The 56666-nt window shown below is 72.5% G+C and carries 48 protein-coding genes and 3 pseudogenes (2 of these 51 cut by a window edge); 20 read left to right on the forward strand and 31 right to left on the reverse strand.

Translation table 11 applies throughout. The annotated features are described in order from the left end of the window. The 6 genes and pseudogenes from ACFW3D_RS11410 to ACFW3D_RS11435 form a co-directional block, all read right to left on the reverse strand. On the reverse strand, window positions 1-351 hold the beginning of the coding sequence (locus tag ACFW3D_RS11410) for a bifunctional serine/threonine-protein kinase/ABC transporter substrate-binding protein (protein ID WP_500503841.1). The gene continues 1761 nt to the left of window position 1, outside the view; only the first 351 of its 2112 coding nucleotides appear in the window; its start codon is at window positions 349-351; its stop codon lies beyond the left edge, outside the window. A gap of 3 nt (window positions 352-354) precedes the next feature. Then, a complete protein-coding gene (locus ACFW3D_RS11415) occupies window positions 355-2565 on the reverse strand; it encodes a bifunctional serine/threonine-protein kinase/ABC transporter substrate-binding protein (protein WP_500503843.1) in 2211 nt (736 codons plus the stop codon). After that, window positions 2558-3421: a hypothetical protein gene (locus tag ACFW3D_RS11420; protein ID WP_500503927.1), complete on the reverse strand. Its 864-nt coding sequence runs from the start codon at window positions 3419-3421 to the stop codon at window positions 2558-2560. The genes ACFW3D_RS11415 and ACFW3D_RS11420 overlap by 8 nt, the downstream gene beginning before the upstream one ends. A 349-nt stretch (window positions 3422-3770) precedes the next feature. Next, window positions 3771-3896: pseudogene (locus tag ACFW3D_RS11425) on the reverse strand (zinc ribbon domain-containing protein); the annotation flags it as partial. A 117-nt stretch (window positions 3897-4013) separates the two neighbouring features. Then, window positions 4014-4310 carry a hypothetical protein gene (locus ACFW3D_RS11430; RefSeq protein WP_500503845.1) on the reverse strand — a complete coding sequence of 99 codons (297 nt, stop codon included), beginning with the start codon at window positions 4308-4310 and terminating at the stop codon, window positions 4014-4016. Then, window positions 4310-4621 (reverse strand): hypothetical protein, encoded by a 312-nt coding sequence (locus ACFW3D_RS11435; protein ID WP_500503846.1) that lies wholly within the window; start codon window positions 4619-4621, stop codon window positions 4310-4312. Before ACFW3D_RS11435 ends, ACFW3D_RS11430 begins: the two co-directional genes overlap by 1 nt. Window positions 4622-4917: 296 nt before the next feature. On the opposite strand from ACFW3D_RS11435, the pseudogene ACFW3D_RS11440 reads away from it, so the two are divergent. Beyond that, window positions 4918-5139, forward strand: a pseudogene (locus ACFW3D_RS11440) (hypothetical protein); the annotation flags it as partial. A 66-nt stretch (window positions 5140-5205) separates the two neighbouring features. Then, window positions 5206-5389: pseudogene (locus ACFW3D_RS11445) on the forward strand (hypothetical protein); the annotation flags it as partial. 79 nt (window positions 5390-5468) lie between these two features. Here the strand turns inward: ACFW3D_RS11445 and ACFW3D_RS11450 are convergent. Both ACFW3D_RS11450 and ACFW3D_RS11455 read right to left on the reverse strand, forming a co-directional pair. Continuing rightward, window positions 5469-7193 (reverse strand): lamin tail domain-containing protein, encoded by a 1725-nt coding sequence (locus ACFW3D_RS11450; protein ID WP_500503847.1) that lies wholly within the window; start codon window positions 7191-7193, stop codon window positions 5469-5471. 486 nt (window positions 7194-7679) lie between these two features. After that, complete coding sequence (locus ACFW3D_RS11455; protein ID WP_500503849.1) at window positions 7680-8258, reverse strand: adenylate kinase; 579 nt, start codon at window positions 8256-8258, stop codon at window positions 7680-7682. A 442-nt stretch (window positions 8259-8700) separates the two neighbouring features. On the opposite strand from ACFW3D_RS11455, the gene ACFW3D_RS11460 reads away from it, so the two are divergent. Next, entirely contained in the window at window positions 8701-11235 is a 2535-nt protein-coding gene (locus ACFW3D_RS11460) for an alkaline phosphatase D family protein (RefSeq protein WP_500503850.1), read from the forward strand. A 249-nt stretch (window positions 11236-11484) separates the two neighbouring features. Here the strand turns inward: ACFW3D_RS11460 and ACFW3D_RS11465 are convergent, their stop codons facing one another. Both ACFW3D_RS11465 and ACFW3D_RS11470 read right to left on the reverse strand, forming a co-directional pair. Further along, window positions 11485-12585: a M20 family metallopeptidase gene (locus tag ACFW3D_RS11465; protein ID WP_500503851.1), complete on the reverse strand. Its 1101-nt coding sequence runs from the start codon at window positions 12583-12585 to the stop codon at window positions 11485-11487. A 39-nt stretch (window positions 12586-12624) separates the two neighbouring features. Further along, window positions 12625-13218 carry a DinB family protein gene (locus tag ACFW3D_RS11470; protein ID WP_500503853.1) on the reverse strand — a complete coding sequence of 198 codons (594 nt, stop codon included), beginning with the start codon at window positions 13216-13218 and terminating at the stop codon, window positions 12625-12627. Here ACFW3D_RS11470 and ACFW3D_RS11475 point away from each other — a divergent pair. The 4 genes from ACFW3D_RS11475 (at window position 13180) to ACFW3D_RS11490 (ending at window position 17138) form a co-directional block, all read left to right on the forward strand. Further along, window positions 13180-14097, forward strand: coding sequence for a PHP domain-containing protein (locus ACFW3D_RS11475; protein ID WP_500503928.1), 918 nt, complete (start codon window positions 13180-13182; stop codon window positions 14095-14097). The genes ACFW3D_RS11470 and ACFW3D_RS11475 overlap by 39 nt on opposite strands. A gap of 132 nt (window positions 14098-14229) precedes the next feature. Next, the gene (locus ACFW3D_RS11480) at window positions 14230-15177 is read left to right on the forward strand and encodes a hypothetical protein (protein WP_500503854.1); all 948 of its coding nucleotides are present in this window, start codon (window positions 14230-14232) and stop codon (window positions 15175-15177) included. Window positions 15178-15303: 126 nt separating this feature from the next. Continuing rightward, a complete protein-coding gene (locus ACFW3D_RS11485; protein WP_500503929.1) occupies window positions 15304-16380 on the forward strand; it encodes a PP2C family protein-serine/threonine phosphatase in 1077 nt (358 codons plus the stop codon). A gap of 152 nt (window positions 16381-16532) precedes the next feature. Continuing rightward, on the forward strand, window positions 16533-17138 hold the full coding sequence (locus tag ACFW3D_RS11490; protein ID WP_500503855.1) for a GOLPH3/VPS74 family protein: 606 nt from the start codon (window positions 16533-16535) through the stop codon (window positions 17136-17138). A gap of 116 nt (window positions 17139-17254) precedes the next feature. On the opposite strand, the gene ACFW3D_RS11495 is transcribed toward ACFW3D_RS11490, so the two are convergent. Next, window positions 17255-18946 (reverse strand): alpha-keto acid decarboxylase family protein, encoded by a 1692-nt coding sequence (locus ACFW3D_RS11495; RefSeq protein ID WP_500503856.1) that lies wholly within the window; start codon window positions 18944-18946, stop codon window positions 17255-17257. 234 nt (window positions 18947-19180) lie between these two features. On the opposite strand from ACFW3D_RS11495, the gene ACFW3D_RS11500 reads away from it, so the two are divergent. Both ACFW3D_RS11500 and ACFW3D_RS11505 read left to right on the forward strand, forming a co-directional pair. Beyond that, window positions 19181-20392, forward strand: coding sequence for a helix-turn-helix domain-containing protein (locus ACFW3D_RS11500; protein ID WP_500503857.1), 1212 nt, complete (start codon window positions 19181-19183; stop codon window positions 20390-20392). 100 nt (window positions 20393-20492) lie between these two features. Beyond that, on the forward strand, window positions 20493-21200 hold the full coding sequence (locus ACFW3D_RS11505; RefSeq protein ID WP_500503858.1) for a hypothetical protein: 708 nt from the start codon (window positions 20493-20495) through the stop codon (window positions 21198-21200). A 62-nt stretch (window positions 21201-21262) separates the two neighbouring features. On the opposite strand, the gene ACFW3D_RS11510 is transcribed toward ACFW3D_RS11505, so the two are convergent. Both ACFW3D_RS11510 and ACFW3D_RS11515 read right to left on the reverse strand, forming a co-directional pair. After that, the gene (locus ACFW3D_RS11510; RefSeq protein WP_500503859.1) at window positions 21263-21739 is read right to left on the reverse strand and encodes a MarR family winged helix-turn-helix transcriptional regulator; all 477 of its coding nucleotides are present in this window, start codon (window positions 21737-21739) and stop codon (window positions 21263-21265) included. A gap of 63 nt (window positions 21740-21802) precedes the next feature. Next, entirely contained in the window at window positions 21803-23290 is a 1488-nt protein-coding gene (locus ACFW3D_RS11515) for a dihydrolipoyl dehydrogenase family protein (RefSeq protein WP_500503860.1), read from the reverse strand. Window positions 23291-23442: 152 nt separating this feature from the next. Between ACFW3D_RS11515 and ACFW3D_RS11520 the strand changes: the two genes are divergently transcribed. Beyond that, on the forward strand, window positions 23443-23892 hold the full coding sequence (locus tag ACFW3D_RS11520) for a MarR family winged helix-turn-helix transcriptional regulator (RefSeq protein ID WP_500503861.1): 450 nt from the start codon (window positions 23443-23445) through the stop codon (window positions 23890-23892). A gap of 20 nt (window positions 23893-23912) precedes the next feature. Here the strand turns inward: ACFW3D_RS11520 and tatC are convergent, their stop codons facing one another. The 5 genes from tatC to ACFW3D_RS11545 form a co-directional block, all read right to left on the reverse strand. Next, the gene (gene tatC, locus ACFW3D_RS11525; RefSeq protein WP_500503862.1) at window positions 23913-24758 is read right to left on the reverse strand and encodes a twin-arginine translocase subunit TatC; all 846 of its coding nucleotides are present in this window, start codon (window positions 24756-24758) and stop codon (window positions 23913-23915) included. A gap of 21 nt (window positions 24759-24779) precedes the next feature. Next, window positions 24780-25040: a Sec-independent protein translocase subunit TatA gene (gene tatA, locus ACFW3D_RS11530; protein WP_500503863.1), complete on the reverse strand. Its 261-nt coding sequence runs from the start codon at window positions 25038-25040 to the stop codon at window positions 24780-24782. A gap of 63 nt (window positions 25041-25103) precedes the next feature. Next, window positions 25104-25343, reverse strand: a complete 240-nt coding sequence (locus tag ACFW3D_RS11535) for a twin-arginine translocase TatA/TatE family subunit (RefSeq protein ID WP_500503864.1) — start codon at window positions 25341-25343, stop codon at window positions 25104-25106. 58 nt (window positions 25344-25401) lie between these two features. Beyond that, window positions 25402-26523, reverse strand: a complete 1122-nt coding sequence (locus ACFW3D_RS11540) for an alpha/beta fold hydrolase (protein ID WP_500503930.1) — start codon at window positions 26521-26523, stop codon at window positions 25402-25404. A 108-nt stretch (window positions 26524-26631) separates the two neighbouring features. After that, entirely contained in the window at window positions 26632-27105 is a 474-nt protein-coding gene (locus tag ACFW3D_RS11545; protein ID WP_500503865.1) for a VOC family protein, read from the reverse strand. Between the two features lie 321 nt (window positions 27106-27426). Between ACFW3D_RS11545 and ACFW3D_RS11550 the strand changes: the two genes are divergently transcribed. Together ACFW3D_RS11550 and ACFW3D_RS11555 are read left to right on the forward strand one after the other, a co-directional pair. After that, complete coding sequence (locus ACFW3D_RS11550) at window positions 27427-28029, forward strand: CGNR zinc finger domain-containing protein (protein ID WP_500503866.1); 603 nt, start codon at window positions 27427-27429, stop codon at window positions 28027-28029. A 155-nt stretch (window positions 28030-28184) separates the two neighbouring features. Further along, window positions 28185-29540 (forward strand): mycothione reductase, encoded by a 1356-nt coding sequence (locus ACFW3D_RS11555; RefSeq protein ID WP_500503867.1) that lies wholly within the window; start codon window positions 28185-28187, stop codon window positions 29538-29540. 71 nt (window positions 29541-29611) lie between these two features. Here the strand turns inward: ACFW3D_RS11555 and ACFW3D_RS11560 are convergent, their stop codons facing one another. Together ACFW3D_RS11560 and ACFW3D_RS11565 are read right to left on the reverse strand one after the other, a co-directional pair. Next, on the reverse strand, window positions 29612-31582 hold the full coding sequence (locus tag ACFW3D_RS11560) for a multicopper oxidase family protein (protein WP_500503868.1): 1971 nt from the start codon (window positions 31580-31582) through the stop codon (window positions 29612-29614). 502 nt (window positions 31583-32084) lie between these two features. Further along, on the reverse strand, window positions 32085-32990 hold the full coding sequence (locus tag ACFW3D_RS11565; RefSeq protein WP_500503869.1) for an NmrA family NAD(P)-binding protein: 906 nt from the start codon (window positions 32988-32990) through the stop codon (window positions 32085-32087). A gap of 238 nt (window positions 32991-33228) precedes the next feature. Between ACFW3D_RS11565 and ACFW3D_RS11570 the strand changes: the two genes are divergently transcribed. Then, window positions 33229-35472, forward strand: coding sequence for an ATP-binding SpoIIE family protein phosphatase (locus tag ACFW3D_RS11570; protein ID WP_500503870.1), 2244 nt, complete (start codon window positions 33229-33231; stop codon window positions 35470-35472). A gap of 50 nt (window positions 35473-35522) precedes the next feature. On the opposite strand, the gene ACFW3D_RS11575 is transcribed toward ACFW3D_RS11570, so the two are convergent. The 11 genes from ACFW3D_RS11575 to ACFW3D_RS11625 form a co-directional block, all read right to left on the reverse strand. After that, on the reverse strand, window positions 35523-35897 hold the full coding sequence (locus tag ACFW3D_RS11575) for a nitrile hydratase accessory protein (protein WP_500503871.1): 375 nt from the start codon (window positions 35895-35897) through the stop codon (window positions 35523-35525). Beyond that, window positions 35894-36493, reverse strand: coding sequence for a nitrile hydratase subunit alpha (gene nthA / locus ACFW3D_RS11580; protein ID WP_500503872.1), 600 nt, complete (start codon window positions 36491-36493; stop codon window positions 35894-35896). Before nthA ends, ACFW3D_RS11575 begins: the two co-directional genes overlap by 4 nt. Further along, window positions 36490-37155: a nitrile hydratase subunit beta gene (gene nthB, locus ACFW3D_RS11585; RefSeq protein ID WP_500503873.1), complete on the reverse strand. Its 666-nt coding sequence runs from the start codon at window positions 37153-37155 to the stop codon at window positions 36490-36492. The genes nthA and nthB overlap by 4 nt, the downstream gene beginning before the upstream one ends. Before the next feature lie 122 nt (window positions 37156-37277). Continuing rightward, a complete protein-coding gene (locus ACFW3D_RS11590) occupies window positions 37278-38105 on the reverse strand; it encodes an SDR family oxidoreductase (RefSeq protein WP_500503874.1) in 828 nt (275 codons plus the stop codon). 303 nt (window positions 38106-38408) lie between these two features. Continuing rightward, complete coding sequence (locus ACFW3D_RS11595; RefSeq protein ID WP_500503875.1) at window positions 38409-39086, reverse strand: histidine phosphatase family protein; 678 nt, start codon at window positions 39084-39086, stop codon at window positions 38409-38411. A 100-nt stretch (window positions 39087-39186) separates the two neighbouring features. Beyond that, window positions 39187-40074 (reverse strand): phosphogluconate dehydrogenase (NAD(+)-dependent, decarboxylating), encoded by an 888-nt coding sequence (gene gnd, locus ACFW3D_RS11600; RefSeq protein ID WP_500503876.1) that lies wholly within the window; start codon window positions 40072-40074, stop codon window positions 39187-39189. 88 nt (window positions 40075-40162) lie between these two features. Next, window positions 40163-41812, reverse strand: a complete 1650-nt coding sequence (gene pgi, locus ACFW3D_RS11605; RefSeq protein ID WP_500503877.1) for a glucose-6-phosphate isomerase — start codon at window positions 41810-41812, stop codon at window positions 40163-40165. Beyond that, a complete protein-coding gene (opcA, locus tag ACFW3D_RS11610; RefSeq protein WP_500503878.1) occupies window positions 41805-42863 on the reverse strand; it encodes a glucose-6-phosphate dehydrogenase assembly protein OpcA in 1059 nt (352 codons plus the stop codon). The genes pgi and opcA overlap by 8 nt, the downstream gene beginning before the upstream one ends. After that, complete coding sequence (gene zwf, locus ACFW3D_RS11615) at window positions 42860-44410, reverse strand: glucose-6-phosphate dehydrogenase (RefSeq protein WP_500503880.1); 1551 nt, start codon at window positions 44408-44410, stop codon at window positions 42860-42862. The genes opcA and zwf overlap by 4 nt, the downstream gene beginning before the upstream one ends. Beyond that, window positions 44407-45555: a transaldolase gene (gene tal, locus ACFW3D_RS11620; RefSeq protein ID WP_500503881.1), complete on the reverse strand. Its 1149-nt coding sequence runs from the start codon at window positions 45553-45555 to the stop codon at window positions 44407-44409. Before tal ends, zwf begins: the two co-directional genes overlap by 4 nt. A 209-nt stretch (window positions 45556-45764) precedes the next feature. Then, window positions 45765-46547, reverse strand: a complete 783-nt coding sequence (locus tag ACFW3D_RS11625) for a sigma factor-like helix-turn-helix DNA-binding protein (RefSeq protein WP_500503882.1) — start codon at window positions 46545-46547, stop codon at window positions 45765-45767. A gap of 206 nt (window positions 46548-46753) precedes the next feature. Here ACFW3D_RS11625 and ACFW3D_RS11630 point away from each other — a divergent pair, with 206 nt between their 5' ends. From ACFW3D_RS11630 to ACFW3D_RS11660, 7 genes are all read left to right on the forward strand, one after another. Continuing rightward, on the forward strand, window positions 46754-47155 hold the full coding sequence (locus tag ACFW3D_RS11630; protein ID WP_500503883.1) for a MarR family winged helix-turn-helix transcriptional regulator: 402 nt from the start codon (window positions 46754-46756) through the stop codon (window positions 47153-47155). Window positions 47156-47304: 149 nt separating this feature from the next. Further along, the gene (locus ACFW3D_RS11635) at window positions 47305-48309 is read left to right on the forward strand and encodes a LacI family DNA-binding transcriptional regulator (protein WP_500503884.1); all 1005 of its coding nucleotides are present in this window, start codon (window positions 47305-47307) and stop codon (window positions 48307-48309) included. Between the two features lie 276 nt (window positions 48310-48585). Beyond that, window positions 48586-49923: an ABC transporter substrate-binding protein gene (locus ACFW3D_RS11640; protein ID WP_500503885.1), complete on the forward strand. Its 1338-nt coding sequence runs from the start codon at window positions 48586-48588 to the stop codon at window positions 49921-49923. Window positions 49924-49930: 7 nt separating this feature from the next. After that, window positions 49931-50881: a carbohydrate ABC transporter permease gene (locus tag ACFW3D_RS11645; RefSeq protein WP_500503886.1), complete on the forward strand. Its 951-nt coding sequence runs from the start codon at window positions 49931-49933 to the stop codon at window positions 50879-50881. Between the two features lie 47 nt (window positions 50882-50928). Continuing rightward, a complete protein-coding gene (locus ACFW3D_RS11650) occupies window positions 50929-51735 on the forward strand; it encodes a carbohydrate ABC transporter permease (RefSeq protein ID WP_500503931.1) in 807 nt (268 codons plus the stop codon). Window positions 51736-51800: 65 nt separating this feature from the next. Continuing rightward, window positions 51801-54530, forward strand: a complete 2730-nt coding sequence (locus ACFW3D_RS11655; RefSeq protein WP_500503887.1) for a glycoside hydrolase family 38 N-terminal domain-containing protein — start codon at window positions 51801-51803, stop codon at window positions 54528-54530. Window positions 54531-54591: 61 nt separating this feature from the next. Beyond that, window positions 54592-56666 carry the 5' portion of a glycoside hydrolase family 2 TIM barrel-domain containing protein gene (locus tag ACFW3D_RS11660; protein WP_500503888.1) on the forward strand. It continues 955 nt past the right edge of the window, so only the first 2075 of its 3030 coding nucleotides appear in the window; the start codon lies at window positions 54592-54594; its stop codon lies off the right edge, out of view.

The following is a 56666-nucleotide window of genomic DNA, read 5'->3' on the forward strand; positions in this document are numbered from 1 at the left end:
CAGGGTGCGGACCTGCGCCGGCGGCCACGGCCCGTGCAGGGCGAGGGCCTCGTTGAGGGGCAGGCCGGGGACGTAGGCGGTGGCCAGCCAGGGCGAACGCGCGTCCGCGTCGGCGGTCAGCACCGGTACCGTCCACCGGCTGGACAGACGGGTCGCCAGCTCCGTCTCGCGGCGGAAGCGGGCCAGGAAACCGGCGTCCTCGGCGTATTCGGCGCGGATCACCTTCAGCGCGACCCAGGCGCCGTGCGGGGAGCGCGCCAGGTAGACGACGCCCATCCCGCCGGCCCCGAGCCGCGCCACGAGTCGGTGCCCGCCGATCCACGACGGGTCGGCGGGCAGCAGCCTCTCCATGCCCTACTGGTTCCCCTGCTTCGGCACGATCGGCCCGATCTGCCGGAAGCGCCCGTCGCGCACCTGGTGCACGTACGTCTCGCCGCCCAGGGTCTCGTTCGTGATGGCGTACTGGTGGTAGTCGTTGAAGGTGTAGGTGCGCGCGACGCCGCGGTACGTGGCCTTGGCGAGGCGCCGGGCGAGAGCGGTGCGGGCCGGGCGCCCGCCGCCGGAGGGCAGGGTGCGGGCGAACTCTTGCAGCAGCATGCGTGTGCTGTCGTACGCCTCGGTGGCGTACGGCTCCGGAGTGCTCCCGTACCGGTCCCGCCAGGCGGCGGTGAGGCGCTCGGCCTCCCCGGTCCCGAGCTGGGCCGGGTCGACGGCGGGCGTCACGGCGTACCAGCCCTCGCCCGCCGCACCCGCCAGGCGCGGGAAGTCCGAGCCGTAGAGCAGGTGCGACATCCAGCGCCGGCCGGCGAAGCCCGCACGGGCCAGCTGCCGGGCCGCGCCGACGGTCGCCTCCAGCGGGCCCAGGTACACGAAGTCGTCGAGGTCGCGGGAGAGCAGCTCGCGGACCGCGGACACGCCGTCGTCGGTGCCCTCCGCGACGACACGGGGGACGACATCGCCCCCGAGGGTGTCGCGCCACTGGGTCACCAGTACCCCGCCCTGGTCGTGCATGGCGGACCCGCCGGAGCGGTCGATGACGATCCCGGCCCGGCCCGGCTTCCCGGTCACGAGCGCGCTCAGCGCGATCGCGGTGCCCTCGGCCTGGTGGGGCGCCCCGGTCTGGAAGGTGACGTCCGGGGACCACACGTAGTAGTCGTTCTGCCCGGTGGTGCTGGAGACGTGCGTCAGCTTCGCGGCGGCGTAGACGCGTGAGGCGGCCCGCATCGTCACCTCACCGGTCGGGCCGAGCACCGCGAACACATCGCGGTCGGCGGCGAATTCGTGGGCGACCGAGCTGGCCCGGTCGACGGTACCGCCGTCGTCGAGGACCCGTACCCGCACGGAGAACGCGCGCTTCGGGTTCGCGTTGTGCTCGGCCACCGCCAGCCGCGCGGCCCGCTCGCAGGCACCGGCCAGGCCCGCGTCCGGGCCGCCACGGGTGACCTGCACCCCGAGCACGTACGAGGGCCCGGCGGCCGCGCCCGGCTTCTCCTCGGGGTCGTCGCGTCCCGCGGCCCACAGCGCGGCCCCCGAACCGCCGCCCGCCAGCAGCAGCGCCCCTCCGACGGCCAGCAGCCGGCGCCGGGACGTCAACCGCCGCCGCCGTACCGGCGAGGCGTCACCGGGCTCGTCCACCACGGTGGGTTCGACGGCCGGCAGGGCGAGGCTCTCCGCGGCACGTGCGGCGACCGTACGGGCCACGGGGTCCGGCAGCCAGGCCGGGGGCGACGCGGTGGCGCCCCCGGGAACGGAGCCCCCGGGGGCCTCCTCGGCGAGCCGCTGCCGCAGTTCCCCCGGAGCGGGCCGGTCCCGCGGGTCCTTGGCGAGGCAGGCGTCGAGGACCTCGCGCAGCTCGCCGGTGACGCCGTCGAGGCCGGGCTCGTCGTGGACCGTCCGGTACAGCAGGGCGTCGGGCGTGCCGGTGCCGAACGGCGGGCGGCCGGTCGCGGCGTACGCGAGGACGCAGCCCAGGGCGAACACGTCACCGGCGGGGCCGGGCTGCTCTCCGCGGGCCTGTTCGGGCGAGAGGAAGCCGGGAGTGCCGATCACCAGGCCCGAGGCGGTGAGCGCGGTGTCGTCCGCCGCGCGTGCGATGCCGAAGTCGATCAACCGTGGGCCGTTCACCGCGAGCAGGACGTTGCCGGGCTTGACGTCGCGGTGCACCAGCCCGGCCTCGTGCACGGCGCCCAGGGCCTCGCCCAGCAGGGCTCCGAGGACCCGCACGGCGGACAGTGGCAGCGCGCCGTGCTCGGCCACCGCCTCGCCGAGCGAGGGACCGGGCACGAACGCGGTCGCCAGCCACGGCTCGTGCGCGGCGGCGTCCGCGCCGAGCACGGGGACCACCCAGGGGCTCGCCACGCGTGCCGCGAGCTGCGCCTCCCGCGCGAACCGGGCGCGGAACTCGTCGTCCGTGGCGCTCTCCGCCCGGATCACCTTGACGGCGGCCAGCGCTCCCGCCTCGGAACGCCCCAGGTACACCACGCCCATGCCGCCGGCGCCGAGCCGCCGCAGCAGCCGGAAGCCCCCGACGGACGCCGGGTCGGCCGGACGCATCGGTTCACTCATCGCCCTCACCCTCCGCTCCGTCGCCGGACACCCCGGCCTTCTTCGCCTCCACGTCACCGATCCGGTCGATGTCGGCGGTGACGTACGTGACTCCGGCCAGCGCGTCCTGGGTGATCTTCGTCTTCTCCGCCTCGTCGGCGCCGACCGCGTGGCGCACGGTCGCGGCCACGGTCACCGGGCCGAGCCGGTGCTTGAACCAGTCGAAACGGCGGGGTTTCCCGTCGCCGTCCACCACGTACTCGCCGAACTCGGCGAGGTCGTCGTCGGACGTGGCGGTCCGCTGCTCGTCGTACGGGTCGCCCCGCGAGGTCATGCCCTGTACCCGCTCGGTGGCGTTCAACTGCTGCCCGGGACAGCGCAGGGGTTCCTCCAGCGACACGGCCATGTCCCGGCGCGCACCCACCACCGAGGCATGGACGGTGACCGTCAGGGACACGTACACCGGGCCCTTGCCGTCGGTGTCCGGCCGGACGAAGGAACGGGTGAGGCTGGCCAGGACCCCGCCCGCGAGCGGTTCACGCCGCCACACGCAGTCCTCGCCCAGCACCGTCCAGGTGGCCGGCCCGGTCTCGTACGGCTCCCGTCGGCGGTACCCGGAGCCGAAGTAGTCGGGCCGCACGGTGAGTCCCCGGACGAAGGCCTCCGCCTGGGCCCTGGTCTTCGGTGCCGCGCCCTCGGCGAGCGTGAACGGGTCGTTCACCGCCGACGCCGACGGGGCGGGGCTCGCGCCGCCACGCCCGCTCGCGCTCGTCCCCGGCGGCGTCGTTGTGCCCCCGCCGGGCGTCGCCTCGCTGGTGCACCCCGCGAGCAGCAGCGCACCTGCCGCCGCGAGCAGGACCGGTCTGCGTCCGCTCACTCCCACCCACCCCATCGCCCTCGTCGCACCGTCTCGTCGAACACCGTCCGCCGCTTGCCGCGCGCACATGCCATGGTGCGCCAACTGACGTGTCCAGAACATGAGTTGAGATGAACCTTGACGTACTCCCTGGCTTCAAGTCCAGGGATTCCGGCCCGGGTCGTCTGACCCTTCCGAGGCTTCTTGCTTCGTCGCGCTGTGCGGGCACGTCTGTCCGTCCTACAGGCGCTCCACAAGCGTTTGGCGTCCCCACCCGTCCGGCGGTGGCGATGCGGCGTCCTTCGAACAGGACGTTGCGAGCCGCATTGTGGTCGCGGTCGTGCACGGTGCCGCACGCGCCGCACGTCCACTGCTGGATGTGCAGGGCTTTCGGGCCGTCCCGGTGTCCGCAGGCCGAGCAGACCTGTGAGGACGGGAAGACCCGGTTCACCTCGGCAAAGGTGCGTCCGTGCAGAGCCGCCTTGTACTCCGGCATGTTGACGAACGCGGACCATCCCGCGTCGTGCACGGGCTCGGCAAGTCGTGTACGGCCCAAGGCTGACACCACGAGGTCTTCCACAGAAGAATCGCGGCTGGAGGCGGTGGTGCCTGCTCAGCCGTCGGTTTGTTCACCGACGAGGAATCCTTCGGTCCAGTGGGTTTGACCCACGACGTACTGGTGCACGTGGAAGCCGTTGGGATGGTCCCTGAACCCGGGTAGGGTGCGCGCCTGGTCGATGCGTTTCTCCGCCCGTTGCCGGCTCGAGTACAGGCCGAGGAACGTGAAGCTGTCCTCGCTGTCGTCCCAGAAGAGCGGTTCGCCGTCTTCCATGAATTCGACGGTGGTGGGAGCACCCGCCTCGTCCGCGAAGTGATGCCTGTGCACCAGGAGGTAGAGCGTCCGGTCCATCAGTCTCGCCCAAGCCCTTCGGGGCACACCGTGACGAACCCCTGGTCCCACAAATCCTCGTCCACCGTCACGGGTGCGATCTCGAAACAATCGGGTTCGTCCTGGAACCCTGGAAGCCTCCTGGAGATCTCCAGCTGCCTCTCCGCGACTGCCTGGTCCGGGTAGATGCCGATGATCCTCCACTCCTCCTCGTCCAGGTGGATGGTTCCGTCCGCGTCGAGATGGATGACCCGTTCGTCCTGTTCCACCGCGAGATGGCGCGCGTGCCACAGCACGTAGAGATCGCCGTCAGGTCCGTGTTCGTCTGTCATCGCGGGAAGTCTCCCTGTCCGGTATGACGCTCGAGGGGCGGCAGGGTTCCGCCCCGTATCGGATCCTACCCGCGTGTGCGTACCGAGCGCGGCGGTCGCGGGGTGGTCCCCAGGTCGGCGGAGTGCTGGTCTGGACACGCTGTCGTCCCGACATGAACACCGAGGCCCTCAGCAAAGTCCCTGTCCCCGACCACGGCTCGGTGACACGTCTGAAGACCCTCGGCCCCTCCCCGGCTCGGCGCGATGCGCTCGCCAAGCGGATACGGCTGCTGGTCGCCGGGCCCATCACCTACAAGGTGGGCCTGGTGCTCAACGCCACGCCCGGCCGGTCCTGGGCCGACCCGATCGCCGCGCTCGTCATCGCAGCCATCGCGGTGAAGGAGGGCCGCAACGCCTGGCAGGGCAAGGGGTGCTGCGCGCCCGCGGCCGCAAGCGTGCCGTCCGCCGGCGCCGAAGCGGACGCGTGCTGCCGCCCCGGCTGCGAGTGCTGCCGACCTCAGCACCCCGCGAGGAGTTGAGGACCAGACCGAGGGCGGCGAGCTGGTCCTCCTGGCCTTCGCGGTATGCCTGACAGATCTGGCCTCACCCACTACATGGACTCCGCCCTCACCCAGCTCCCCGCCGACGGCTTCGAGGTCCGCGACGTGGACGTAGCCCAGCTCTCCCCGTTCGTCCGCCACCCCTTCGCGGGCCGGTACTCCTTCCAGCTCCCCGACCTTCCCGGCGGAATGCGCCCCCTTGCGCGACAGGCAGGCCGGCGGCAACGAGGGACCGCGGTCGGCCGGGGAGAGTCGCACCGCGCCTTCCCCGGGCCGGGGCCTGGCTCGCTGAGCCGGTGGATCGGGGCTCAGTACGCGGTTCCGTCGGCGCGCTGGCCGGGTGAGCGGGACAGTGAGCTGATGGTGTTGTGCTTGGCCCAGCTGCCAGTCGCCGAGCCGTCAGGGCTTCGGTTGATGGACACCCCGTCGGAGTTCGCCTGGCTTGAGGTGTAGCTCATCGACTGGATGGTCGCTCCGGCCGAATCCCGCAGGATCACCTGGTCACCGCTATTGGACAGGTTGAGACCGCCGGTGCTGGCTGCCACCGCCGCGATGCCTCCGGGGATCGCGGAGCCCGCGCCGAACACGGCGATCGCCTTGCCCGGCTGCAGCGTCGTACCGGCCGCGAACGTGTGCCGCACTGCCGACCCGTCCCGGACGGTCCAGCCGGCGATGTCGGCTGCCGTGCCACCGGTGTTCACGATCTCGATGGCCTCGCCGGCGGTGCTGCTGCCCGGTTCGTTGGCCAGCACCTCGTTGATGACGACGTTGGCGGGTCCGCCGCTACCGCCGGCGGTGGCGGTGATGTCCTGGGTCGTGGTGTGGGTGGCCCCGCCGTTGTCTGTCACCGTCAGCGAGACCGTGTAGGTTCCGGCCGCTGTGTAGGTCACGGTCGGGTTCGTCGCCGTCGACGTCTGGCCGTTGCCGAAGTCCCAGCGGCGGCTGACGATGGTGCCGTCGGAGTCGGTGCTGCCGTCGGTGAAGGTGCAGGTGAGAGCGGTGCAGGAGTGCGTGTACGACGCCGTGGGCGGCTGGTTCGTGCCGCCGCCACCGCCGATGACGAAGTTGTAGCGGGCCAGCACCGGGTAGTGGTCGCTGGTCGTCGTCGCGTAGTTCGGGACATAAGCCTGGGGCTGGAAGGCCCTCGCCGAGCCGGCGACGTACTTCGCCTGCACCTCGTTGGTGGTGAGCTGGTGGTCGATGAAGTCCGGGTAGCTCGCCGTCGACGCCACGCCCGCCAGCGACAGGGCCCGCGTCGGGAACGTGTAGCGCGACGTGTCGTTCACGAAGTTGGCGTAGGGCGAAGTCTTCTCGGGTGTGATGGAGGTGTCGACGTCGTCGTTCCAGTCGCCGATGACGAAGACGTTCTGTGTGGGGTAGGTCGTGTCGAGGTAGGACTTGAGGGCCTGCGAGGCGGGGTTGCGCAGGTTCCATGCGTCCTGGGTGGAACCGGACTTCGCGTGCAGGACGATGAAGACGAGGTCCCGGGTGACGCCGTCGAACGTGCCGCGCAGCGTGAACTCCACCGGCGGGCGGCCTGCGAAGTTGCTGTTCTGGTTGGTCAGGATGACCTTCGCGCTCACCAGGGTGGCCATGCTGGAGCGCCAGACGAGGGCGACCTTCTGCTCGGTGTTGCCGAAGTCCGAGTAGTACTGAGCACCGTTCGTCACGATCGGGTCGTTGGCCACGACCCCGGTGTACCCAGGCATGCCGGCCACGAGTGTGTCGAACGCGGAGGTGCTGACGACCTCGGACAGGCCCCACACGTCCATGTCGGTGCCCGCCATGACGTCGTGGACGTTCTGCTGCTGCAGCGCCTCGTCGGTCGGGCCGAAGTCCGGCGCTCCGAACCACTCGACGTTCCAGTTGCCGACGTCGAGCTGTGTCGGCGATCCCTGCGACGGAACTGAGGCGGCGGCAATAGCCGTTGGGGCCGTGGTGAGCGTTGCCAGCGTCACAGCGGCGGCCAGGCAGGCGGCGCCGAGCGCGGCGGTGCGGCGGGGGCGTCTGGCAGGTATGTGACGAGGTGGCATGAGGGTGCCTTTCGCGAGCGGTTGCGGACGGTTCGCGGAGCACCGCACCTGGGGTGTGTGAGGGACACGCCGTGGCGGCAGAGCAGTTGTAGGCGGGCCGGGTTGCACGGAGGGGACCGGAAGGTTTCCTCCGCGTGTCACTTCTACGCGCGTTGCGCAGTCTGCACCGACCGCCGGACGGTGCGCCATACCTCGTACAGGCCCAATCTGTTGAGCCGCATCCCCCGAGGTCCACGGCCTCCTGCTCCGCGCCCGGCCACGGCTTGACCCACGTCGCACCCGTGACAGCCGAGTTCAGCTTGGCGAGCAGCATCCGATGCAGCTGGTCGAAGTCCCCTCGATGTGCCAACGTTCCAGGCGCCTCCAGCGGTGACCACAACTCGTCATCCACGAATCACGGCTTGAAGCTCACGTGCTCACCAGCGGCTCAATCATCGGATTTGTTACGGCTGACCTGCGCCGCCCCACGTGATCGTGTTACGAGCCCTACGCAAGCCCGGCGAAGGACTCCCGCAGCGGCCCGTTCACCCAGCGCGCCGCCTCGTCCCGGCTACGGATGCGCACGACCGTCAGCTCCGGCCGGTCGTGCAGCAGTCGCCGCACCCGCGCCCCCGTCTCGGCGTGGGTGTTCCACGCCCAGCGGACGATGTGCTCGCGGTCGGTGAGAACCGTCCACAGCGGCGGCTCGACGTTGCCGTTCCACAGGGCCTGCCGGCGCAGACGGCGCACCAGGGTGCGCCGGACCACCTGGCGCATGACGCGGCGCCGGGGCAGGTCCAGCCAGAGCAGCAGGTCCGCGCGGGCGGCGAGGTGGGCGCGCACCGAGCCGTACTGCCACTCGGTCACCCAGCCGGGCCCGGCGCTGAAGCGGTGGACGTCGTCCTCGAAGGAAGGGCGCCTGGTCCAGCCGGGGCCGTGGAAGAGCGCGTCGATCTCCACGTGCGGCACCCGCAGTGCGGCCGCGACACGAGCGGCGAGCGTCGTCTTGCCGGCGCCGGAGGTGCCGGCGACGAGCACCCGTTGCGGACGGTGGGGCAGTGGGTCAGCCGGTCCCAGAAGTGGCACCCGGCCACGGTAGCAACGCAGTCGGTGGCCTCGGCGGCCCAGCTCCCCGACCGCACGCCGGACGGGCGGCGACCCGCAGACGGATCGGGGCCCTCGATCGGGTTGCCGCCGCACGGCCGGAACGGTAGGGCGAACTGTGGGCGCGGCCACCGGCCTTGTGTTCGAGCGTCGCCGCCGCCTCCCCTCCCGCCTCCGGCAGGACCCCGGTCCCCCATCCGTCGGCGACGGTGGCGCATCGAGCCGCCGCGGCCGGCGTCTGCACGGACGCCCCATCCGAACCCCGCGGGGCCCGGTGTGCCTCGCGATCAGGAGTCATGGGTGAACCGCCGCTCCAGGACGCCACGTCAAGGCACATCGCCGACCCGCCCGACATGTGGTGGACACCTTCCCTTCCCGGCGGCGACACCCGTCCGGACGCATGCCTGCTGCACGATCTTCGGACGTGACTACCAGCCCTGCCCTTCGCACCCTCGACCGCCGCCGGTTCCTCGCCCTCGCGGGCGGCACCTTCGGCGTCCTGGCCGCGGGCCAGTTGACCGAGGCGCTCTCCGCGCGCGCCACGGAACTGGACCCCGCGCCCTTCTCGCTCGGCGTCGCCTCCGGTGACCCGGACCACCACAGCGTCGTCCTGTGGACCCGCCTGGTGCCCGACCCGCTCGACGCGGAGACCGGCGGCATGCCCGCGACGCCCGTCGAGGTGCGGTGGGAGGTGGCGAAGGACGAGTCGTTCCGGAAGGTCGTCGCCAGCGGCGCGGTGACCGCACTGCCGGAGTCCGCGCACACCGTGCACGTCGTCGTGGACGACCTGGCCCCCGACCGCTGGTACTGGTACCGCTTCCAGTACGGCGAGGTCCGCAGCCGCACCGGCCGCACCCGGACCATGCCGCCGCCCGGGGCGAAGGCCGACCGGATGCGGTTCGCGTTCGTCTCCTGCCAGTCGTGGACCGGCGGCGCCTACCCCGCCTACCGCGACCTGGCGGAGCAGGACCTCGACTTCGTCCTGCACCTCGGCGACTACATCTACGAGACGACGGGCGGCAGCCTCACCGAGTTCCGCCGGCTGCACGCCCTCTACAAGACCTCGCCCGAACTGCGGGCGGCCCATGCCCGGTTCCCGTTCTTCGTCACCTGGGACGACCACGAGGTCCAGAACAACTACGCGTCCGACGTGCCGGGCGGCGCCGGCGACGGCCGGCCCTTCCTGGAGCGCCGCGGCAACGGCTACCAGGCGTACTACGAGCACCTGCCGCTGCGCCCCGAGCAGCGGCCCACCGGCCCCGATGCCCTGATGTACCGTCAGGTACGGTTCGGGAAGCTCGCCGAGTTCAGCGTGCTCGACACCCGCCAGTACCGCACCGACCAGGCGTACGGGGACGGGCGCAAGGAGCCGGGGCCCGAGGTCTGGAACCCGGAGCGCACGATGACCGGTCCGGAGCAGGAGAAGTGGCTGCTCGGCAACCTGGACCATTCCAAGGCGCGGTGGAACGTCATCGCCCAGCAGACCATCATGGCCGCCTTCGACTACGACCTCGGCCCGGGGAAGATCGTCAACCTCGACCAGTGGGACGGTTACGCGGGTGCCCGCGCCCGCATCCTCGACTTCCTCGCCGGTCACGACGTCGCCAACCCGGTGGTCCTGAGCGGCGACTGGCACACGCACTGGGTCAACGACCTCAAGACCGACTTCGACGACCCCCGCTCCCCCGTCGTCGCCACCGAGTTCGTCGGCACGTCCATCTCCTCCGGCGCCGGCTGGGACGCCGACGTCCGTGCGGGTCTCGTCGCCAATCCGCACGTGAAGTTCTACAACGGCACCTACCGCGGCTATGTGATGTGCGACGTGACGCCCGACCGCTGGCGCGCCGACCTGCGCATCGTCCTCAAGGGCGACGACGCGGCCTCCCCCGCCTTCACCATCGCCGCCTTCGAGGTGCGCGACGGGCTCCCCGGGGCCCGGCGGATCGACGCAGGCGACGGCCTGGTGGGCCGCATCACCGACAAGGTGACCGGCAAGCCGCTCGCCAACGTCCAGGTGACGGTCACGGCGGCGGACGGCACCCGGTTCGCGTCCGTCACCACCGACACCACGGGTGAGTACCTGGCGTTCGCGCCGCCCGGACAGTACGCGGTCGCCGTGGGCGGCGTCGGCTACGAACCGGCCGCCGCCACGGCCACCGTGCGCGCGGGGGTGCAGACCCGGGGCGACGTGGCGATGACGCGTGCGGCCGTGCGGGCCGGCACCGGCCGTCCGGTGCCCGGGCCGCAGTCGCAGGCGGCGGCCACGGACGTCACGCTGTCCAACGGCATGCTGTCGCTGGCCGTTTCGGCGGGCTCCCAGGACCCCCAGCTGCCCGCGGTCACCCTGGGCAAGCCGCTGGACCTGGCGGCCGTGGGCCACCTGGACCAGCTGGACTGGATGAACCTGCCGTACGCGTCGACGGCGCGGCCGCGCGGGAGCAACGCCTGGCAGCAGCTGACCGTGCGGTCCACCGGCCTGGAGGTGCTGTCCGCGGGCGGCCCGGTCGCCTCCGCCCGGGCCACCGGCGCCTCCACCCAGGTCCCCGACGTCGAGGTGGTGACGACCTTCACGATCGGCGAGGGCGAGCCCTGGGTCACCGCCGAGAGCGTCTTCACCAACCGCGGGGCGCAGGCCCGCACCTTCTGGCTGGGCGACGTCCTCGACCACGACGGCGCCGGCCAGCGCAGCGGCGTCGCCGGGCACGGCACCGTGACGGCCTCCGCCCCGGCCGACTTCGAACCGGCGGCGCCGTGGGTCGGCATGACCGGTTCCGACGGCCAGACGTACGGACTGCTCTACGACGAGCCGGGCTTCACCGCGTACGCCTGCGGGATCTGGGTGATGACCCAGCGTCAGGTGACGATCGACCCGGGTGCCGCGTTCACGCTGCGGCGCCGGATCGCGGCCGTCGGCAACGGCGGCGCGGCCGACCCGTTCGCGGTGCTCGCCGGGCTCTGATCCGGGCTCCAGGCCGCCGAGGTGGCCGTCCCCCGCTACGGGGGGGGCGGCCGCCGCGGCGCGCGACCGGTCAGCGGTTGGTGGACTCCGGCGCCCGCGCGGTGTACCGCGCGCCGCTCACCTCCCGGGCCGGGACGGCGGCGGCGAGCGCCGCGCGCTCGCGCCGGGACAGCCGACGTCAGCCACAACCACGACCGGGCAGCCTCCGCGTCCGTGACACCCTGCCCCGCCACCCGGCGGAACGGGTGGTCACGCGCTCCGGATGGCGTCCACCAGACCCGCGACGAGGGCCGCCCGTTCGGCCATGGTGCCGACGACGACGTACTCGTGGTCGGCGTGCGCCCCGCCCCCGACCGCCCCGAGGCCGTCGAGGGTCGGCACTCCCAGCGCGGCGGTGAAGTTGCCGTCGCTCCCGCCGCCCACCGCCGCGCCCTCGACGCCGGGGAGCAACCGCCGTGCCAGGGCGAAGAGTCCGGCGGACGCCGACTCCGGCATCGGGGGACGCCGGACGCCGCCGCGGACCGAGAGGGCCGCTCCTTCGAGGTGTGGTGTCAGGGCCGCGAAGCCCGCCTCGACGCGATCCCTCTCCTCGGCGGTCGCGACCCGTACGTCGGCGACGACGGTCGCCCGGGCGGGCACGACGTTGCCGGCGGTGCCCGCCGAAGCCACTGTGGGGGTGACGGTCGTCCCGGCCTCGGGCCGGCCGAGCGCCGCGACGGCCAGCACCTGGTGCGCGGCCTCGACGAGGGCGTTGACCCCGGCCTCGGGCTCCAGTCCGGCGTGCGAGGCCCGGCCCGTGACGGTGACCTCGAACGTGCCGCAGCCCTTGCGGCCCGTCTTCAGCGCCCCGCCCTCGGCGGCGCCCTCCAGGACGAGCACGGCGCCGCAGGCGAGGGCCCGCTCCTCGATGAGGGCCCGCGAGTGCGGCGAGCCGACCTCCTCGTCGGAGGTCACCAGGATCTCGACGCCCGACCGGTCCGCCAGCAGGGCCACGCCGTGGACGGCCTGCACGAGACCGCCCAGCATGTCGAAGACGCCGGGGCCGGTGGCGCGGCCGCCGGTGACGGTGAACGGGCGCCGCTCCAGGGTGCGGAGCGGGAACACCGTGTCGTGGTGCCCGAGGATGAGCACCTTCGGCTCGCCACCGCCCGACCAGCGGACGTGCGGCCCGCCCGGGCTCTCCACGAGGACGGCCTCGCCGCCGAGGCGCCTCTCGACGACCCCGGCGACGGCCTTGGCGGACTGTGTCAGGGCGTCGACGTCGCGCGACGGGGACTCGACCTCGACGAGCGTCCTGAGGTCCTCGATCATCGCGTCGGTGCTCACTGTGCCGGTCCTGCGCATCGTCATGCCGTCAGCGTAGTGAGCGGGCCCGCCCGCGCGCCCGCGTCAGCCGCCGGCCTCGCGTGCCACGCGCTCGAGCCGGTTGCGGTGCTCCTCCCACCACCCCCGGTCGCCCGGCGGGACGGCGTCGTTGCCCTGGAGGAAGCCGACGCTGCCGTCGATCAGCTCACGGAGGATGTCGGCGTGGCCGGCGTGCCGCTGGGTGTCCGCGATCACGCGCACCAGGACGTGGTTCAGGGTCACCGCCCGCCGCTCCTGCGGCCACCACGGGACGTGGCCGACCGCGTCGAGCGGCAGGGCCTCGATCGTGCCGTTCGCGTGCTCCCAGGCGCGCCGGTACAGGCCGGTGATCTCGTCGGGCGACTCTTCGGCGGTGGCCCACATGTCCGCGTTGGCCTCCGCGTCCTCCCGGTACCAGGAGGGCCGCTCGTCCCCGAAGTACGGCCGGCCGAAGGTGTCGCCGAGGTAACCCAGCTCAATGCCGGCGGCATGCTTGACCAGTCCCAGGAGGTTGGTCCCCGTGGGCGTCAGGGGGCGGCGCACGTCGTACTCCGAGAGCCCCTCCATCTTCCACAGCAGGCTGTCACGCGCGTCCTGCAGATACCGGAGGAGGTCTGCCTTGGGATTCGGTTCGGTCATGCCGGGAGTCTCCCACCCGCCACCGACAGCGCCTCCGCGACGGGAGCGGGGCGCCGCGTCGCCCGCCGTCCGGTTGGGCCGGGGGAAACCGGGGAGGCGTCCGGCATGGCGACCTGGGAGGAACCGGCGGTCGCGGGCGCGGAGGAGCTGGCCGGGGCGCAGTGCGGAGACTGCCACGTGCATTCGGACTGGTCGGACGGCGGCGCGTCCGTCGAGGCCATGGCGCGTGCCGCACGCGACCTCGGGCACCGCTGGGTGGTGCTGAGCGACCACTCCCCGCGGCTCGCCGTCGCCGGGGGACTGACCGCCGACCGGCTGTGGCGGCAGATCGAGGTGGTCCGGGGACTCGACGAGGAGTTGTGGCCGTTCCGGCTGCTCACCGGGATCGAGTGCGACGTCCTCGAGGACGGCTCTCTGGACCAGGAGGACGAACTGCTGGCCGCGCTCGACGTGGTGGTCGCCTCGGTCCACTCCCGGCTGCGGATGGACGCCGCCACGATGACCCTGCGGCTCCTCACCGCGGTCGGCAACCCCCTCGTCGACGTGCTGGGGCACTGCACGGGCCGGGTCGTCACGGGCCGGGAGCGGCCGGAGTCGCGGTTCGACGCGGAGGAGGTCTTCGCGGCGTGCGCCGCGCACGGCACCGCGGTGGAGATCAACTGCCGCTTCGAGCGTCGCGATCCGCCGCTGCGGCTGCTCCGTCTCGCCGCCGCGACGCCGGGGCTGCTCTTCGCCGTGGACACCGACGCGCACCGGCCGTCGCACCTCGCGCTCCAGCCGTACGGCTGCGCCCGGGCCGCGGCCTGCGGCATCACCGCGGACCGTACCGTGACGGCCTGGCCCGTCGACCGGCTGACGGACTGGTCCGGCGGCCGGTGAACGCCCGGCCGGGCACGGTCGGTCCGCCTCTCACCCGTTCCTTCACCCGTCGCTCCCCCGGTGTTCGCGCGGACGATCTTCCGCCGCGACAGGGTCGAACTGCTTCTGCCGACGGATCTACCGAGGGAAACCATGCGCGCACGGATCAAGATCGCTTCAGCAGTGACGGCCTGCCTGGCCGCGGCGGCCCTCATGGCGGCCACCGGCCCCGGAGCCGCCGAGGCCTCGACCCCGGCGGCCGCGAAGGCCGCCGCCGTGGCCCCCGCGCAGTACACGGCCGAACTCCGGCACACCTTCGCCGCCTTCGACGCGCGGCAGGGCGTCGCGGTCGACCGGAACTACTTCTACGCGGTCAACAACCAGACCATCACCAAGCACGACAAGGCGACCGGCAGACCGCTCCTGCAGTTCGTGGGCGACGCCGACGGCCCGATCATCCACATGGACAGCGCCACCGTGGTCGGTGACAAGCTGTACGCGGCGACCTCGAACTACAACATCACGCCCGAGAAGAGCTCCGTCGAGGTCTTCGACACCCGGACGATGAAGCACGTCGACACCTTCAGCTTCGGCATCGACCGCGGCTCGCTGACCTGGCTGGACCGGCACGACGGCGCGTGGTGGGCGGCCTTCGCCAACTACGACAAGCCCCCGGCGGGTTCGACCGAGCCCTACGGCGGCACCGACAACACCCAGATCGTCAAACTCGACGACCGGTTCCGGGTCGTCGAGGCATGGACGCTGCCGCAGGAACTCCTGGACAAGATCCGGCCGATGAGCAACTCCGGCGGCTCGTGGGGCCCCGACGGCCGGCTGTGGATCACCGGCCACGACTACGACGAGGCCTACGTGATGGACATCCCGTCCGAGGGCTCGGACCTGCGCTGGGTGGCGACCGTCAAGCTGCCCGGCGTCGAGGGCCAGGCCATCGCCTGGGACCGCTCCACCAGGACCCCCGAGCTGTGGACCATCAAGCGCTCCACCGAGCAGGTGCTGGTGTTCAGGGCCCCGTACGCCTCGATCGACGACCCGGACACCCGCCAGTGGACGGTCGTCGGCCCGGGCCACTTCGTGGAGTGACCCCTCCCGGCCGCCGGGTGCCTTCGCGCACGCGGGAGCGGACGCGGCGTCAGATGTCGTACCCGCGGGAGACGATCAAGGATCGCCTACGATCCAGCCATGAGCGCTCTGGCGGGATATCGGGTGATGTGGTCGAACCTGCGGCGGCGGGACCCCGTTCTGCTCTCCCCCGCCGTCCTGACCGCGGTCATCGGAGTCCTGGCGGTCCTCACCCCCCAGGACGTCCCCTTCACCCGTCTGCTGCCGGCGGCGCCCGCGCTCGCCGCGTCGCTCTGGTCCGTGCGGGCGACCCTCACCCTCGGGATGATCTGCCTGCTCCCGGTCATCGGCTACGCCCTGGCCTTCTCCGACATGTCCGCCCTCTACACCGCGGGCGCGATCGGGGCCGTCACCCTGGCCGCGGCCTACGCCAGCCACTTGCGCCTGCAGCGCGAACGCACCCTCGCCCAGGTCCGCGCCGTGGCCGACGCGACGCAGGAGGTCCTGCTCAGGCCGGTGCCCGAGCGCATCAGGAACCTGGAGATCGCCACCTTCTACCTCGCCGCGGCGCCCCAGGCCCGCATCGGTGGCGACTTCTACGCCGCCGCCGACACCCCCCACGGCCTGCGCCTCATCCTCGGGGACGTCCGCGGCAAGGGCCTGCCCGCCGTCGGGGTCTCGGCCGCGCTCCTCGGGTCCTTCCACGAAGCGGCCTACGACTCCCCTGATCTGGCCCACCTCGCACACCGCCTGGAGACCACCTTCGCGCGGTACACCGCGGCCGTGCCCGCCGAGGACGACTGCGAACGCTTCGCCACCGCCGTCATCGTGGAGATCCCGCCGGCCGCCGGCCACGCCTCCGTGCTCAGTTGCGGGCATCCCCCGGCCCTGCTGGTGCACGAGGGCCGCACCCGGGCCATCGAGCCCGCCGTCCCGTCACCTCCGGTCAACCTGGCGGCACTTCTGGGCTCCGGCTACCACGTGGACCGCGTCCCCCTCGCCGTCGGCGACCTGCTGCTGCTCTACACCGACGGGGTCAGCGAGACCCGTGACCCGGGCGGCGCCTTCTTCCCCCTCCCCGCCTGGACCCGGCAGACCGCCACCACCTCACCGGCCGGGTTCCTGAAGCTGCTCCACCGGGCCCTTCTCCGGCACGGCAACGGCTGCCTCAACGACGACATCGCCTGCGTCGCCATCCGCAGGACCGCGGCGGACGCCCTGTGAACATGGCTGACCGATGACCGCTGACCTCGCGAGGGCGGTGGCCGTGCACACCGTGCGGGACGCGCCCCGCGGAACGGCTCGCCGTGGGCCGGCAACGACGGGCCGCGGCGCCCGGCGCCGTATCGTTGTTGATCTCTTCGACGGGAGCCGCCATGACCACGCCGCAGGACCTGATGATCGTCAGCATGGACGTGCCCACGAGCCCGCCCGTCGAGGCGGGCGACCTGTCACTCGCGCTCGCCGGGGCCGAGGTGGTCGATCTCCTCGGTGCGCGGGCCGTCACCCTGGACGGTGACCGCCTGGTCCCGGGGGCCGGGCCGGTCACCGGTGACCATCTGCTGGACCAGGCGGCGTCCGCGCTCGTCGACCGCGAACCGTACGAGACGGTCGAGGACTGGCTGTGGCGCAGGGGCCGCAACCTTTCCTCGGTCTACCGCGCCGGCCTGCAGGCGGCCGGGCTGACCGCCGTGAGCAGCCCCCGCTGGCGGCCCTGGGCCACCGGCGAGCCGGTGCTGCTGGACTCCGCCGCCCGCGGGGAGGCGCTGGGCCGCTGGCAGTCCGGGGAGCCGGTCCTGAGCGCCCTGGCCGCCGCCGCCGGGATCTCCGGGGACCGTGCCGCGACCGAGGCCGGAGATGTCACCGACGACGCCGTGGCCACCGTGCTGGCCGCGGTCCACGACGCCGTCGAGGAACTGCAGTCGGTGCGGCAGCGCAAGGACATCGAGAAGGCGGCGTTCGACAACATCTGGCGGGCCTGAGCGAGCCGGCCGCGGCGGACGGTGCCGGCGATCGTCGCGCGGTGGACGTCCCGCTCGGCGAGCCGGCCTGGTGCCGTTCGACCCCGGCCAGACGCAGCACCCGCACGGCGCCTGCGTCACCCCGGCGTTCCGGAGGGGGCGGCGTTCCGGTCGTTCAGGGAGTGCGCGATGCCGCCGAGCAGCCGCGGCACGTCGTCGCGACCGGTGACCGCCTCGATGAAGGCCGGCCGGCCCGGGGTCCGCGCGGCCCGGTCGAGCGCCGCGTCGAGCCCGTCCCCGGTGCGGACGGTCGCGACGAACGGGTCCCGCACGCCGAGGGCGGCCGGGACGGCGGGCCAGTCCCAGGCGGCGATGTCGTTGTACACGGCGCGGGGGCCGTGGATGACCCGCTCGACGGTGTAGCCCCGGTTGTTGACCAGGACGATCACCGGCGCGAGGCCGTGCCGCCCGAAGGTGCCCAGTTCCTGGACCGTCATCTGGGCCGAGCCGTCCCCGATGAGCAGGATGCCGCGGCGCGACCGGTCGGCCAGCTGGGCGCCCAGCAGCGCGGGCAGGGTGTAGCCGATCGAGCCCCACAAGGGCTGTCCGATGAAACGCGTCCCGGCCGGCAGCCGCCGGGTGGCCATGCCGTAGTACGCGGTGCCCTGTTCCGCCGCGATGACGTCCCCGGGCCGCACCGCGGCGGCCACGGCGTTCCACAGGCGGTCCTGCGTCAGCGGGGCGTCCCCCGGTGGCTCCTCGGCGGCGGCGGTGGCGGTCGGACGGGGCGCGGGCGGCGCCTCCCGGTCCGCGACGAGTTCGGCGAGTACGGCCAGCCCCGCGCGCAGGGGCACGTCGTGGAAGACCTCGCCGTCGACACTGGCGCTGCCGGGACCGAGTGAGATGCCGGTCGCGGTGTCGAAGCCGTGCGTGAAGCCGCCGCTGGTGGTGTCGGCGAGGACGACTCCGGCCCTGATCAGCAGGTCCGCGTCGTCCACGAGGTGGCGGACCACGCGGTCGCTGAAGGCTCCGGAGTACACGCCGAGGTGGAAGGGGTTCCCCTCGTCGACGAGGTCCTTGCCGGACACGAGGGTGGCGTGCGGCAGGGGCCCGGCGGCCAGCAGGCGGGTGAGCTCAGCGCGCGCCCCGAAGCGGTCGACGAGGAAGTCCGCGAGGACGGTGACCGTTCCGGCCCGCTCCAGCCGTGCCCGCGCGGCCCGGCCGAACGCGGCCGGGCCGGCGCCGCCGGGTGCCGTCCCGGATCGCCACGGGCGCACCGGAACGGCCGGGACGGCGACCGGGGCCACCGCGACGTCCGAGGCCAGCCGCAGGTAGGCGGGGCGGCTGCCGCGGACGGCGGTGCCGAGGACCCGGTCGATGGTGGCCGCCGCGGTGCCGGGGCGCAGGGTGGCGTGCGCGCAGACGACCTCCGCGTGGGCGCGGGCGAACCGCTCGAAGTCGGCGTCGCCGAAGGTGTGGTGCAGCAGGGCGCCGGTGCGTTCCGCGGCCCGCGCGGGGCCGACCGCGATGTGCAGCAGCGGGACGTACTCGGCGTAGCTGCCGGCCACCGCGTTGATCGCGCTGAGCTCGCCCACCCCGTACGTCGTCAGCAGCGCCCCGAAGCCGGCGATCCGGGCGTAACCGTCGGCCGCGTAGGCGGCGCCCAGCTCGTTGGCGGTGCCGACCCAGTTCATGCGGGGATGGGCCAGGACTCGGTCCAGGAACGCGAGGTTGTAGTCGCCGGGGACTCCGAAGACGTGCGAGACGCCGAGGTCGGCGAGCCGGTCCAGCAGGTGGTCGGCCACGGTGGCCGGGGGGTCGTGTGCCATGCGAATCGCCTCCGGAGTGCCGGCATCCCCCCTTCCCAGCCTTTCTCCGCGGGACGCCCACTGGACCGGCCGAAAGCGAGAATTACGCCGCCGTAGCCCTGTGGAATCCGCAAATTCGCAGGTCACAGACCGCGCGTCGGCCGCGTACCGGACTTATGGTGGGAGGGCGGCCGATCGCGCGGACACACGCGGTGACCGCGGTCAACCGGGTACGTGAGAAGGCGGTGAACGGCCATGACAGCTGCCTCCCCGCCCTCCCGGTCCCCCATTGAGGACTGGCGGGACCTGGCCGCGCTGTGCACGGCGGTCAGGGCGGAGCTGCCCCTGCTGGCCTCGGACATCACCGACCGCATCCGCGAGGAGATCCCGGACTACCACCTCGTGCCGCGCGCCGAGCACGAGGCGGGCGTGCTGCAGCAGTGCGAGGGACTGCTCACCGGTCTGGTCACCCGCCGGGGCCCGTCGCCGGAGGAGCGCGAGCACGTCATGGCGCTGGGGCGCGCGAGGGCCCGTGCGGGATTGCCGCTGCAGTCCCTGATCGCCGCCTTCCACGTCGGGTACCGGGAGATCTGGAACGTCCTGCTCTCCCGGGCCGGGTCGGACGGCGGGGACGGCCGGAGCCGGCAACTGGTGCGTCTCGTCGGCACCGTGTGGACCTGGGTCGAGCAGATCACCGGCGCCGCGGCCGAGGCGTACAACGACGCGCTGCGGGCCCGGGACGCCGTCCAACTCAGCCTGACCTACCGCTTCTTCCAGGGTCTGTACGCCCACTCGCCGGGGGCGGAGCCGGAGATGGCACAACTCGCGCGCGCCCTGGGCTACGCCCCGGCCGGGACGTTCCAGGCCGTGTGCGCCCCGGCCCCGGCGTGGACCGACGAGCAGCTCACGGAGCTGCGCGGCCGCCTCAACCGCCTTGCGGGCACCGCACGGTGCGCCAACCAGGGTGCCACCATGGTGGCCGTGGTGCAGGGCATGCCCGCCGACGCCGTGACCGGGGCCATGCGCGACCTGGTCCCGGGGCTGCCGATCGGCACCGGGCTGGCGCGCCGGGGCCTGGCCGGCGCCGCCGCCGGCATCGTCGACGCCCAGGCGGCACTCGCGCTGGCCGGCGCCGACGGGCCGGCCGTGCCCTTCGACGACGCGTGGCTGGCGGCGACGCTGTTCCCGCAGGCCGGCAGACTGGCACCGCTGCTGGAACCCGCTGCCGGGCCCGCCGCGGCGCACCCCGAACTTGCCCTGACCGTGCGCGGGTTCGCCGACAACGGCTTCTCCCTCACCTCGACCGGCAGGGCGCTGCACCTGCACCCCAACACCGTGAAGTACCGCCTCAACCGCTGGCGCGAGCTGACCGGTTGGGACGTGCACACCTGGCCCGGACTGTCCGCGAGCCTGCTTGGACTGGGACTTGCGGAGGCGGGGGCGTTCGATCCGCGACTCCAGGGTTGACGAAGTCCCAACTCGCTGAGAACGGGGCGGTTCCGGACGATGAGGGCGAAGGATGGGTACCATCCGGCAGCAACATCCGATACACGAGGAAGCGGCTGTCGTGTCCCACAACACAACCATTCAGGACCGGTATGCGACGCGTCTCGCAGAGGACCTGGAGAACAACGCCAACGAACAGGAAGCGGTCCGGGAGCAGGTCGCGGAGCTCCAGGCCCGCCTGACCCGGCTCGAGGACGAGCGGGCCTGGCTGACCCGGTTGCAGGGCACCGTGACGACCGGCGGACCGGCCGTCACGGCACGCGAGGAACCTGCCGACGCCGAGCCTGCCGAAGAGGTCCGGGCGGAGGAGGTCCGGGCGGAGGAGGTCCCGGCCGAGGAGGTGCCGGCTCCCGTCGGCACCGGATCGCCACCGGCGGGCAGGACCCGCGGGGTCCCCCGGCCCCGCGCCCGGAAGCCGGCCGCGGCGGCGAAGTCCCGGAAGACCGGCAAGAAGCCGGCACCGGCCGGCGACAAGGAGAAGCCCACCCTGCGCGGTCTCGTCGCGGACGTCCTCGCCGCCGACGAGGAACCGCGCATGGTCAGTGAGTTCGTCGAAGCGCTGGCCAAGCGTCACCCCGACCGTTCGGCACCGAGCGCCCCGGTCGTACGCAACGCGCTGGAGGCGCTGGTCGCGAAGGGGCTCGCCGAGCGGTCCCGCCGCCAGGGCAGCGTCTTCTACACCCCTGTCACGCCCTCGGCCGGCACCGGTGCCGGCGCAGCGGGCGCGGCGGCTTCCGAGGCCGGGGAGCCGGTCACGGCGACGGCCTGACCGGGCGCCGTGGCAGGGGTACGCCTCTGCCACGGCGGAGTGGCCGCGGCCGTGCCGAGCGGTCAGGTGGCGACGTTCTTCAGCGCCGCGCCGAGCGCCTTGAGGTCCAGACCCGCGAGGTGGTCGAGGAAGTGGCGGCGTACGGACGACAGGTTGGTCGGCCATGCCTCCCGCAGCCGGGCGAGGCCCGACTCGGTGAGGACCGCGTTCCAGCCGCGGGCGTCCCGCGTGCTCTTGACGCGCTGGACGAGCCCGTCGTTCTCCAGCCGGTGCACGACACGCGTCATCCCGCTCACCGACAGCTCGCAGGCCCCCGCGAGGTCGCTCATGCGCAGCTTCCGGTCGGGCGCCTCGGAGAGGTTCATCAGGGCCAGGTACTCGATCAGCGGCAGCCGCTGTTCGCGGACCAGGTCGGCGTCCATGGCACGGGGCAGGGCGTAGATGACACGGCTCAGCGACCGGACGACCGCCTCCTCGTCCGGACTGAGCGGCACGATGGCTTCAGGGGCCGCTTCCTGCCGCGGCATGACGTCTGACATGCCCCTAGTTTACTTGCGCGGCGAAGGAAGTGAACGCCCCCTAACAGGGGGAACCCGGAATCTTCATGAAGTTGAGATCATCAAGCGTTTCGTCCCTTTTTGCCGGTTGCGATAGGTCTCCAGCAGTCGCAACCAGACCTCGCTGATCGTGGGAAAGGCCGGCACGGCGTGCCAGAGCCTGTCGATCGGTATCTCTCCGGTCACGGCCACGGTGGCGGAGTGGAGCAGTTCGGCGACGCCGGGACCGGCGAAGGTGACCCCCGCGACGGTGCCCCGGTCCTCGTCGACGAGCATGCGGGCCCGGCCGCGGTAGCCGACGGCGTACTGGTGGGCACCCGCGATGCGGGAGAGGTCGTGGTCGACGACCGTGACCCGGCGCCCGGTGCGCTCGGCCTCGCGGACGGTCAGGCCGACGGTGGCGACCTCGGGGTGGGTGAAGACGACCTGCGGGACGGCAACGGTGTCGGCCGTGGCGGAGTGGGTGCCCCAGGGGGCGCCGTCGACCGGTTCGCCCTTGGCGCGCGCGGCGATGGCGGCTCCGGCGATCCGGGCCTGGTACTTGCCCTGGTGGGTCATCAGGGCCCGGTTGTTGACGTCGCCCACGGCGTACAGCCAGTCGCCCGCCACACCGGCCACCCGGCAACTGTCGTCCACGAGCAGCCAGTCCCCCGGTGTGAGACCGACGGTCTCCAGGCCCACGTCCCGGGTCCGCGGGGTGCGGCCGGTGGCGAAGAGGATCTCGTCCGCCCTCAGTTCCCCGCCGTCCGCGAGGGTGATGCGCACCTCGCCGTCCTCGCGGACCATTGCGGCCACGGAAGCCCCGAACCGGAGGTCGGCGCCGGCTTCGCGAAGGTGCTCGGCGACCAGTTCGCCGGCGAACGGCTCCATCCTCGGCAGCAGTCCGGCCTCGTCACGGACCAGCATCGTCACCCGGGAGCCGAGGCCCTGCCATGCTGTCGCCATCTCGACGGCCACCACTCCCCCGCCGACCACGGCCAGGCGCCCGGGCACCGCGTCGGCGCTCGTCGCCTCGCGGCTCGTCCACGGGCGTACCGCGTCGAGACCGGGGAGGTCGGGCAGCGCCGCCGCCGTACCGGTGCAGACGGCCACCGCGTGCCGGGCGGTCAGCGTGAGGCCGTCCCCCTCGGGCGTGCGCACGGCCACCGTCCGGGGACCGGCGAGCCGGGCGTGGCCGCGGATCAGGTCGACGCCGGCCGACTCCAGCCAGGCGACCTGGTCCCCGTCCTTCCAGTACGCGGCCATCGCGTCACGGTGCGCGAGGACCGCGGCGGCGTCCAGCGGACCGGCCACCGCCCGGTCGAGCCCGGGCACGCGCAGCGCGTCGGCCCGCGCCACCACTGGTCGCAGCAGGGCCTTGCTCGGCTCGCAGGCCCAGTACGAGCACTCGCCGCCCAGCAGGTCGCGTTCCACGATCACGGCACTGAGCCCCGCGGCCGCGGCGCGGTCGGCGACGTTCTCGCCGACCGGTCCGCCGCCGATGACGACCACGTCGTAGGTGTCGCGTACCGGGTGTGTGTCCACTGCGTTCATCACTTCTCCTGTCGCTCTGTGTGCGTACTGTGCTGGTCCGGCCACGAGGTGCCGGAAGCCGGTCGCGGCGTGCCGGTGCCCGCGTCGCGGGGCCGCCGTTCCCGCGTGGGAGCAGATGCTCGTATCATGGGGAGGATGCTCGGGAGGAAACCATGAGCGCTGCGGCGTCGAAAGCCGACTCGTGCAACAACCTGGCGCTGCGCAAGGCGGCCCGGTACCTCGGCGCGACCTACGACAAGGCCCTCGCCCCGGTCGGCCTCCGCGCGACGCAGTTCAGCATCCTGCAGCACCTCGGCGCCCGGGGTGAGACGACGATCACCGCCCTCGCCGACCTGATCGCCATGGACCGCACGACGATGGCCTCCAACCTCAAGCCGCTCGCCCGCGAGGGTCTGGTCACCGTCGAGACCTCGGCGGCCGACCGCCGTGCGCGGATCGTCACGATCACCCCGGACGGACTCACCCGGATGAAGGCGGCGATCCCCCTCTGGAACGAGGTCCAGGGCCGGTTCGAGGAGCGGTTCGGAGCCGAGGACGCGGCCCGGCTGCGCGGGTTCCTCGAGGCCGTCCTGGACACCGGTTTCGAGCCCTGGGCGGAGTGAGCGGCCGACGCCGGGGCGGGTCATGACCTGGTGACGGCGAGGTCGTCCGCGGTCTCGCCGACCGCCCGGGCCGGACCGCGGGCGGCGCGCCGACGCCGGCGGTCGTTGCACCACGCGACCGCGCACGCCGCCCCGTACAGCAGGCTGATCGGCGCGGCGAGCAGCAGCATGCTGACCGGGTCGGTGCTCGGGGTGGCGATCGCCGCGAATGCGGCGACACCCATGAGCATGCCGCGCCACCAGCCGGCCATCCGCCGGGCGCTGATCACCCCGCCGAGGTTCAGCAGCACGAGGAGCACGGGGAGTTCGAAGGAGAGACCGAAGACGAGGACCATGCGGGTGGCCAGGTCGAGGAAGTCGTCCACGGGCAGGATGTTGGTGGCGTTGTCCGGGGTGAAGGAGATCAGCACCCGGGCGGTCGTCGGCAGGGTCCGGTAGGCCACGACGGCACCGGTCAGGAAGAGGGGGATCCCGGCCCCGAGGAAGGCCAGGGTGTACTTCCGCTCGCCGCGGTGCAGTCCCGGCGCGACGAAGGCCCACACCTGGTAGAGCCACACCGGGCTCGCACCGACCACTCCCGCGGTGATCGACACCTTCAGCGCGAGGGTGAACGGTGAGAGGAGGCCGTTGAGGGAGATCACGCCGCAGTGACCCGAACCGTCCGCCGCGGAGGCCCCGGTCAGCCGGCCGGGCGCGCAGCCGGGCAGCGGATCGATGAGGAACCCGATCAGTTGCCGGTGGAAGAGGGCCGCGCCGACGGTGACGAGCAGAATCGCCCCGACGGCCTTGAGCAGGCGGTTGCGCAGTTCGCGCAGATGCTCCCGGAGGGGCATTCCCTCGGGGTCACGCGGGGTGCCGGTGGTCATGGGCGGTCCGTCCCGGGCGCTTCAGCGCCGGTGGGGCACGTCCGCCGCGGTGGCCTCGGGCGCCGGGTGCGGGATTCCGTCCCCGGCTTCGAGGGCCGCGGTCCGCACGGTGCCCGTGGCATCGTCGACGCCGTCGTCCCGCATGGCCTTGGTCTCGCTCCGGAGGATCCGGAGCGACTGCCCGAAGGAACGGGCCATGTCGGGGAGCCGTTTGGCGCCGAAGAGGAGGAGGACGACGACGAGGATGAGGAGGATCTCGGGTGCTCCGAGCCTGCCGAACATAGGTGTTTCCTTTCTGGGGTGCTGAGTTGCCGAACGCGGTGTCGGGGCCGGGGGACGGCCCCGTCACCGCTGCCCGCCGTCACCGGGCGGATCGCGCGGGTCAAGGTCCGCGAGGTCCAGGTCCCCCAGTTCGGGCGGGAGTTGGTCGCGCAGGCCCGCCCGGGCGCCCTGCGCGAGCTCACGGAGCCCGCGCAGGGCACGCACGGTGTCGGAGACCAGCCCGGGGAGCTTGTCGGGACCGACGAGGACGACCGCCACCACGAGCAGCGTCAGGACTTCCAGCGGGCCGATGTCGGAGAACACCGTGCCTCCCGTCTGTGGGTGGGTCCGCCCGGGTCGGCCCCGGCCGAAGGGTTATGCCCTAGCGGGCCCGCGCACCGGCGGCGCGGCGGTACGGGGCGAGGAAGGTGCCGAGTTCCGCCAGCATCTCCTCCGGCGCCTGCTCGGCGACCCAGTGGCCGGCACCGCGGACGACCACGCCCCTGACGTCCTCCGCCAGGTCCTGCAGCGCGCCCCCGACGGCGCCGCCCCAGCTCTCGGATCCGCCGATCGCCAGGACCGGCATCCTCAGCTTCTTCTTCGCGCGGTCCTCGTTCTGCCGGCCGGTGGTGTCCCATGCGCGGTAGAACCCGAAGCTCCCGCGCAGCGCCGCGGGGTCGGAGAAGAGGCGCACGTAGTAGTCGCGTGCGTAGCGGGGCAGCCTCTCCCCGCCCTGGATGTCGAACTCGTAGCCGTAGAAGTCCGCTTCGCGACCTCTGACCAGCCTTTCGATCAGCTCGTGGTCGACCCGGTTGAACGGGATGTGCCAGAGCCTGTTGTTGTCCCGCTCGTCCAGGAACAGGATCGGCGAGGCGGACGGGCGCGGGGGTCCTGGGACCTCGGCCAGGGCCACCCGGGTGACCCGCTCCGGATGGTCGGCCGCCAGCGCGTAGCTGATGATCATGCCGGTGTCATGGCCGACGACGGCGAAGCGCTCGTGGCCCAGGGCGTCCATCAGGGCGATCAGGTCGCCCGCCAGGGTGCGGGTGTCGTACCCGCCGCGGGGCTTGTCGCTCAGTCCCATGCCGCGCTGGTCGACGGCGATGACCGTGTGGTGCCGGGCCAGTTCCGGCATCAGCATCCGCCAGGCGTACCAGTTCTGCGGCCAGCCGTGCACCAGGAGCAGCGGCGGCCCGTCACCTCCGATGACGACGTGCTGGCGCAGCCCGCCGGCCCGTACGAAGCGGCTGCTGAAGGTCTTGGTGAACCCGGCCGGCAGCCGGGGCGCCGAGGAGACGGTGCCGAGCCCGTCCGGCATCCGCGTCCGCGTGGACGGGGCGGCCGAGGCCGACGGCAGCCCACCGGCCAGTGAAAGGCCGGCGACGGTGACGGCTGAGGCGGCCGCGCCGCCGACGAAGGTGCGTCGTGACAGTCCGCGCGGGGCGCGGTGCGACGCCGGCTCCCGGGCGGGGCCGTCCTGCCCGGACGGCTCGACGGGGGGCATGTTCACGGGGGATTCCTTTCACTACAAACGAGCATCTGCGCGTATCGGGGTGGAGAAGGAGGCCGCGTGGTTGCGGCCCCGCAGGCCCCTGCGCGAGGAAGTCGGCGGTCAGCGGCCGGGGAAGCGCTGCTTGATCTCCTGGAGCACCCAGCCGTTGCCGTCCGGGTCGCTGAAGGTGGCGAACGAGCCGTAGGAGGCGCGCTCGGGCTGCAGGCCGGCCAGCCGGCCCTGCCCCTCCAGCCCGTGAGTGGCGTCGCCGCCCGCGTGGCCGTGGAAGAGCAGCCCGCCGGCGTCGTGGAAGACCTCGCTCACCTCGATGCCGCGGCCGAGCAGCTCCGCGCGGGCCTCCTCGATGTCGAGGACGGCCAGGTACAGACCCTGCATGGAGCCCGGCTCGGCGGAGGTGAGCCCCTCGCCGAACATGATCGAGCACTCGGAGCCCGGCGGGGTGAGGTGCACCGCGCGCCAGTCCGCGGTGGGGGCCTTGTCCAGATCCAGGCGGAAGCCCGCCGCCTCGTAGAACGCCTTGGCCCGATCGACATCGGAAACGGGCAGAATGACCAGTTCGAACTTCATGTACATGGCGATTTCCTTCTTGATTGACGACGGTGCGCCGCAGGCGGGCGGGCCACCGTTCCGGGAGACGGGGACGGAGGCGCCACAGCCGGTGCCGCACGCCGGGTACCGGCCGGGTCACCGAAGGCTTCGAGCCCTGCTCCAGGAGCTGCTCGATCCGTCCTCGTGGTGATGACCGTAGGCGATTAGCCATTAACGCGCAAAGCCCTGATGGCCGAATTCCGGCTTTCGTGACACACCTCACCGCACGGGAAGACAGCGAGGCCCGTATCCGTTTCAGACATAACGCAGAGCGATCTAGACTGACCTCGAAGGGAGGTCCGCCCCATGCCCGCACCCACGACCGAGCGCAGTCCGCTGACCCAGCCCGCGGCCGCCGACGCACTCCTGCGATTCCTCAACACGCACGCCTCGGGACCACGGCAGCTCCCCGAGCGCTTCGCGGACGCCGACGGCCTGCACGCCTGGCTGCAGGAGCACGATCCGGACACCGGGACGACCCATGTCACCGAGGCCGACGCGGCCGGTGCGCGCGAACTGCGCGACGCCTTGATCACGGTGCTGCTGGCGCACGCGGGCGACAGGAACACCACACCCGAGGCGCTCGCCCGGGCGGAGGAGCACCTGCGCGGCGTCGCGGCCCGATACCCCCTCGCCACGGTCGTCACCGCCACGGGCGCCACCTTGACGAGCACGCAGACCGGCATCCCCGGACTGTTCGGGACGGTACTGGCGAGCGTCACCGCACTCGCCCACGCGGGTCTGTGGGACAGGCTGCGGGCGTGCCGTCACGACCCCTGCCACTTCTGCTTCTTCGACCGGACCCGCAACAGCTCGGCCGGCTACTGCGGCCCGAAGTGCGCCTCCCGCGCGTCCATGCGCGCCTACCGGCAGCGCAGGAAGGAACAGGCCGCCGGAACGGCGGACTGACCCCCGCACGCTGTGTCGCGCCGGTGGTACGTCCATGACGCCCAGTGCCCGTGATATGAACCTCGCAGCACTGAAAGGCACAAATCGGGCGGGCCGTCCCACGGGAGGGCCATGAGCCGCGGCCCGGACGGCTGACCGGCGGAAGGTGGGCGGACATGCCGCACTACGATCTTGTGGTCCTCGGGGCGGGAAGCGGCAACATGCTCTTCGGGGAGGAGTTCGCGCACCTGCGCCGCGCCATCGTCGAACCGGGCCGCTTCGGCGGTACGTGCCTGAACCGGGGCTGCATCCCCAGCAAGATGTTCGTCGTCGCGGCCGACGCGGCGGAGAACGCGCGGGCGGCCGCGCGGCTCGGGGTCCGCGCCACCGTGGAGCCGGTGGACTGGAAGACCGTCCGCGACCGGGTGTTCCACCGGATCGACCCGCTCCACGACAGCGCGCTGGACTACCGCCGGGACAACGGCATCGACGTCTACAGCGACGAGGCGCGTTTCGTCGAGCCGAAGGTGCTGGAGGTGGGCGGGGAGCGGATCACCGCCGACACCTTCGTCGTCTCGATCGGCTCACGGCCCGACGTGCCGGACGTCCCCGGGCTGGACTCGGTGCCGTTCCACACCTCCGACACCATCATGCGGATCGAGGACGCCCCCGCTTCCCTGGCCGTCATCGGCGGCGGTTTCATCGCGGCCGAGTTCGGCCATGTCTTCAGCGCCTTCGGGACGGACGTGACGATCGTCCAGCGGGGGCCCCGCCTGCTGATGGCGGAGGACGAGCAGGTGTCCGAGCGCTTCACCGAGCTCGCGTCCCGGCGGCACCACCTCCTCCTCGGCGCCACCGTCGCCTCCGTCGAGCGGCGTCCCGGCGGGGTCGAGGTGAGCGTGACCTGCCCCGACGGCGACCACGTCGTCCAGGCCGAGATGCTGCTGGTGTGCACCGGCCGCCGGCCCAACAGCGACCGGCTGGACGCCGCCGCCGGCGGGCTGGAACTCGACGAGCACGGTCACATCGTGACCGACAGCAGCTACCGCACGTCCGTGCCGGGGGTCTGGGCCCTCGGCGACGTCGTGAACCACTTCCAGCTCAAGCACATGGCGAACGCGGAGTCCCGTGTCGTACGGCACAACCTGCTCCACCCGGACGACCTGCGCACCCTGTCGAACAGGATCGCCCCGCACGCGGTCTTCACCAGCCCGCAGATCGCGAGCGTCGGCCTGACCGAGCAGGAGGCACGCCGCAGCGGCACCGAGTACCTGGTGAGCGTGCGCCCCTACGCGGACACCGCCTACGGATGGGCCCTGGAGGACACCACCAGCTTCGTGAAGGTCCTGGCGGATCCCCGCGACCGGAGCATCCTGGGCGCGCACATCATCGGTCCCCAGGCCGCGACGCTGATCCAGCCGCTGATCCAGGCCATGGCGCTGGGGCAGACGGCCGACCAGGTCGGCCGCGACGTGCTGTACATCCACCCCGCGCTCACCGAGGCCGTCGAACAGGCACTGCTCGATCTGTAGCCCGAGGTCCACCCGGAGCGGTCCCGCCCGAGACGGGACCGCTCCGGGTCATCAAGAGGCGGCGCGGCGGGCTACATCTTCATGCCGCTCTTCATCTGCTTCATGTCGTGCGCGTCCATTCCCCTGCCCATGTCCATCAGCATCCGGTGGATGTCGTGGACCGGTGAGGGCATGACGACGAAGGGCCGCATCATGCCCTCGTCCTCGTGGTCGAGGAGGTGGCAGTGGTACATCACCTTGCCGGTCTGGTCGGCGAGCCGTCCCGCCACGGTGACCAGGGTGTTGGCGTTGACGGTGATGGTGTCCTTCCAGCCGGCCTCCTCCGGGGCGACCGGGACCGGCGCGCCGAGGGTGATGGGCTTCTTCGTCTGCGCCGTGGCGAAGTCCATGCCGGAGGTGTCGACGGCCCGCCGGTCGACGACCTGGAAGTTCATCAGGTGGATGTGCATCGGGTGGTAGATGGGCACGCCCTCGGGGGCGGCGCTGATGAAGTGCCACTTCTCCCAGGTGCCGGCGGCGGCGAAGAAGGTGGTGGTGTCCTCGAACATGGTGCCCGTGCGGCGCAGCGTCCGGGTGCCGCCGGGCATGTCGACGGTGACGATGCCGGTGCCGGGTGCCGTGCCGGCCGGGACCTGCTCCATCTCCCAGATCTGGGGCATGGCGCCGGTCGTATCGAAGCTCAGCAGGACGAAGCGTTCGGTGGCGTCCTTGGGCACATCGGCGAGGGTGAGCCTGCGGAAGGACTTCGACAACGTTGTCGGAAGCGGGTGGAGCGCGCGGCGCTTCTTCTCGACGCGGAACTGCATGACCTCGGCGTGGGGGATCAGGAAGTCGGGCAGGTCGGCGCCGGGGGTCTGGCCGGGGATGGTGTTGACGAGCTTGAGCTTCCTGCCGGGGAAGGCCGCGAAGTCGATGACGACGTCGGCGCGTTCCGCGGGCGACAGGGAGATCGCCTCGTCGATCGTCTCCGGCTTGCCGAGCAGGCCCATGTCGGTGCCGATCAGCTTCATCGCGCCGCGCACGACCTTGCCGGTCTCCTCGTCCACGACGACGAGGCGGTAGATACGGGCGCCGGACACGTTCAGCAGCCGGAAGCGGTAGGCGCGGGCCTGGACGTCCAGGTACGGCCACACCACACCGTTGACCATGGTGAACGGGGCCAGGCTCGCCAGGGCGGGCGGGAGGGTGCCCGGCATCGGCATCGAGCCGGGGCCCAGGATCCGCTTGGCGAGGACCTGGCCGGTGAGCCGGCCCTGGGCGTCGGTGTCGAAGTTGACGTCCTGGATGGTCAGCGGGATCTCGTGCTCGCCGCGGGGCAGACCGAGCCGGTCCTCCTCCGCGTCGCGGACGACGTAGTTGCCGATCAGTCCGGACTGGACGTTGAGCGAGGTCACCGACATGGCGTGGTCGTGGTAGAAGAGGTGCGTCGCCGCCTGGTCGTTGGCGTACTCGCCCAACTGCCCGTTTCCGGAGGTCACCCCGAACTCGGCGGCGCCGTCGCTGAGGGCGTTCTGGTGACCGCCGTGCACATGGACCGTGGTCCATGCGGTGAGCCGCTCGACCTCGGGGCGCGGCGACGCGCCCTCGGCGCCGGGACGGTTGTAGGGCAGCAGGCCGGGGCCGGGGCCCTCGGCGTTCACCCACACCGCCTTGACCGGGGTCCGGCCCTTGAGCTTGTTGTTCCAGGCGACGCGCACCCGCTCCCCGCTGCGGACCTCGATGGTCGGGCCGGGGAAGTGTCCGGCGTAGGTCCACAGCCGGGCGGGCGGCATCTGGGAGTGCAGCCGGATCCGGGACTCGACCATGTCGATCTCCGTGATCCCATGGCTCTTGGGGCGCAGCGTCGGCGGGACGCGCAGCGGGTCCCGGAACGGCTTCAGCGTCGTGAACGTGGGCTCGTTCACGCCCTGCAGCGCATCGGCCGCCTCCGCAGTGCCCTGGAAGACGCCGGTGGAGGCGAGGACACCGGTACCTGCGACGGCGACGGCGGCGGCGGTGGCCCCGGCCATGCCGAGAACGGTCCGCCTGCTGGTCGTTGACATGTAAGTGTTCATCCTGTTCTGGGTGGTACGAGCGCGGGAGGCGCGGCTTCGAGGGGACGCGCACGTGCTCCCCCGGGTCCGGGGAGCGGCGTTCCGTGCGCCTCAGGGCGGCGATGCCGAGCGGACGACCGGCGGCCTGAGGAAACTTCCGGCACGGACGGATGCGGTCGGGCCTGTCGGCCACCCGGCATCCCGCGTCAGGGCAGGCACGTCGGCCTGCCGGCCGGCCCCGGCAGGATTCCTGCCGGTCCGGCGCTCCCGGGGTCCGCACTCCCACGGTGGGTTCGCCACCTCGGTGCGGCACTCGTACCCGGGCAATCCCCCCAGCCTGCGCTGAACCCCCGCGCACTATTTGCTCGGTCAAGCAAGTAGAACATTCGACCACTTGTACGTGCAAGTAGCTTGATTCGCCATCAAACCGAACGTGTCGGTGCCGCGCGGCGGGCACGCCGCGCCCGCCGCCCGGCATCCCCCGACGGACACCGGAACGGCACCCGCGGGCTCAGCCGAGGTAGAAGCCCCGGCGCGCGGCGACGAACTGCTCGACGGTCCGGGCGGGCACGCCCGTCACGCGCTCGACGTCCTCCGACGCCCGGTCGTAGCGGTTCTCCCGGTGCAGCCGGCCCATGGTGGCGATGTGGGCCTCGATGTGCGGCGGCAGGCCGACCTGGCCGAGCACCTCGGCCCGCCACCGGTCCGGGGGCACGTCGACGTACGCCACCTCGCGCCCCAGCGCCCGCGAGAACTCCTCGGCCATCTCCGTCATGTCGACCGTGCGCGGCCCGGTCAGCTCGTAGACCCGGCCGACATGCGGGGCGGGGTCGCCCAGGACCGTCGCGACCACCCGGGCGACGTCCTCCACGGCCACCGGCGAGGTGCGCCCGGCGCCGAACGGCAGCGCGATCGTCCCGCTCTCCCGGATCGACCGTGCGGCCAGCGCGGTGAACAGCGGATTGTCCAGGAAGGACGTCGGGCGGACGTGCACCACCGGCAGGCCCGACCAGTTCAGCACCTGCTCCGCCAGCCAGTGCAGCCGCTGCTGGTGGGACTCCCCCTCACTGGTCGCGGTCATCTGGGACACCGTCATCTGCGACATGCCCACCAGCGCGTCCAGCCGCCCGTACTCGCGGGCGACGCTCGCGACCACGGTCGCCGCGAGCAGGTGGTCGGGCGAGACGGGCATGGCGAAGTACAGCCGGCGCGCGCCCTCCAGCGCCGCGGCCACGGTCTCGGGCCGGGTCAGATCGCCGGTGACCACCTCCGCACCGAGGGCGCGGAGCGCGTCCGCCCGCTCGTCGTCGCGGCGGACCATCGCGCGTACCGGTACGTCCTGATCACGCAGGAGTTCGAGGACGGCACGGCCAACGCCGCCGACCCCGGTGAGGAGGACAAGATCGTCGGCAGCCATCGGCCGGTCTCCTTCTGGGTTGCTGGGTTCACGGTGACGGGTGCGGCTCCGGATGTCCCCGGCGCACGAGGTGCGCCGGGGGGTGCCGTCACCCCGTAATTAGGAGCATATGCTCCTATCTGTCGAGCGGCAAGGGGACCGCCTCCGGCGGGACCCCGCCCCGCACCGCGGGGGCGGGGTCCCGCCCTGGGGCGACCGGCCCCCGCCGCACCTACACTCGTGAGGAGGGAGCCGTTCGATGACGAGCAACAGCGCGCTCGGAGAACACCGCCGCGAAGGCGGGCCCGCACGGACCGGGGGCACGGGTCTCGAGGAGGTCCTGCACGGCGCCGTCCGTGAGGCCCTGTTCCGCGTGGACGCCGTGTCCGCGGCGGTCTACCTGCTGGGCGCGGACGGCTCCGAGGTGCGTGCGGCGATGATCGCCGGAAGCCCGCCGTCCTGCTTCACGATGCCCTGCCGGATGGGCATGGACATGCCCCGCGCTTCGACCCGCGCGGTCGCCACCGGCAAGGTGGCGGTCCTGCCCGATCCCGACCCGGCCGACCCGGACCAGAGGTACGCCCTGCCGTATCCGTACGCCGCCCTCGCGGCCCCGGTCACCGCGGGCCGGCAACGTTTCGGCGCGCTCACCGTGCTGCGCGTGGAGAGCCACGGCGGCTACGGTCCCGCGGACCGCGGGGTGCTGCAGGAGATCGCGGACGCGCTGGCCGCGGCCCTGGCCGGGCTCGCACGCGCCGGCACCGCCATCGCGGCCGGCCCCTCACCCGCACTCGTACCGGTGTTCCACTCGAGCATCCACACCCCGGGCTGGGGAGTGCGCGATGTCCCCGGCTCGGCCGGCGCCAGCCTGATGTACCCCCTGCGCCACTTCGCCGAACGGCTCAACCAGGCCACGACGGTGGAGCACCTCATCGCGGGGGCCACGGACTCCATCATGTCCCCGTTCGGCGCCCGGGCCCTCGTACTGGCCTCGGTGGGCGCCGGCCGGCTGTGGGTGCTCGGGCACAGCGGACCGTCCTCCGCCATGGTCCGCGCGCTCCACGGCGCCCGGCTCGGCGCGCGCACTCCGGCGGCGGAGGCCGTCGGCGGGCACGCGCTGTTCCTGCCCGAGGGTCCGCCGCCGGACGCGGGCTCCGGCCGGCAGGATGCCGGGCCGCCGGCCGAGGCCTACCTGCCGCTCGTCGTCGGGAGCAGGCCGGTCGCCGTGGCGTCCGAGGTGGACCCGCACGTCGTCGGCGTCTGCTGCCTCCAGTTCGCGGGACCCCGCACGTTCCCGCCCGAGGAGCGGACGGTGCTCAGCATGATGGCCGGCATGCTGGGGGCGGCGGTGGAACGTGTCGAACTGGGCGCCAGACAGCGCGAGGTCGCGGAACACCTGCAGCACAGACTGCTGCCGCCCGCCCTCTCCGAATTGCCGGGGCTGGCCACCACGGCGCGTTACCGGCCCGCCGTGACCACCGTCCAGGTGGGCGGTGACTGGTACGACGTGATCAAGGTGTCGGACGAGCGGATGGTGCTCGTCGTCGGGGACGTGGAGGGCCACGACCTGGACAGCGCCGCCGTCATGGGCCAGGCGCGCACCGCGCTCACCTCGTACGCCACCGAGGGCCACCCGCCCGCCGTGGTGATCGACCGGACGGGCCGGCTGCTCGCCGAACTCGGCACGGAGCGGCTCGTGACGTGCTGCGTGGTCGCCCTCGACACCGGCGACGGCACGGCCGAAGTGGCCCTGGCCGGGCATCCGGCACCGGTCGTACGACGGCCCGACGGCGACGTGCACACCCTGGACGCACCGGCGAACCTCCCCCTGGGCGTCACCGCGCGGCACCCGTACCGGAGTTGTGAGCACACACTGTCGCCGGGGTCCGTGCTGATGCTCTACTCCAACGGCCTGACCGACTCCGCCACCGGCGATCCCGGCGCCTGCGCCCGGGACCTGCTCCACGCGGGCGGCCAGGAGGCCGGGGCGGACCTGGAGCGACTGGCCGACCGCCTGGTCGCCGAGGTCTCCGGCCCACGGTGGCGCCGCGACGACGCGGTGCTGCTGCTGGCCCGGTACGAGGGCGCCGTGGGCGAGGGCGCGCCGCGGACGGCGTGCCTGCACGTCCAGCGCCGCGACCTGCACGGGGTCAAGGCGGCCCGGATGTTCGTCGAAGAGCGGTTGCGCTCGTGGGAACTGGCGGACCTGTCGGAAGCCCTCCAGCTGATCGCGTCGGAGATCGTGACCAACGCCCTCATCCATGCGGGCAGTGACGTCGACGTCCGGTTGCGCGCCTTCGCGGACCACGTCCGGCTGGAGGTGCGGGACTCCGACGGCAACCCGCCTGTCCCCTCGCGCCTGACCCTGGACGAGGAGGAGAACGCCGAGGCCGAGCACGGCCGGGGCCTGCTCATCGTCGAGGCCCTGGCCGGGCAGTGGAACACCTCGCCCAACGGCCGCGGCAAGACCGTCTCGCTCGACCTGCCGGTCCCGGACGGCTGACCGATCGGGCCGGGTCCGGGCCGGACCGCGTGGGTCCGGGTGGACCGCGGTCAGTGCGGATGGGGGTGGTCGTGGTGGTGGGGCCCGTGGTCGCGGTGGTCGTGGCCCGCGGGCCGGCCGGCGAGGGCACGGGCGCGTTCGGTGACCTCGTCCGCGCGGAGCACGTCCTGTTCGGTGAGCACGTCCTCCAGGGCGGCCAGCCAGAGCCGGTAGTAGTCCCAGGGTTCGTCCGCGGCGGGCCCGTCCTCCCATGCGCGGATCCGGGCGATCAGCGCGGCCTGGAACCGCGGCCACGCGAAGGCGCCCGCCTCGTGGAGGCCGACGGCCATGCCGAAGGCGCGGCTCTCCCAGGGCTCGGCGAAGACCAGCTCGCCGTTGGAACGGGGCGGAGCGGCAGGCCCGTCGACGTCCAGGGGCGCGCTCACGGCGCCGTCAGCTTCGCCACGCCGACCATGGCGTCCCGGGTCACCAGCGGCACGAGCTCCTCCTCGGTCAAGTGCTCGGTGCCGGCAGGGCGTTCGGGCAGCACCAGCCAGCGCACCTCGCTGGTGGAGTCCCGTACGGTGATCCGCACGTCGTCGGCGAGGTCGAGTCCCATCTCGGACAGCACCGCGCGCGGTTCCCGCACCACACGCGAGCGGTAGGCGGGGTCCTTGTACCAGCTCGGCGGCAGGCCGAGCACCGGCCACGGGTAGCAGGAGCACAGGGTGCACACCACCACGTTGTGCGTGGTGGGGGTGTTCTCCACGACGACGATGTGCTCGCCCTGCGGTCCGGAGAAGCCCAGTTCCGCGATGGCCGCGGTGCCGTCCTCGAGCAGCCGGCGCTTGTACTGCGGGTCGGTCCACGCCCTGGCCACGACCTTGGCCCCGTTGAGGGGGCCCACCTGGGTCTCGTAGGTGGCGATGATCGTGTCCATCGCCGCCGGGTCGATCAGGCCGCGCTCGGTGAGCAGTTGCTCGAGCGCCTCGGTGCGCAGGGCCGGGGCGGGGCGGTCGTCCGGACCGCTGGTGGGGGTCATGAGGGGGTCTCCAGGTAGCTCTCGAACAACTCGGCGGTGACGGAGAAGGATTCGGTGCCGGCGCCCCACAGTTCGCGGGAGTCGAACCGGACGGAGTAGACGTGCTGCGGGTTCTCGCCCAGGAAGTGCGCGTGGGTGTCCGGCAGCAGGGCAGCGGGCTGCACGAGCTCGACGACGCCGGTGCGTCCGCGCAGGTAGCCCGGCAGCCGTGTGTGCCCGGGCGGGGACATGTCCTTCGCCCGGACCCGGTCGCCGACCGCGAAGCCCGGAGGGGTGTCCACGGTGCGGAGCGAGCCCGGGGCGGTGGGCGTGTAGTTCGGGCGGACGGGTTCGGGGAACGGCGGCTCCCTGACGTGCTCGCCGCGCAGGTTGCGGGCGCGGGTCTCGACCGCGGTGGGCGCGAGGACGGCGGTCTCGGTGAGCACCAGCTCCGCGGCGTTCAGCCACCGGCCGAAGTAGCCCTCGTCCAGGTAGGCGGCCCGGTCCAGGCGTTCCGTGGCATGCCGGAAGGCGTCCACGTTGTACCCGGCCACCGGGATGGAGAGGATCGCCAGCGCGAACGCCCGCGCCTGCCAGGGTTCCGCGAAGACCGGTTCACCGGGGCGCGGCGGCCGGACGGGCCCCCATCCCTCGGTGCCCCCCATGTCGGCGATGCCCTCCATGGCGTGCCCTTTCGTGTGCCGGGATCACTGGCACACCAGCTTGGCCCGGCGGCGGGCGCCGTTCCCGGCGACACGGCCCGCGCGCCCTCCGGTTCCATCCGATGGGCCGTCAGGCTGCCTCCTCACCGCGGGGCGAGGAACTCCCGGGCCCCGCGCAGGCGGGTCCTTATGAGCCGTTGGGTGGCGCTGCTGTCGAGGCGGACGTCGAAGGGCCCGGGCACGAGGCCGTCGGCGCGGCGCCCGGCGGGCAGCGCGGTGGCGTCGAGGCCGTCCCGGCGGGCGACGAGCGCGCCGAGTTCGTGGCGGCTGAGGGCGTCCGTCCCGGCGAGGTGGAACACCCCGGACGCGTCGGACACCGCGAGTTCCCACAGGGCGGAGGCGAGGTCCCCGACGTGCACCGGGCAGCGGACGTCGTCGGTGAACAGGGCGCCGTCGCGCACGCCGGCGGCCAGGTCGTGGACCAGGCGCTCGTGCACGGATCCGCCGTCGCCGATGATCAGCGAGGTGCGCGCGACCACCGCGGACGGCACCAGGAGCCGCACGGCGGTCTCGGCGGCGGCCTTCGCGGCGCCGTACGGGGTGACGGGATCGGGCAGGCAGGTCTCGTCGTAGTGGACGCGGGCCCCGGAGAAGACTGCGTCGCTGGAGACGTGGACCAGGCGGCAGCCATGTTCCGCCGCGGCGAGTGCCAACCGTACCGAGCCGTCGGCGGTGACCTCCCAGTCGCTGTACCCGCTGGTGGCGTTGACGACGGTGTCGGGGGCGACCTCGGCCAGCACCCCGGCAGGGTCGCCCGGGGCGCGGAGGTCGAGGTGGTGCCACGGGACGCCCGGCCCGCCACCGGGGCGTCGGGAACGGTACGTCCCGGCCGTGTCGAGACCCGCGGCCACGGCCTGCCGTACGAGCTCCCTGCCCAGGAAGCCGCTGCCGCCGACGATGAGGACCTTCACGTGCCCCACCGTAGGGCAGCCGAGCGGCGGTCGCCCCCGTTCGTCCCGCGGGTTCGTCCTCGTCGAGGGCCGGGACCGGCACGGCCGGCGGAGCGATGGCAGGAGCGGCGCGCCGGGTGGGGCCGGCCGGGCGGCCGTGGCCCCGCCGGGCATCAACTCCCGGCGCCGCGGAAGGTCCTGGCGGACGTCCGGTGACCGGGCCGTGCTGCCGGATGCCGCGAGGCGGCCGACCGCCGCGCCGCCGTGCCGGGGGCGACCGGGCGAGCCCGCGCCCTCAGGGGTTCCTGACGGGGCCGCGCCCCCTCACCGGCCCGGGGGCGTGTCGTGCGCGGGGCGTCGTTGCCGGGGGATGGCACCGGAGGGGAGGACGGCGCCGGTCGCCCGGGCGTCCGTGGTGTTCCAGGCCTTGATGACGGGGCGGCCGTGCTCGGTGCCGAGCCGGCTGACGGTGCCGGTGTCCAGGGCGAACAGCGAACCGGCAGCGGCCGGCAGGCCGAGGCGGCGGGCGGTGAGGACGCGCAGGATGTGACCGTGGGCGACGAGCAGCACGTCACCCGCGCCGGGGTCGCGCAGCAGCGGCTCGACGCGGGCGAGCACGCGGTCGGCACGGCGGCCGACCTCGTCGGGGCTCTCACCGGGATGGTCCGCGGGGCCGGATGCCACTCCGTCGGTCCACAGGTTCCACTTCGGTCGGGTGCGGTGGATCTCCGCGGTGGTGACGCCCTCGTAGCCGCCGTAGTCCCATTCTCTGAGGTCCGGGTCGATCCCGGCACCCGTCACTCCGGCCAGTTCCGCGGTGCGCACGGCGCGGCGCAGGGGGCTGCTCAGGGCGAGGGCGATGTCGTGCCCGCGGAGCAGCGGCGCGACGCGGGCGGCCTCGCCCTCGCCGTGCGGGGTGAGGGGCAAGTCGGTGTGGCTGGTGTGCTGCCGGGACAGGGTCCACGCGGTTTCGCCGTGGCGGAGCAGGAGCAGGTCGCCCATGGTCGTTCATCCACTTTCGGCACGGAGGAGGGGTGGTGCGGGTGAGGCGGTGCGGAGCCCGCGCCGGGCGGCGCGGGCTCCGGCGGTGATCAGGCGGTGATCAGGCCTTGTCGGCCGCGGAGGTGACGGCGTGGCCGCCGAACTGGTTGCGGAGCGCGGCGATCATCTTCATCTGCGGGGAGTCGTCCTGGCGGGACGCGAAGCGGGCGAAGAGCGACGCGGTGATCGCGGGCAGCGGCACGGCGTTGTCGATGGCGGCCTCCACGGTCCAGCGGCCCTCGCCGGAGTCCTCGGCGTAGCCCTTGAGCCTGTCGAGGTGCTCGTCCTCGTCGAGGGCGCCCACGGCCAGGTCCAGCAGCCACGAGCGGATGACGGTGCCCTCCTGCCAGGAGCGGAACACCTCGCGCACGTCGGTGACCGAGTCGACCTTCTCCAGCAGCTCCCAGCCCTCGGCGTAGGCCTGCATCATGGCGTACTCGATGCCGTTGTGGACCATCTTCGCGAAGTGCCCGGCGCCGACCGCGCCCGCGTGGACGAAGCCGAAGTCACCGGCGGGCTTGAGGGCGTCGAAGACCGGCTGCACCTTCTCGACGTGCTCGGCCCGGCCGCCGACCATGAGGGCGTAACCGTTCTTCAGGCCCCAGACGCCGCCGGAGACCCCGGCGTCGACGAAGCCGATGCCCTTGGCGGCCAGCTCCTCGGCGTGCTTCTCGTCGTCCGTCCAGCGGGAGTTGCCGCCGTCGACCACGATGTCGCCCGGTTCGAGGAGGCCGCCGAGCTCGTCGACCACGGACTGGGTGGCGGCGCCGGCCGGCACCATCACCCACACCACGCGCGGCGCGTCGAGCTTGTCGACCAGTTCGGTGAGGCTGCCGACGTCGGCCAGGTCGGGGTCCCGGTCGTAGCCGACGACGGTGTGGCCCGCGCGGCGGATCCGCTCGCGCATGTTGCCGCCCATCTTGCCGAGGCCGACGAGTCCGAGTTGCATGTCAGGTGCTCCTTCTGTGTGTCACGGGTGTGGTCGGCGGGCGGCACTCACCCGGGGGCCGGGCGGCGCCGCCGTGGGGGTCCCCCGGTCAGTTGCCCCGCAGGGTGCGGTACGCGGCCACGAGGGCCGCGGTGGAGGGGTCGAGGCCGGGCACGTCGGCCTCGCCGGTCAGGGCGGGTTCGACGCGCTTGGCGAGGACCTTTCCGAGTTCGACGCCCCACTGGTCGAAGGAGTCGATGTTCCACAGGGCGCCCTGGACGAAGACCTTGTGCTCGTAGAGCGCGATGAGCTGGCCGAGGACCGAGGGGGTCAGTTCGGTCGCCAGGACGGTGGTCGTCGGGTGGTCGCCGCGGAAGGTCCGGTGCGGGACCTGCTCCTCCGGCACGCCCTCGGCGCGGACCTCGTCGGCGGTCTTGCCGAAGGCGAGCGCCTGTCCCTGTGCGAACAGGTTGGCCATCAGCAGGTCGTGCTGGGCGGTGAGTTCCGGGCTCAGCTCGCCGGCCGGGCGCGCGAAGCCGATGAGGTCCGCCGGGATCAGCTTCGTGCCCTGGTGGATCAGCTGGTAGTAGGCGTGCTGCCCGTTGGTGCCGGGCGTGCCCCACACGACGGGGCCGGTCTCCCACTCCACGGGCCGTCCGTCGCGGTCCACGGACTTGCCGTTGGACTCCATGTCCAGTTGCTGCAGGTAGGCGGTGAACTTGGACAGGTAGTGCGAGTACGGCAGGACGGCGTGCGACTGGGCGCCGAGGAAGTTGCCGTACCAGATGCCGAGCAGACCGAGGATCAGCGGGGCGTTGGCCTCGGCGGGGGCGGTGCGGAAGTGCTCGTCGACGGTGTGGAAGCCGTCGAGCATCTCGCGGAACCGCCGCGGGCCGACGGCGATCATCAGGGAGAGGCCGATCGCCGAGTCGTAGGAGTAGCGGCCGCCCACCCAGTCCCAGAACTCGAACATGTTGTCCGGGTCGATGCCGAACTCCGCGACCTTGCCCGTGTTGGTGGACAGGGCGACGAAGTGCCGGGCGACGGCCTTCTCCTCCCCGCCCAGCCCGGCCAGCAGCCAGCTGCGCGCCGAGGTGGCGTTGCTGATCGTCTCGATGGTGGTGAAGGTCTTGGACGCGACGACGAACAGCGTCTCGGCCGGGTCGAGGCCCTGCAGGGCCTCGTGGAGGTCCGCGCCGTCGACGTTGGAGACGAAACGGAACGTCAGCGAGCGGTCGGTGTAGGGGCGCAGCGCCTCGTACGCCATGGCGGGGCCGAGGTCGGAGCCGCCGATGCCGATGTTGACGACGTTCCTGATCCGCCTGCCGGTGTGACCGGTCCACTCCCCCGAGCGCACCCGGTCGGCGAAGACGGACATCTTGTCGAGGACGGCGTGGACCCCCGGCACGACGTTCTCGCCGTCCACTTCGATCACGGCGCCCCGGGGCGCGCGCAGGGCGGTGTGGAGGACGGCCCTGCGCTCGGTGACGTTGATCTTCTCACCGCGGAACATGGCGTCGCGCAGCTCGAACACGCCGGTGGCGGCGGCCAGGTCGCGCAGCAGGGCGAGGGTCTCGTCCGTCACGAGGTTCTTGGAGTAGTCGATGCGCAGGTCGCCGACCTCCACCGTGTAGCGCCGCGCGCGTGCGGGGTCCGCGGCGAACAGCTCGCGCAGGTGCGGTCCCGGCCGGGTGGCGGCGCGGTGCTCGGCCAGCGCGGCCCACTGCGGGCGGTGGCTCGGCTTGGGTGTGTCAGGCATCGTGCTTCTCCTGGTTCTCGTGCTGGTGCGCGCGCTGCGGCGGCACCGGGGCGGCCTTCGCTGCGCCGGCCTTCGCTGCGGGGGCCTTCACCGCCCGGGCCGGGGCGGCCTTCGCCGGGGCGGCCTTGCCGCGGGGCGCCTTGACCTGGGCCCGGAGAGCGGCGGCGTAGGCCTCGTCGGGGTCGAGCCGGCGGAGCTCCTCCGCGATGAGCTCCGCGGTGCTGCGCACCTTCAGCGCGAGGAGGCGGGTGGGCTGTCCGGGGATGGACAGCCGGGCCACGGCGCCCTCGGGCCGGTCGATGAGGATGTCGCCCTCCGGGGTGCGCAGCCGGACCGCGGTCACGACGGGACCGTCGGTGACGATCCGCTCGACGGGAACGCGCAGCCGGTCGGCGAACCAGCGGGCCAGCAGCTCGGCGCTGGGGTTGTCGGCCTCGCTCTCCACGACCGCGGAGGTGACCCGGGCGCGGGCCTGGTCGAGCGCGGCGGCGAGCATGGAGCGCCAGGGCGTCAGCCGGGTCCACGCGAGGTCGGTGTCGCCGGGAGCGTACGAGCCGGCCCGGGCCGCCAGCCGCTCCAGCGGGCGGTCCACGGCGTACGCGTCGGTGATGCGGCGCTGGGCGAGCGCGCCGAGCGGGTCCTTCGCCGGTACGTCGGGCGCGTCCGCGGGCCACCACACGACGACGGGGGCGTCGGGCAGCAGCAGCGGCAGGACCACGGAGTCGGCGTGCTCGGCCACTTCGCCGAACAGCCTCAGCAGCACCGCCTCGCCGGATCCGGCGTCCGAACCGACGCGGACCTCGGCGTCGACGCGGGAGGGGATGTGCCGGCGGGTGGTGCGCGACGGCCGCCTGATCACGACGAGGGTGCGCGAGGGGTGCTCCTGCGCCGCCTGCTCCGCCGCCTTGAGGGCGTCGTGGGCGTTCTCCTCGTCGGTCACGATGACCATGGTCAGGACCATGCCGACGGCGGGTGAGCCGATGGCGCGGCGGCCCTGCACCAGGGCCTTGTTGATGTGGCTTGCCGTGGTGTCGGTCAGATCGATCCTCATGGCCTGCGCCAGCTCCGTCCGTCTCGTGCGAGCATCTCGTCGGCTTCCGCGGGGCCCCAGCTGCCCGCGGTGTACTGCGCCGGCCGTCCGTGGGTGTCCCAGTACCGCTCGATCGGGTCGAGGATCTTCCAGGACTCCTCGACCTCCTGGTGGCGGGGGAAGAGGTTGGCGTCGCCGAGCAGCACGTCGAGGATGAGCCGCTCGTACGCCTCGGGGCTGGACTCGGTGAAGGACTCGCCGTAGGCGAAGTCCATGGTCACGTCGCGTATCTCCATCGACGTCCCGGGCACCTTCGAGCCGAAGCGCACCGTGATGCCCTCGTCGGGCTGGACGCGGATGACGATCGCGTTCTGGCCGAGTTCCTGCGTGGCCTCCGGGTCGAACGGGGAGTGCGGGGCGCGCTGGAAGACGACCGCGATCTCGGTGACGCGGCGGCCCAGGCGCTTGCCGGCCCGGAGGTAGAACGGGACGCCCGCCCAGCGGCGGTTGTCGATGCCCAGCTTGATCGCGGCGTAGGTGTCGGTGGTGGAGCCGGGGTCGATGCCCTCCTCCTCCAGGTAGCCGTTCACCTCCTGACCGCCCTGCCAGCCGTGCGCGTACTGGCCGCGTACGGTGTGCGCGCCCAGGTCACCCGGGAGCCGGACCGCGCGCAGCACGTTCAGCTTCTCGGTGAGGAGGGATTCGGCGTCGAAGGAGGCGGGCTCCTCCATCGCGGTCAGCGCGAGGAGTTGGAGGAGGTGGTTCTGGATGACGTCGCGTGCGGCGCCGATGCCGTCGTAGTAGCCGGCGCGACCGCCGATGCCGATGTCCTCGGCCATCGTGATCTGCACGTGGTCGACGTAGGAGCGGTTCCACAGCGGCTCGAACATCGTGTTGGCGAAGCGCAGAGCCAGGATGTTCTGGACCGTCTCCTTGCCCAGGTAGTGGTCGATCCGGAAGACCTGCTCCGGGGCGAACACCTCGTGGACGAGCGCGTTCAGCTCACGGGCGCTGGCCAGGTCGTGGCCGAAGGGCTTCTCGATGACGGCCCGTCGCCAGGAGCCCTCGGGGGCGTCGGCGAGACCGTGCTTCTTCAGCTGCCGCACGACCTTGGGGAAGAACTTCGGCGGTACGGAGAGGTAGAAGGCGTAGTTGCCGCTGGTGCCCCGGGCGGCGTCGAGCTCGTCCACGGTGACGGCCAGTTGCTTGAACGCGACGTCGTCGTCGAAGTCGCCGGGGATGAAGCGCATGCCCTCGGCGAGCTGCTGCCACACCTCCTCGCGGAACGGCGTCCGGGCGTACTCGCGCACCGAGTCGTGCACGACCTGGGCGAAGTCCTGGTCGGCCCAGTCGCGGCGGGCGAAGCCGACGAGCGAGAAGCCCGGTGGCAGCAGGCCACGGTTGGCCAGGTCGTACACGGCGGGCATCAGCTTCTTGCGGGACAGGTCGCCCGTCACGCCGAAGATCACCAGTCCGGACGGTCCCGCGATGCGCGGCAGCCGCCGGTCGGACGGGTCGCGCAGGGGGTTGGACCACGGGGTACCGGGTCCGGTCGTGTCCTTGCTCATCGCGCTTCGGCTCCCTTGCCGTTCAGAGCGGTTGCGACGGCCTGCAGCAGTTCGGCCCAGGCCGCCTCGAACTTCGCCACGCCCTCGTCCTCCAGCTGCCGGACCACCTCGTCGTAGGGGATCCCCAGCCGTTCCAGGGCGGTCAGGTCGGCACCGGCCCGGTCGTGCCGGCCGGTGACGGTGTCGCCGTCGATGCGGCCGTGGTCGGCGACGGCGTCCAGCGTCGCCTCGGGCACGGTGGTGACCGTTCCGGGTGCGACGAGTTCCTCGATGTAGCGGGTGTCCCGGTACGCCGGGTCCTTCACCCCGGTGGAGGCCCACAGGGGCCGCTGCTCGTGGGCGCCGGCCGTGGCGAGCGCGGTCCAACGGTCACCGGTGAAGAACTCCCGCTGCGCCCGGTACGCCAGCCGGGCGTTGGCGAGCGCCGCCCTGCCCTTCATGGCCGACGCCTCGTCCGTGCCCAGTTCCGTCAGCCGCCGGTCGACCTCCGTGTCCACGCGGGAGACGAAGAACGAGGCGACCGAGTGCACGGTGGACAGGTCGATCCCCGCCGCACGGGCCTTCTCCAGGCCGGCCACGTAGGCCTCCATGACCTCGCGGTAGCGGTCCAGGGAGAAGATCAGCGTGACGTTCACGCTGATGCCGAGGCCGGTGACCTCCGTGATGGCCGGCAGGCCCTCGGCGGTCGCCGGGATCTTGACCATCACGTTGGGGCGGTCGACGAGCCCGGCGAGCTGCCGGGCCTCGGCGACGGTCTCCTCCGTGCGGTGGGCGAGGCGCGGGTCGACCTCGATCGACACCCGGCCGTCCCGGCCGCCGGTCGCCTCGTACACCGGTCGCAGGATGTCGGCCGCGGAACGGACGTCGTCGGCGGTCATCGTGCGGACGGCTTCGTCCGGGGTTGCGCCGCGCGCGGCCAGGCCGGCGAGCTGTTCCCGGTAGTCCTCACCCGAGCCGATGGCGGCCCGGAAGATGGACGGATTCGTGGTGACGCCCACCACACGCCCCGACGCGACCAGTTGGCCGAGGTCGCCGGAGGCGATGCGTCTGCGCGACAGGTCGTCGAGCCAGACCGAGACTCCCTCGGCGGCCAGGCGCTGCACTGGTTCCGCGGTTGCGGTTGCTTCTTCGTTCACTGTGATCATCTTCCTTCTGCGCTCGCGTCAACCGTGGCGGACCCCAAAGGATTCCCGACTGCCGGGGGTCGTGTTTCCGCAGGTGACGGAGGTGTCCCTCCCCGCGGGCATGACAGCGCGGGCCCCGGGAATGTGACGAGGCGACGAAGATCACACCTTGCGTGGGTGACGCGGGGGCCCACCGGTCCCTCGGCGCGGCCGCCCCGCACGACGGCGTGTCATGCAGCCCCGGCCCGCCCGGCGCCGACGAGGCCGCCGGTGGCGTACTCCTCCTCGGACGCGGCCGTGCGGGACCCTTCGGCCGCCCACAGTCGCAGCCGCGCGTCGTGCAGCCAGTACGCGGCGATGGCGGACGGAACATCCATGATGTCCGCTATCTCCTCATGTGCGTAGCCTTCGACCGCCGCGAGGTACACCGCGAACCGCTGCTCCTTCGGCAGCGCGAGGAGTGCGGCACGGACATCCGGCTCGGGCAGCAGCACGAACTCGTCCAGCGCCGACACGCGGACCTCGTGCGGCACCCCGGACTCCGGAGGCAGCACGCACACCTCGGGGTACGGGCCGACGAACGCGCCGGCCAGGAGGTCGAAGAGCCAGGCCCTGCGGTCGACGCCGTCGAGCAGCCGCGGGAACGCCGCGTACGCCCGGGTGAAGACCTCCAGGACGAGTTCCTCGGCCTCGGCCGGGTCGCCCGTGACGGCCGACGCGGCCCGGTACACGGAATCCAGGAGGGTGAGCACGTCACGCTCGAAGCGGCCCTCGTAGCCGATGGGGCCGCCCTCGCCACCGCCGCCGGCCGGCCGTACCGGTCCGCCCTCGACCGGCCGGGGTTGCGGGGCGCGGACGGTCCTGCGGTGGCGGCCGCCCCCGGGGGCCGTACCGCTGCCCCGCAGGTACGGCTCGCCGTCGGCACGCCGGCCGCGGTGCCGGCCACCGCCCGGAGCGGACCCCGCGTACCGGATTCCTGCGGCGGACTCGACGTTGGTCGGCGACTGAGGCATGTGCGTCTCTTTCCGGAATGAGGTGTGGGGTCGGCCGTGCGGTGCGGGCAGGGGTGCCGCGTCACACGACTCGGCTTAATTGCTTCGCGCAGCAAATATATATCCTTCGCGCAGCAAGTAAAGTGGGGGCCATGTCGGATGCCATCGCCCGCCCGGAATCCACCCCAGGAATCACAAATCCCCTCAATCCGGACGAAGAAGTTCTGATGCGGTCCCTCAGCCGCGTCATCTACGCGCTGCCCCGCGCGCTGCACGCCGACATGGCACGCGAGCAGCAGCTGCCCCTCATCGAGTACCAGGCACTGATGCACCTCTCGGAGGCTCCGGGCCGGCAACTGCGCATGAGCGACCTCGCCACCGCCTGCGAGCTCTCCCTCAGCGGCGTGACGGGCGTGGTGCGCCGGCTGGAGGGTCAGGACTTCCTCCGGCGGGTCAAGTGCACACGGGACGGCCGGGGCTGGAACGCCGTCCTCACCGACGCGGGGCTGGCCCGTCTCGAGGAGGCCTGGCCGACCCACCTGGCCTCCATGCGCCGCCACTTCCTGGACCACCTCGCGGGCCTCGACCTCCGGGCGCTCAGCGCGGCGCTGCACGGCGTCGCCCTCTGACCTCCGGCCTTTCCCGAGGTCAGGGCCGCGCCGACCGGTCCGCGCGGCCCGCTGCCCGACGGGGACCTGATCTCGCGCCGCCGCATCCAGGACGTGCATACTCAGGCCCTGCGGGCGCGCCGGCACCCGCGACGATCGGGAGGTGCGCGATGGTGTCGTCGTCGGGGACGGAATCGCGGAGGGTCACGATCCATGACGTCGCCCGGTCCGCCGGGGTGTCCCGGCAGACCGTGTCGCGGGCGCTCAACGACAAGGACGAGATCGACGGCGCGACCAAGCAGCGGGTCCTCGACGCCGCCCGCGAACTCGGCTACCGGCCGAGCCGCTTCGCCCGCGGCCTGGTCCGGCAGGACACCACCACGATCGGGCTGGTCATCCCGGACCTGCTCAACCCCTTCTTCACCGAGGTCGCCGCGGCCGCGCTGGAGGCGGCCAGGGCGCGCGGCTGGCACGTCGTCGTCTACGACACCGCGGACCGGGCCGAGGAGGAGTTCGGCACCCTGCAGGTGATCGCCTCGCAGGTGGACGCGGTCGTCGGCTACTTCAGCTGCTCCGAGGCCGACCTCGAACGCTTCACCCGCGGACTGCCCGTGGTGCTCATCGGCCGGGAGCACCACACGGCGCGGTTCAGCTCGATCCGCATCGACGGCGAAGCGGGCGTCCACGCCGCGGTCGCGCATCTGGTCGCCGCCGGCCACCGGCACATCGGCATGCTCGACCACGACGGCCGCGCCGAACCGAGCGTCCGGCGCGAGTGGTTCGCGGCGGCCGCGACGGCGCACGGGATCGCCGCGGACCGGGTGGTCGGGGCGACGCAGTCGGCCGACGGCGGCGGAGCGGCGCTCAGGAAGCTGCTCGGCGCGCACCCCGAGGTCAGCGCGGTCTTCACCTTCAACGACATCATCGCGATCGGCGCCCTGCGCGAGGCGCGCCGGCTGGGCAGGAGCGTCCCCCGGGAGCTCGCCGTGGTCGGCTTCGACGGCCTGCAGCTCGGCACGCTCGTCGAACCCCCGCTCTCCAGCGTCGCGCTCGACACGCGCCGCCTCGGCGCGCTCGCCATCGACCAGGTCGCCCGCCTGCTGACCGGACTGGAACCGCTCGGCGCCGAGGACCTCGTCGTCCGGGCCGAACTGCGGCTCAGCGGCTCCGCTTAACCTCCCGGACTCGTGTGCGCCGCAAAGCCTTGACACTTGAAGGCACCGGAGCGCACACTTCCGAACAATTCCCAATGGCCCCGCGAGCGTTCACGTGAACGCTCACGTGAACGCTCACGGGACCGGAACAAGCGGTTATGCACCACTTTGTGACGGCGTTCGGTGCCTGCGCCGGAAGTCCGTCGCGCCCTGTCCCTTCTCACCAGCACGTCCCGCCTGAGGTGTCAACGTCGACCCGTCTAGCGACCTCGCTAGTCGTCCTCCGGAACGGAAACCATGAGCAGCACAGTCACGCGCATCCGCCTCGCCGCCGTCGCCGCGGCAGCCAGCATCGCCGTACTCGCCGGATGCTCATCGCCGGCTCCTTCGGGTAACAGCGCATCGGCGGAGTCCTGCGCGCCCGCGAAGGGCAAAGTCACCCTCCAGTACTGGAACACCGTTCCCGGCATGGACGAAGTCGTCGCGCTGTGGAACAAGAAGAACCCGAACATCCAGGTCGAGACGAAGAACATCTCCAACGACCAGTACGGCACCATCGGCAACGCCCTCAAGGCGGGCAAGGCGCCGGACCTCGCCCAGGTCGGCTACGACGAACTGCCCAACCTCCGCAGCCAGGACGCCTTCACGGACGCCTCGGCCTGCAAGGCGGCCACCGGCGCCAAGTCGGCGTTCGTGCCTTGGACCTGGTCGCAGGCGAGCTTCGGCGGCACCGGGGTGTTCGCCATCCCGCAGGACACCGGCCCGATGGCCCTGTACGTCCGCAGCGACATCTTCAAGAAGCACGGTCTGGAGATCCCCAAGACCTGGGACGAGTACGCGACCGAGGCGCAGAAGCTGCACAAGGCGGACCCGAACCTCAGCATGACGTTCTTCGACCCGAACAACGCCGAGTGGTTCAACGGGCTCCTGTGGCAGAACAGCGCCGAGATGTACTCCTACTCCGGCGACAAGTGGCACGTCACCGTCGAGTCCGAGCAGAGCAAGCAGGTCGCCGACTACTGGCAGAAGCTGATCGACGCCAAGCTGGTGCGGACCGACCTGGCCCACGGCTCGACCCAGATGTACACGGCGTACCAGAAGGACCAGATCGCCACCTACGTCGGCGCCGCCTGGGGCTACAGCATGTTCCGCGACAACCTGCCCAAGCAGGCCGGCAAGTGGTCGATCGTGCCGATGCCGACCTGGGGCACGAGCGCCGCGTCCGGTGACTGGGGCGGCTCCACCGTCGCCTTCATGAAGGGCGGCAAGCACCTCTACGAGTCGGTCGCGTTCAACACCTGGCTGAACACCGACCCGGAGGCCCTGGCCCTGGAGAACAAGCTGGGCGGCCTCTACCCGGCGGCCACCGCCGGCCTGGCGCTTCCCGCGCTCTCCCAGGGTGTGCCGTACTACAACAACGAGAAGATCTTCGACGTCTTCGCCGACTCGTCCAAGAACATCGACACCGACTTCACCTGGGGCCCGACCCAGAAGACGGTGAACCTGGCGCTCCAGGACGCGATGGCCAAGGCGGCCGCCGGTGACGGCACCGTCGGTGACGCCCTGACGGCTGCCCAGGACGCCGCGCTGAAGTCCATGAAGGACCAGGCGATCCCGGCCGCGGCGGGCAAGTGACCGCCGCATGACCGACCTCGCAACCCGCGCCACGCGCGTGGTGGCGACCACCGAGGGGCGCCGTCGCCGTCACAACGGCGGCGGCCCCCGGGCGGGCACCATCGCCGCGTTCGTCACCCCGTTCTTCCTGCCGTTCGTCCTCTTCTACCTGGTGCCGATCGGCTACGCGCTCTGGCAGAGCCTGCTCGTCGTGCGCCGCACCGGCGGCCAGTACGGCACGTCGTACACGACCTTCGGCGGCTTCGAGCAGTACGCGCAGGTCTTCCGGAACACCGAGTTCTGGGGCAGCATCGGGCGCATCGGGCTGTTCGGCGTCGTGCAGGTGCCCGTGATGCTCTTCCTGGCACTGACCATGGCGCTGCTGCTCGACACCCCCCTGCTCAAGCTCAAGTCGTTCTTCCGCATCTCGGCGTTCATGCCGTACGCCGTGCCCGGCGTCATCGCCGCGATCATGTGGTCGTACCTCTACTCGCCGCAGATCAGCCCGGTCGTCGACGCGCTCAAGGGCGTCGGCCTCCAGCCCGACTTCCTCGGTCCGGGTGCCGTGCTGTGGTCGACGGCGAACGTGTCGACCTGGCTGTGGACCGGCTACAACATGCTGATCATGTTCTCGGCGCTGCAGTCGATCCCGCAGGAGCTCTACGAGGCGGCCAAGCTCGACGGCGCGAGCAACTGGGCCGTCGCGTGGCGGATCAAGGTACCGATCATCGCCCCGTCGGTCGTCCTGACCACGGTCTTCTCCATCATCGGCACGCTGCAGCTGTACGCGGAGCCGGCTGTGCTGCGGCAGATCTCCTCGAACATCTCGAGCACCTACACCCCCAACATGCTCGCGTACACGGTGGCCTCCGGAAACAACTACCAGCAGGCGGCCGCGATATCCGTGGTCATCGCCGTCATCACCTTCGTCTTGAGCTTCGGGTTCATGCGACTGACCTCGAAGAAGGCGGGACTGTGAGCAACCGAGCCCCCATCCGCGAGAGCCGGATCAGCCGCACGGCCGCCATGGCCCTGATGCTCGTGCTGACGGTCTACTTCCTGCTGCCGGTCTACTTCCTGGTCGTCGCGGCGACCAAGCCGCAGGGCGACCTGGCCTCCACCAACGGCCTGGCGTTCTCGCACTTCGACCTGTTCGGCAACCTCGACACCCTCTTCACCCGCAGCGACGGCATCTTCGGGCGCTGGGCGCTCAACAGCGTGCTGTACGCGGTGCTGGGCGCGGCCGTCGGCACCCTGATCTCGGCGCTGTGCGGCTACGCGCTCGCCAAGTTCAGCTTCCGGGGCCGTGAGTTCCTCTTCTCCGTCATCCTCGGCGGGATCCTCGTGCCGACCACGGCGCTCGCGCTGCCGCTGTTCCTGCTGTTCTCGGCGACAGGGCTCGTCAACACCTGGTTCGCGGTGTTCCTGCCCAGCATCGTCAGCCCGTTCGGCGTCTACCTGGCGCGGATCTTCGCCGCGTCCGCCGTCCCCCAGGAGATCCTGGAGTCGGCGCGCCTCGACGGGGCCGGGGAGTTCCGGACGTTCTTCTCGGTGGCGTTCAAGCTGATGACGCCCTCGCTGGTGACCATCTTCCTGTTCCAGTTCGTCGCCATCTGGAACAACTTCTTCCTGCCGATGGTGATGCTGCAGAAGGAGTCGCTCTTCCCGATCACGCTGGGCCTCTACCAGTGGAACGGCCAGACCGCCCGCGCGCCGCTGCTGCAGGAGTCGGTGATCACCGGCTCGCTGGTCTCGATCGTGCCCGTGATCGTCGTGTTCATCCTCCTCCAGCGGTTCTGGCGCACCGGACTGGCCGCCGGCTCGCTGCGCTAGCCCCGCCTCCCCCTTCTCCGTTCTCCCCTTCCCCGCCGCCCCACAGCACAGAAGGTCCCGTTCCCATGCGCCGTTCCGCCGTCTTCGTGCCCCACTTCCACTGGGACCGGGAATGGTACGAGCCCTTCCAGGTGTTCCGGCACCGGCTCGTCACCGCCCTCGACACCGTGCTGGAGACGGCCGAGGCGAACCCGGACTTCCGCTTCACCGTCGACGGGCAGATGGCCGCGGTCGAGGACTACCTGGAGATGCGGCCGGAGAACCGCGAGCGCGTCACGACCCTGGTCTCCGAGGGCCGGCTGGCGATCGGGCCGTGGCTGATCCTCCTCGACGAGTTCCTCTGCTCGGGCGAGACGATCGTCCGCAACCTGCAGATGGGATGGGCGGCCGCGGCGGAGCTGGGCGGCTCCATGCCCATCGGCTATCTGCCGGACATGTTCGGCCACGTCGCGCAGATGCCGCAGATCCTGGCGCGCGCGGGCATCGAGCACGCGGCGCTGTGGCGCGGGGTGCCCGGCTCCGTCGACGGCCACGCCTTCCGCTGGCGGGCCCCCGACGGCTCCGAGGTGCGCACCGAGTTCCTCTTCGACGGCTACGACAACGGCCTCGACGTACTGCTGGTGCCCGATCAGATCGGGCGCGCGCTGGGCGAGTACGCGGAGATGACGGCCGGGCGGTGGGGCGGCGACCCGGTGCTGGCGATGGCGGGCACCGACCACAACGCGCCGGACCCGCGGCTGGCGGAGTGGCTGCGGCAGGCCTCGGGCGAGGAAGGCGCCATCACCATCGCCACGCTCGACGAGTACATCCGGGGGCACGTGCGCGACGAGGTCCACGCGGTCGTCACCGGTGAACTGCGCAGCCATGTGCGCGGCAACATCCTCCCGGGTGTGCTCTCGGTGCGGCGCGGGCTGAAGCGCCGGATGGCCGTGGCCGAGCGCATCGTCGACCACGCCGAGCGGATGAACGCGCTGTGGTCCACGCGGGACGACTCGCCGTTCCTCTCGCTCGCCTGGCACAAGATCATCGAGTCGAGCGCCCATGACTCGGTCGTCGGTTCCGGTACGGACGAGACCGCCGACCAGGTCGAGGCGCGGCTCGCCGAGGCCGCGCACGCCGCGCGCGCCGTCCGGGACGCCGCGCTGGCCGGACCCGCCGCCCGCGTGCCGAGCGACGGCCACCTGGTCGCCAACCCGCTGGCCGTCCCGCGCACGACTCTGGTCGAGGTCGACGTCATGGCCCCGCCCGAGGGTTCCGTCCTGGTCGCGACCGCGGCCGACGGCTCGGAGCACCCCGTCCAACTGGTCGCGCAGGCGCCGACCGTGCTCAGCGACGAGCGGATGGACGCCTCGCAGCTCGAGCGCGTACTGCGCCGCATCCACCGCCGTGAGCTGTTCGGCCGGCAGATCGACCGCTACGAGCTGACCGCGGGCTCACTGGTGTTCCACCTCGCCGAGGTGCCGACGAGCGGACCGTTCGACCTGCTGATCCTGCGCCGCGAGGTCGCCGCCGCTGCCGCCGCGCACCCCGGGGAGTGGCGGGTGCTGACGCTGGAGGAGGCACGGGCGACCGCGCTGGTGCCGGTCACCGTCCCCGCCTCCGGGCTCGCGAGCTTCAAGGTGGCGCCGGCCGTGCGGGCGGCCGAACCGGGCACGGCGTTCGCGCCCGCCACGGCCACGGCCGGAACGCTGTCGAACGGCCTGGTCGAGGTCGTCATCGCCGCCGACGGCACCCTGGAGGTGACCGGGGCGGACGGCACCGTGCTGCGCGGGGTCGGCCGTCTCGTCGACGGCGGTGACCGCGGCGACAGCTACAACTACGGCCCCCCGGCCGACGATCTGCTCGTCTCGGAGCCGGCGGAGATCAGCGTCGAGCTCGTCGAGAACGGCCCGCTGCGGTCGCGGGTGCGCATCACCCGTGTGTACGCGTGGCCCGCCGCGCTCTCCCCCGACCGCGACGTGCGCGATGCCCGGACCGTGCCGACGCCGGTGGAGACCCTGGTGGAGCTGCGCGCGGGCGAGCCGTTCCTGCGCGTCACGACGTCGTTCCTGAACCATGCGGCCGACCACCGGCTCCGCTTCCACGTCCCGCTGCCCCGGCCGGCGGCCGTCTCGGCGTCGGCCGGTCAGTTCGCCGTCACCGAGCGCGGGCTCACCGCCGAGGGCGGCTGGGGCGAGTACCCGATCCCGACCTTCCCCGCGAGCACCTTCGTGTCGGCCGGCGCGGCCACCGTGCTGCTCGACCACGCCACCGAGTACGAACTCACCGGCGACGGCGCCGAACTCGCCGTGACCCTGCTGCGGGCGATCGGCTCGATCAGCGTCAACATCCATCCGCTCCGCGACGAGCCGGCGGCGAGCGAGATCCCCGCGCCGGGGGCGCAGGACCTCGGGGTGCGCATCGAGAACCGGTTCGCCGTCGTGCCCTCGGCGGCCGGCTGGCAGTCCACGGACGCGGTCGCCCTCGCGGAGGAGTTCCGCAACGACGTACTGGTGGCCCGCGGTACCGCGCCCGCCGGGGGGCAGTTGCCCCCCGACGCGGCCGGCGTGCGGGTCGACGGCACGGACGTGTTCGTGTCGAGCGTGCGCCGTGTCACCGGCGACGACCTCGGTGCCGGCACCGAGGTACGGCTGGTGGCGATGGGCGGCACGGGCGCCACGGCCCGTGTCACCGGTGTCTTCACCCGCGTGACCACGGTCGACCTGCTCGGCCGGCCGCTGGCCACCGTTCCCGCGGAGGGCGGACTCGAACTCGCCCTCGGCCCGTGGGAGATCCGGACGATCGTGCTCCGGTAACCGCGGTTCCCCTCTCGTCACCCGGCACGACCAGGCACTACCAAGAAAGAGTTGTGACCTCTTGCCCTCCCAGCTCTCCGCGTATGTTTCGGACACCACCCCAGGGCGTGGCGCGCTGCGCCCGGCGCGCTCGTGGCTGCACTCCGACGCCCCCTCCCGCTCGCTCAACGGGGACTGGCGGTTCCGCCTGTCGCCCACGGCGACGGCGGCGGAGGACTTCGCGGCCGAAGGATTCGACGACGGCGACTGGGACGGCATCCCGGTGCCCTCCCACTGGGTGCTCCAGGGCGACGGGGCCTACGGCAGACCGATCTACACCAACATCCAGTACCCCTTCCCCGTCGACCCGCCCCATGTGCCGGACGAGAACCCGACCGGCGACTACCGGCGACGCTTCGAGCTGCCCGCCGGATGGGCGGAGGCCGAGCGGGTCGTGCTGCGGTTCGACGGGGTCGAGTCGCTCTTCAAGGTCTGGGTGAACGGCGACGAGATCGGCAGCGCCTCCGGCAGCAGGCTCGCCCACGAGTTCGACGTGACCTCGTCCGTGCGTCCGGGCGGCAACGTCGTCGCCGTACGGGTGCACCAGTGGTCGGCGGCGAGCTACCTGGAGGACCAGGACCAGTGGTGGCTGCCGGGCATCTTCCGTGACGTCACCCTGATCGCACGGCCGGCCGGGGGCATCGAGGACGTCTGGCTGCGCACCGGGTTCGAGGCGGGTCGCGGACGGATCGACCCGGAGGTCACCGCGGAGCCGGCGGCCTTCCCGGTCACCCTCCGCATCCCCGAACTCGGAGTCGAGCGGGTCTGGGACTCCCCCGCCGAGGTGGCCCCGTTCGAGGTCGACGGCGTGCGGCCCTGGTCGGCCGAGGTCCCGCGGCTGTACGAGGTCACCGTGGCCTCGGACGCGGAGACCGTCACCGTGCGGACGGGCTTCCGCACCGTCGAGATCCGCGGCGACCGGTTCCTGGTCAACGGCCGACGCGTCGTCTTCCACGGGATGAACCGCCACGAGACCCATCCTGAGCGCGGCCGTGTCTTCGACGAGGAGCACGCGCGCGAGGACCTGGCCCTGATGAAGCGGTTCAACGTCAACGCCATCCGCACCAGCCACTACCCGCCGCACCCGCGGCTGCTCGACCTCGCCGACGAACTCGGGTTCTGGGTCGTGCTCGAGTGCGACCTGGAGACGCACGGCTTCGACAAGAACGGCAGCTGGGCCGGCAACCCCAGCGACGACCCGGCATGGCGCGAGGCGTACCTGGACCGCGTCCGGCGCACCGTCGAACGGGACAAGAACCACCCCAGCGTCGTGCTCTGGTCGCTCGGCAACGAGGCGGGCACCGGCGGCAACCTCGCCGCGATGTCGGCCTGGGTGCACGCCCGCGACGCGGGACGCCCCGTGCACTACGAGGGCGACCACACCGGCGAGTACACGGACGTCTACTCCCGGATGTACGCGTCGGTGCCCGAGACCGAGCAGATCGGGACCGACGGCTCCCTCGCCCCCCTCCAGGACTGCACCCCCTCGCAGGGCGCACGGCAGCGCACCAAGCCGTTCCTGCTGTGCGAGTACGCCCACGCGATGGGCAACGGACCCGGGGCCCTCGACCAGTACGAGGACCTGGTGCACCGGTACCCCCGTCTGCACGGCGGCTTCGTCTGGGAATGGCGGGACCACGGCATCCGGGCGACGGCCCCGGACGGCACGCCCTACTACGCGTACGGCGGCGACTTCGGGGAGGTCGTGCACGACGGCAACTTCGTGATGGACGGAATGGTGCTCAGCGACGGAATCCCGACCCCCGGCCTCCACGAGTTCAAGGCGGTCGTGCAGCCGGTCCGCTTCACCTTCGACGCCGCGGACGACGCGGACGACGCGGACGGCGGGGACGGCGGGGCCGGCAGCGGCGGAACGGTGACGGTCGCGAACCTGCGGCACTCGGCGGACACCTCCGACCTGCGCTTCCGCTGGCGCGTCGAGCACGACGGGAGGCCCGTCGGCTCCGGGGACCTGGAGCTGCCCGTCGTCGCGGCCGGCGGGTCCGCGAGCGTGCCGCTTCCGCCGGTCGCCGTGTCGCGGGAGTCGGAGACCTGGCTCACCCTGGACGCGGTCCTGGCGGCCGGCACGGCGTGGGC

The organism is Streptomyces sp. NPDC058864, from assembly GCF_042742985.1.
Classification (GTDB): Bacteria; Actinomycetota; Actinomycetes; order Streptomycetales; family Streptomycetaceae; genus Actinacidiphila.

Bases quoted from the DNA above. Each gene is read 5' to 3' on its own strand.
- ACFW3D_RS11415 (WP_500503843.1), bottom strand. From the start codon at position 2,565: ATGAGTGAACCGATGCGTCCGGCCGACCCGGCGTCCGTCGGGGGCTTC.
- ACFW3D_RS11430 (WP_500503845.1), bottom strand. From the start codon at position 4,310: ATGGACCGGACGCTCTACCTCCTGGTGCACAGGCATCACTTCGCGGAC.
- ACFW3D_RS11435 (WP_500503846.1), bottom strand. From the start codon at position 4,621: ATGACAGACGAACACGGACCTGACGGCGATCTCTACGTGCTGTGGCAC.
- ACFW3D_RS11450 (WP_500503847.1), bottom strand. From the start codon at position 7,193: ATGCCACCTCGTCACATACCTGCCAGACGCCCCCGCCGCACCGCCGCG.
- ACFW3D_RS11465 (WP_500503851.1), bottom strand. From the start codon at position 12,585: ATGACGATGCGCAGGACCGGCACAGTGAGCACCGACGCGATGATCGAG.
- ACFW3D_RS11470 (WP_500503853.1), bottom strand. From the start codon at position 13,218: ATGACCGAACCGAATCCCAAGGCAGACCTCCTCCGGTATCTGCAGGAC.
- ACFW3D_RS11480 (WP_500503854.1), top strand. From the start codon at position 14,230: ATGCGCGCACGGATCAAGATCGCTTCAGCAGTGACGGCCTGCCTGGCC.
- ACFW3D_RS11485 (WP_500503929.1), top strand. From the start codon at position 15,304: ATGTGGTCGAACCTGCGGCGGCGGGACCCCGTTCTGCTCTCCCCCGCC.
- ACFW3D_RS11490 (WP_500503855.1), top strand. From the start codon at position 16,533: ATGACCACGCCGCAGGACCTGATGATCGTCAGCATGGACGTGCCCACG.
- ACFW3D_RS11495 (WP_500503856.1), bottom strand. From the start codon at position 18,946: ATGGCACACGACCCCCCGGCCACCGTGGCCGACCACCTGCTGGACCGG.
- ACFW3D_RS11500 (WP_500503857.1), top strand. From the start codon at position 19,181: ATGACAGCTGCCTCCCCGCCCTCCCGGTCCCCCATTGAGGACTGGCGG.
- ACFW3D_RS11510 (WP_500503859.1), bottom strand. From the start codon at position 21,739: ATGTCAGACGTCATGCCGCGGCAGGAAGCGGCCCCTGAAGCCATCGTG.
- ACFW3D_RS11515 (WP_500503860.1), bottom strand. From the start codon at position 23,290: ATGAACGCAGTGGACACACACCCGGTACGCGACACCTACGACGTGGTC.
- ACFW3D_RS11520 (WP_500503861.1), top strand. From the start codon at position 23,443: ATGAGCGCTGCGGCGTCGAAAGCCGACTCGTGCAACAACCTGGCGCTG.
- tatC (WP_500503862.1), bottom strand. From the start codon at position 24,758: ATGACCACCGGCACCCCGCGTGACCCCGAGGGAATGCCCCTCCGGGAG.
- tatA (WP_500503863.1), bottom strand. From the start codon at position 25,040: ATGTTCGGCAGGCTCGGAGCACCCGAGATCCTCCTCATCCTCGTCGTC.
- ACFW3D_RS11540 (WP_500503930.1), bottom strand. From the start codon at position 26,523: ATGCCCCCCGTCGAGCCGTCCGGGCAGGACGGCCCCGCCCGGGAGCCG.
- ACFW3D_RS11545 (WP_500503865.1), bottom strand. From the start codon at position 27,105: ATGTACATGAAGTTCGAACTGGTCATTCTGCCCGTTTCCGATGTCGAT.
- ACFW3D_RS11550 (WP_500503866.1), top strand. From the start codon at position 27,427: ATGCCCGCACCCACGACCGAGCGCAGTCCGCTGACCCAGCCCGCGGCC.
- ACFW3D_RS11555 (WP_500503867.1), top strand. From the start codon at position 28,185: ATGCCGCACTACGATCTTGTGGTCCTCGGGGCGGGAAGCGGCAACATG.
- ACFW3D_RS11560 (WP_500503868.1), bottom strand. From the start codon at position 31,582: ATGTCAACGACCAGCAGGCGGACCGTTCTCGGCATGGCCGGGGCCACC.
- ACFW3D_RS11565 (WP_500503869.1), bottom strand. From the start codon at position 32,990: ATGGCTGCCGACGATCTTGTCCTCCTCACCGGGGTCGGCGGCGTTGGC.
- ACFW3D_RS11570 (WP_500503870.1), top strand. From the start codon at position 33,229: ATGACGAGCAACAGCGCGCTCGGAGAACACCGCCGCGAAGGCGGGCCC.
- nthA (WP_500503872.1), bottom strand. From the start codon at position 36,493: ATGACCCCCACCAGCGGTCCGGACGACCGCCCCGCCCCGGCCCTGCGC.
- nthB (WP_500503873.1), bottom strand. From the start codon at position 37,155: ATGGAGGGCATCGCCGACATGGGGGGCACCGAGGGATGGGGGCCCGTC.
- ACFW3D_RS11595 (WP_500503875.1), bottom strand. From the start codon at position 39,086: ATGGGCGACCTGCTCCTGCTCCGCCACGGCGAAACCGCGTGGACCCTG.
- gnd (WP_500503876.1), bottom strand. From the start codon at position 40,074: ATGCAACTCGGACTCGTCGGCCTCGGCAAGATGGGCGGCAACATGCGC.
- pgi (WP_500503877.1), bottom strand. From the start codon at position 41,812: ATGCCTGACACACCCAAGCCGAGCCACCGCCCGCAGTGGGCCGCGCTG.
- opcA (WP_500503878.1), bottom strand. From the start codon at position 42,863: ATGAGGATCGATCTGACCGACACCACGGCAAGCCACATCAACAAGGCC.
- zwf (WP_500503880.1), bottom strand. From the start codon at position 44,410: ATGAGCAAGGACACGACCGGACCCGGTACCCCGTGGTCCAACCCCCTG.
- tal (WP_500503881.1), bottom strand. From the start codon at position 45,555: ATGATCACAGTGAACGAAGAAGCAACCGCAACCGCGGAACCAGTGCAG.
- ACFW3D_RS11625 (WP_500503882.1), bottom strand. From the start codon at position 46,547: ATGCCTCAGTCGCCGACCAACGTCGAGTCCGCCGCAGGAATCCGGTAC.
- ACFW3D_RS11630 (WP_500503883.1), top strand. From the start codon at position 46,754: ATGCGGTCCCTCAGCCGCGTCATCTACGCGCTGCCCCGCGCGCTGCAC.
- ACFW3D_RS11635 (WP_500503884.1), top strand. From the start codon at position 47,305: ATGGTGTCGTCGTCGGGGACGGAATCGCGGAGGGTCACGATCCATGAC.
- ACFW3D_RS11640 (WP_500503885.1), top strand. From the start codon at position 48,586: ATGAGCAGCACAGTCACGCGCATCCGCCTCGCCGCCGTCGCCGCGGCA.
- ACFW3D_RS11645 (WP_500503886.1), top strand. From the start codon at position 49,931: ATGACCGACCTCGCAACCCGCGCCACGCGCGTGGTGGCGACCACCGAG.
- ACFW3D_RS11650 (WP_500503931.1), top strand. From the start codon at position 50,929: ATGGCCCTGATGCTCGTGCTGACGGTCTACTTCCTGCTGCCGGTCTAC.
- ACFW3D_RS11655 (WP_500503887.1), top strand. From the start codon at position 51,801: ATGCGCCGTTCCGCCGTCTTCGTGCCCCACTTCCACTGGGACCGGGAA.